This is a genomic window from Modestobacter excelsi (assembly GCF_005930495.1).
Taxonomy (GTDB): Bacteria; Actinomycetota; Actinomycetes; order Mycobacteriales; family Geodermatophilaceae; genus Modestobacter; species Modestobacter excelsi.
Genome location: NZ_SJEX01000040.1, coordinates 1 through 45,107, shown reverse-complemented (window position 1 = coordinate 45,107; position 45,107 = coordinate 1). Strand labels below are relative to the sequence as shown.

The window sequence follows — 45,107 nt, the reverse complement described above, 5'->3', positions numbered from 1 at the left end:
CCCCTGCCCCCGGCGGCACGACCGAGTTCCTGGAGCTGCTCCTCGGCGACGCAGCGGCGATCGAGTACGAGCGCCCGCTGGTGCAGGCGCGCGCGGCCGGGGCGGACCCCGCGGAGATCGCCGGGCTCGAACGGGCCAAGGTCCTGGCCCTGCAGGTCCGGGAGGCGTTCCAGGCCCGCCGGCGCCGGGAGTCGGAGCTGTCGGCGCTGTTCGACACCGCCAGCGACCTCGCCCGGCTGCGCAGCGTCGACTCGGTGCTGACCGCGATCGTGCGGCGGGCCCGGCAGCTGCTGGGCACCGACACCGCGTACCTGACGCTGAACGACGACACCCGCGGTGACACCTACATGCGGGTCACCGACGGCACGGTGTCGGCCTGGTTCCAGTCCCTGCGGCTGCCGATGGGCGCCGGCCTCGGTGGCCTGGTCGCCCAGACCGCCGCGCCGTACGCGACCGACAGCTACTTCGCCGACACCCGGTTCCGGCACACCGAGGACATCAACGGCGGCGTGCGCGAGGAGGGCCTGGTCGCGATCCTCGGGGTGCCGCTGCTCCGCGGGTCCCAGGTGATCGGCGTCCTCTACGCCGCCGACCGCACCGAGCGGACGTTCGAGCGCTCGGAGGTGGCGCTGCTGGGGTCGCTGGCGGCGCACGCGGCCATCGCGCTGGACAACGCCCGGCTGCTGGAGGAGACCCGGGCGGCCCTGGATGAGCTCTCCGCCACCAGCCGGGAGCTCCGGGCGCACAGCGCCTCCGTCGAGCGTGCCGCCGGGGCCCACGACCGGTTCATCGACCTGGTGCTGCGCGGCGGCGGCGTGGAGGACGTCGCGGTCGCGGTGACCGAGGTCCTCGGCGGCCGGCTGACCGTGCTGGACCAGGACGGCCGGCCGACGCCCAGCGGGGGCGACCCCGGCCCACCCGACCCGGCCGGCGCGCTCGGCCTGGCCCGGACGACGGGCCGCACCGTCCGGGACGGCGACTGGTGGACCGCCGCCGTCACCGTCAACGACGAGCTGATCGGCGGCCTGGTGCTGGGCCGGGAGGAGGAGCTCTCGGACTCCGACCAGCGGATCCTCGAGCGCGCCGCGCTGGTCACCGCCCTGCTGCTGCTCATCCGCCGGTCGGCCGGCGAGGCCGAGCACCGGGTCCGGGGCGAGCTGCTGGGCGAGCTGCTCAGCGCGCCCACCCGGGACCCGGACGGGCTGCGCGAGCGCGCCCGACGGCTCGGGGCGGACCTCGACCGGCCGCACGCGGTGGTGGTCGCCCGGATCGGCGACGACGTCGACGACGGGGTCGGCACCCGGGCCGCGGCGGCCGCCGGGCACCTGGCCGCCGTGCGGGGCGGGCTGGCCGGCGTGCACGAGGGCCGGCTGGTGCTGTTCCTGCCCGACGTCGCCCCCGGTGCGGCGGCGGAGGCGGTGCGGACGGAGCTGCGGTCCTCGGCCGGAGCGGTGACCGCCGGGGGCGCGGGCCCGGCGACCGGCCCGGAGGCGCTGGCGGCCGCGGCCGTCGAGGCCACCCGCTGCCTGGGCACGCTGGTGGCGCTGGGGCGCACCGGGCAGTCGGCCAGCGCCGAGGAGCTCGGCTTCTTCGGCCTGCTGGTCGGCGAGCGCCGGGACGTCGGCGCCTTCGTGCGGGCCACCCTGGCGCCGGTGCTCGACTACGACGCCAGGCGCGGCACCGACCTGGCCGCCACGCTGCGCGCCTGGTTCGACGCGGGCGGCAGCCCGGCCCGCGCGGCCGAGGCGCTCCGGGTGCACGTCAACACGGTCACCCAGCGGCTGGACCGGGTCGCCCGGCTGCTCGGCCGGGACTGGTCGACCCCGGACCGGGCCCTGGAGGTGCAGCTCGCGCTGCGCCTGCACCGCCTCGCCGAGGGCACCCCCTGAGGTCCTAGCCTGGTCGGGTGCGCCTCCTCGACCCCCCGGTCCTGACCGAGGTGGAGTGGACGGTCCGCGAGGCGGCTCACCAGCACCGGGTCGACGCGTGGGTGCTGCCGCACCAGCAGCGCCGGCGCGCGGGCGAGGCCCACCCGGTGTGGGACTTCCTCTTCACCTACTACTCGCAGGCCCCGGGCCGGCTGCGCCGCTGGCACCCGGGCCTGGGCACCGTGCTGACCGGCCCTGCCGCCGAGGCCCGGCTGAGCTGGCCGTTCCACGCCCGGGTCGGGCCGGGCGTCGCCGTGGACGTCGGGGCGTTCCTGGCCAAGCGCCGCACCGCGGTCGGCTGGGTGCAGGGCCTGCTGTCGGCGACGGCCGGCCGGAGCGCCCAGTTCGGCTGCTTCGGGCTGCACGAGTGGGCGATGCTCTACCGGCCGGGTGCAGGCGAGGTGCGGCACGAGCAGCTGCCGCTGCGGCTCGGCCAGGCCGGGACCGACGCGGTGGTGGAGAGCCACCGGGTGCAGTGCAGCCACGTCGACGCGTTCCGGTTCTTCACCCGCGCCGGCGTCCCGCGGAACACCCTGGCCCCCACCCGGGAGACCCAGCAGCAGCTGGAGCAGCCGGGCTGCCTGCACGCCACCATGGACCTCTACAAGTGGGCCTACAAGCTCAGCCCGGCCGTCCCGGGCGAGCTGCTCGCCGACTGCTTCGAGCTCGCGGCCGACGTCCGGGAGCTGGACATGCGCGCCTCGCCCTACGACCTGAGCGCGCTGGGCTGGGCGCCGGTCGCGATCGAGACACCGGAGGGCAAGGCGGAGTACGTCGCCGCGCAACGCGGGTTCGCCGCCCGCGGCGGCGCGCTGCGGGCACGCCTGCTCGACGTCTGCCGGCACCTGCTCGACGACTGACCCGTCGAGCCCGCCGTCCTCAGCTGAGGACGGCGGGCGGCAGGTCGTCGACCGCCGTCCCGCGGCGCTTGCCGCACCGCCGGCACCCCTTCGCGGCGGGTCCCCGCAGCTGCTCGTCGACGGGGTGGGCGGACACGTACGCGTGGCGTCCGAGTCGGCACCACAGCGGCTTGCTGGACATGCACCGAGTGTGGGCGCGAGACCCTGCCCGGTCCACGGGTCCGGTCCTGGCTGCGCGCTGCCCGCCGACGGGTGACGTCGTACGGTCGGAGCGTGACCTCCACCCGCACCGACCGCTGGCTCCACCTGGACGGGACGACGAACACCCGCGACCTGGGCGGGCTGCCCACGGTCGACGGCGGCGAGACCGTGTTCGGCCGGGTCCTGCGCAGCGACAACCTGCAGACCCTCAGCGAGGACGACGTCCGGACCCTGGTGGAGGAGGTCGGGCTGACCGAGGTCATCGACCTGCGGACGACCGCGGAGATCCTGATGGAGGGCCGCAGCCCGCTGCGGGACGTCGACGCGGTGACCCACCGGCACTTCACCCTGCTGCCCGAGCGGGGGAAGCGCACCGACGTCTTCGCCGCCGAGGAGGACGACGAGGAGATCCGGGCGCAGCTGCCCGCCGACTGGGTCGAGTCGCTCCTGCCCCGCCAGGTGGAGTCCGCCGACGAGGGCGAGCCACCGGCGGTCCGCTCCTACCTGGGCTACCTGACCGACGGGACGGACAACGTGCTCGCCGCACTGCGCACGCTGGCGGCCGGCGGCCCGGGCGCCGCGGTGGTGCACTGCGCGGCCGGCAAGGACCGCACCGGCGTCGTCTGCGCGCTGGCGCTGGCGGTCGCCGGCGTCGAGCCCGAGGCCATCATCGCCGACTACGCGCAGACCGCCGAGGTGATCGAGGCGCTCGTCGCCAAGCTGCAGACCCACCCGACCTACGCCGAGGACATGACCCGGCGGGACGTCGCCAGCCACACCCCGCGGGCCGAGTCCATGCGCCGGGTGCTCGAGCTGCTGGACGAGCGCTGGGGCGGACCGATCGGCTGGCTCGAGCAGAACGGCTTCGGCGCCGACGAGCGGGCCGCTCTCCGCGCCCGCCTCCGCGCCTGACGGCTCAACCCCGGCGACGGCCGCCCGCCGGGTCGCTGCGGTACGCCTTCACCCGGTACATCGCCGCGTCCGCCGTCCGCAGCAGCCCCTCGCCGCCGTCGTCGGCGACCGGGGCCACGTGCACGGCCACGCCCACGCTCGCCCGGACCGTCACGGGCTGCCCGCCGAGCTGGAACGGTTCGTCGAAACAGCCGGCCACCCGCTCGGCCAGCCGTTCGGCGTCGGCCCGGTCGACGACGTCACGTCGGCCCGGTCGACGACGTCGGGGAGGACGAGCGCGAACTCGTCGCCGCTCAACCGGCCCACGGTGTCCCCGGGCCGGACGACGGCGCGGAGCCGATCGGCGACCTGCCGCAGCAGCTCGTCGCCGGCCGCGTGACCGAGGGTGTCGTTGACCTCCTTGAACCGGTCCAGGTCGCAGAAGAGGACGGCGAGCGGCGCGTCCGGGCCGGCCTGGCCCAGGTGCCTGGTCTGCTCACCCTCCCCGCATCGGCAGGTCGGGCGCGGCACCTGAGGGCTCCATCGTCCCGGTCACCCCCCGGGGGGGCCGAACAGGCCCCGGAACGCACAGGACCCCGGCTCCCGTGCGGGAGTCCGGGGTCGCGGTGCGTTCGTGCGCGCCGCCCTCGTCGTCGAGGGCGGGAGGTGGTCAGCGCACGACGTTGGTGAACTGGTTGCTGTTCGCGAGGGTCAGCAGCTCGTCGCGCATCGCGGGGCTGCTGGTGCGGGCGACGGCGGCCGCGAGGGCGCGTCGCGTACGCGACGCCTGCCGACGCTGACGCCAGCTGGAGGTCACGCTGCTCATGTCACTGCCTTCTTCCGGTGGTCCCAGGTGGGTGTGTTACGCCTGTAGTAAAGCAGGCGAGACGCTGGGTATTCCATCGGATCGCAGGGTGTGTCGCACGAGTCACCGAAGGTTCATTCCCCCGAAGGGGTCAGTGGCCGACGAACCATCGGACTCACCTCAGCCGGCGGCGAGCACCTCGCGCACGGCGGCCCGGGCAGCCTGCGGATCGGCCGCCGCCAGTGCCACCTCGGCCGCACGCCGGCAGGTGGCCAGGTCCACGGTCGCCAGTCGGGCGCCGACGCCGGCCACCGAGGACGCCGCGCAGGACAGCGAGGAGATGCCCATGCCGACCAGCACGCAGGCCAGCATCGGATCCGCGGCCGCCTCGCCGCACACGCCCACGGGCTTGCCGGCCCGCTGACCGGCCGCCGCGGTGGCCCGGACCAGCTCCAGCAGGGCCGGCTGCCAGGGGTCGGTGAGGTCGGCCAGATCGGCCGACAGCCGGTCGGCGGCGAGCGTGTACTGCGACAGGTCGTTGGTGCCGATGGACAGGAAGTCCAGGTGCTCGAGGAACCGGTCGGCCAGGACGGCGACCGACGGCACCTCGACCATCACGCCGGGCACCAGGCCCCGTTCGCGCACCTGCGCGGCGAAGTCCGCCGCCTCCGCGACGGTGGCCACCATCGGCGCCATCACCCACGGCTGCGCGCCGGTCGCCTGCGCGGCCTGGGCCACGGCGTCGAGCTGGTGGACCAGCAGCCCCGGGTCCCGCCGGGCGGTGCGCAGCCCGCGGACGCCGAGGGCCGGGTTGGCCTCGTCCGGCGGGGTGGCGAAGGGCAGCGGCTTGTCCGACCCGGCGTCCAGCGTGCGCAGCACGACCTTCCCGTCCGGGAAGGCGGCGAAGACCCCGGCGTAGATCTGCGCCTGCTCCTCCACCGAGGGCTCCTCGGTGCGACCGAAGAACGCCAGCTCGGTGCGCAGCAGCCCGACGCCCTCTGCGTGCGCCGCGGCAGCCGCCTGTGCCCCGGGGCCGTCCTGGACGTTGGCCAGCACCTGCACGGGGTGGCCGTCGCGGGTGGTGCCCGGGCCCCGGTAGCCGGCCAGCGCGGCCGCCGCCTCGTCCGACGCGGCGACCCGGGCGGCGGCCTCCTGGGGGTCGGGGTCGACGGTGACCGTGCCGCGCTCGCCGTCGACGAGCACGACCACCCCTTCCGGGACGTCGGAGAGCCCACCCACGCCGACCACGCAGGGCAGGCCGAGCTGGCGGGCGATGATCGCGGTGTGGCTGGTCGCGCCGCCCAGCCGGGTGGCCAGGGCGATGACCCGGGTCGGGTCCAGGCCGGCGGTGTCGGCCGGGGCCAGGTCGTCGGCGAGCAGCACCGAGGGCGTCTCGGGCGCCGGGACGCCGGGCTCCCCCTGCCCGGTCAGCTCGGCGACGATCCGGTCCCGCACGTCCCGCACGTCGGTCGCCCGCTCCGCCATGACCCCGCCCAGGCTGGTGAACAGCTCGACGAACTGCTCCGCCGCCCCGACGGTGGCGACCTCGGCCGAGGAACCCTCGCCGATCCGCTGCTCGACGGTCGACAGCAGCCCGCGGTCCTGGGCCAGCTGCGCGGTGGTGTTGAGGACCTCGGCGCTCACTCCGGTCGCCGCGGCGGCGCGGCCGGCCAGCCGCTCCGCGACCGCGTCCGCAGCCGCGGTGAACCGGTCCTTCTCGGCGGCGCGCTGCGCCTCCGGGACCGACAGGCCCGGGGTGGTCGGCAGCTCGACCGCGCCGACCGGGCGGACGACGGGGCCGACCGCCACCCCGGGTACCACCGGCGTGCCGGACAGCACAGTCGTTCCGGGCAGGGTCTCCGCGGCGGGCCGCGTACCGGTCGGGGTGCTGGACATGGATGGCCTCACTGTCTGCTCGGACCCGGCGTGGAGGCCCGTCATCGGAACGGGTCACGTCGATCTGAGGCGATGGGGGGAGGGTCGCAGCAACGTCGGTGCGTTCGGTGACCAGAGTCACGAACTGGTCTTGACTTGTCAACTGATCCCACGTAGAACAACAACATCACAACTGGGAACCCACACAATCGGGCATCCGAGACCACACCGGGACCCAACGTCCGCCGCCCAGGGAGGTGACCGTGTACGCAGAGGAGCGCCAGCAGGCCATCGCCGGCCTGGTCACCCAGCGCGGCCGGGTCGCCGTCACCGCCGTCGCCGAGCACTTCGGGGTCACCACCGAGACCGTGCGGCGCGACCTCGCCCTGCTCGAGCGGGCCGGGATGCTCCGCCGGGTCCACGGGGGCGCGGTGCCGGCCGGCACCTTCGCCGTGGTGGAGCCCGGTCTCGGCGAGCGGCGCAACACCCGGATCGAGGCCAAGCGCCGGATCGCCGCCGCGGCGCTCGCCCTGCTGCCGGCCAGTTCCGGCAGCCTCATCCTCGACGGCGGCAGCACCACCGCGGCACTCGCCGAGGTGCTCCCCGGCGACCGCGCGCTGGTCGCGGCGACCAACTCCGTCCCGATCGCCGCCCGGCTGGCCGGCTTCCCCGGCATCACGCTGCACGTGCTCGGCGGGCGGGTCCGCGGCATCACCCAGTCCGCGGTCGGCGAGTCCACCCTGGCGTCGCTGGCCGACCTGCGGGCCGACGTCGTCTTCCTGGGCACCAACGGGATCAGCCCCGGGCACGGCTTCTCCACCCCGGACGAGGCCGAGGCCGCCGTCAAGCGGGCGATGGCCCGGGCCGGGCAGCGGGTGGTCGTGCTCGGCGACAGCAGCAAGCTCGGTCGCGAGCACCTGGTGCGCTTCGCGACCGTCGAGGACGTCGACGTCCTGGTGACCGACGACGAAGCCGACCCGGCCGTCGTCGCCGAACTCGAGACTTCGGGGATCGAGGTGCTCGTCGCATGACGACAGAACCCACCGCGGCCGGGAGGCGGGTGGTCACGCTGACCGCGAACCCCAGCCTGGACCGGACGCTGGACCTGCCCGGGCCGCTGGAGCGCGGCACCGTCGCCCGCCTGGGCGGCAGCTCCACCGAGCCCGGCGGCAAGGGCGTGAACGTCGCGCGGGCGATCGCCGCCGCCGGCGCCGACGTGGTCTCGGTGCTCCCCGCCGCCGACGACGACCCCATCGTCAAGGCGCTGCACGCGCTGGGCCTGCGGTTGTCCACCGTGCCCGTGCAGACCCCGGTCCGCACCAACTACACGCTCACCGAGCCCGACGGCACCACCACGAAGCTCAACGAGCCCGGCGCCCGGCTCGACCCCGTCAGCCTCGCCGCGCTCGAGGGCGCCGTGCGCGCGCACGCCCTCGGCGCGCGGTGGGTGGTGCTGTCCGGCTCCCTGCCGCCCGGCGCGCCGCTGGACTGGTACGCCACGCTGGTCCGGTCGCTGCGCGGCACCGGCGCGCGGATCGCCGTGGACACCTCCGAGGCGCCGCTGCTGGCCCTGCTCGCCGCCGGGCCGGACGCAGCTCCGGACCTGCTCAAGCCGAACACCGAGGAGCTCGCCCAGCTGGCCGGCGTGCCCGAGGAGACGCTGGGCGCCGATCCCGACGCCGCGATCGCAGCGGTGGCCGGCCTGCACGAGCGGGGCGTCGCCGAGGTGCTGCTGACCCTCGGCGGCGACGGTGCCGTGCTCTCCACCGCCGACGGCGGCCTGTGGTCGGCGCGCCCGCCCCGCACCACCGTGCGCAGCACCGTCGGCGCGGGCGACTCCAGCCTCGCCGGCTACGTGCTGGCCGACCTGGCCGGTCTCGACCCGGCCGGGCGGCTGCAGAACGCCGTGGCGTACGGCTCGGCCAGCGCCGCGCTGCCGGGCTCCGCCGTCCCCACCCCCGACCAGGCCGACCTGGCCGGCGTGGCCGTCACCGCCGGCCTGCCCGCCTCCCCTGCTCCCGCCGAGGCCGCCCCGGCCGCCGGTGCCGACGCCCGCTGAGAACCCCCGGGAGAAACTGCATGTCCACACTGATCACGAGCGACCTGGTGGCGCTCGACGCCGACCTCGGTCCCGACAAGGACTCCGTCATCCGCCGGCTGGCCGGTCTGGTGGCCGGCGCCGGCCGGGCCACGGGGACGGAGGCGCTGCACGACGACGCCATGGCCCGCGAAGCCAAGGTGGCCACCGGCCTGCCCGGCGGCATCGCCATCCCGCACTGCCGGTCCGGCGCGGTCACCGAGGCGTCGCTGGCCTTCGCCCGGCTGGACCCGAAGGTCGACTTCGGCGCTCCCGACGGCCCCGCCGACCTGGTGTTCCTCATCGCCGCGCCCGAGCACGGCGACGCCGATCACCTGACGTTGCTGACCGCCCTGGCCCGGGCCCTCGTGCGGCCGGAGTTCGTCGCCTCGCTGCGCGCCGCCGGTTCCGCGGACGAGGTCGTCGGCGCGGTCCAGGACGTCGTCTCACCACAGCCGGTCGGCGCCACGACCGGCGCCACGGCGGCCGTCGCCCCGGCCGGGCAGGCCCCCGCCGCGACGGCGCCGTCCGGGCGGAGCATCGTCGCGGTCAGCGCCTGCCCGACCGGCATCGCGCACACCTACATGGCCGCCGACAAGCTCACCGCCGCGGCCAAGGAGATGGGCGTCGAGCTGCACGTCGAGACGCAGGGGTCCTCGGGGTCGACGCCGCTGGACCCGTCGGTGATCGGCAAGGCCGACGCGGTCATCTTCGCCGTGGACGTCGGGGTCAAGGACCGCGAGCGGTTCGCCGGCAAGCCGGTGGTGCAGTCGGGCACGAAGCGGGCGATGAACGAGCCCGAGGTGATGATCCGCGAGGCGCTCGCCGCCGCGGACGACCCGAACGCCCGCCGTGTCGAGGGCGGCGGCGGAGGGGGCGGGACGACCTCCACCGGTGCCGGTGGGGGCGGACCCAGCGGCGGGGCCGAGGTCCGCCGCTGGCTGCTCACCGGGGTCAGCTACATGATCCCGTTCGTCGCCGCCGGTGGTCTGCTCATCGCGCTGGGCTTCCTCTTCGGCGGATACCAGATCAAGTCGACCGATCCGAGCTCGGCTGCGGGCGCCAGCTACGCCACGAACTGGGTGCTGAACAACACACTCCTCAACCTGCCCGACGTGTCCGGGGTCGAGGGCTTGCACGGCGGCCTGCTCGGCTACCTCGGAGCGCTGTTCTTCACACTCGGCGCCGCGGCCTTCGGATTCCTCGTGCCGGCGCTGGCCGGCTACATCGCCTACGCAATCGCCGACCGGCCGGGCATCGTCCCCGGCTTCGTCGTCGGCGCGGTCTCCCTGACGGTGGGCGCAGGCTTTCTCGGCGGCCTGATCGGCGGCATCATCGCCGGCTTCGCCGCCCGTTGGATCAGCCGCTGGAAGCTGCCCACCTTCGCCCGCGGGCTGCAGCCGGTCGTGATCATCCCGCTGCTCGCCACGTTGATCTCCAGCGGCATCATGGTGGTCGTCCTCGGCCGACCGCTGGCCAAGGCGCTCAGTGGGTTGACCAACTTCCTCAACGGCCTGACCGGCAGCTCGGCCCTGCTCCTCGGCATCATCCTCGGCCTGATGATGTGCTTCGACCTCGGCGGCCCGGTCAACAAGGCGGCCTACGTCTTCGCCACCACGGGGCTGACCGCCGACGCCAGCCGCGGCTCACTGGTCATCATGGCCACGGTCATGGCCGCCGGCATGGTGCCTCCGCTGGCGATGGCCCTGTCCAGCACCGTCCTGCGGCCCCGGCTCTACACGGAGGCCGAGCGGGAGAACGGCGCGGCGGCCTGGCTGCTGGGCGCCTCGTTCATCTCCGAGGGCGCCATCCCGTTCGCCGCGGCCGACCCGCTGCGGGTGATCCCCTCGATGATGCTCGGCGGCGCCACCACCGGAGCCATCGTGGCCGCCAGCGGCGTGCAGCTGCGCGCTCCGCACGGCGGCATCTTCGTGTTCTTCGCGATCTCCGGCATCGTGATGTTCTTGGTCGCCCTGATCGTCGGGACGGTCGTCGGGGGCCTCGCGGTCACCATCGCCAAGAGCATCGGCCGCAAGAAGGGCGACGCCGTCCCCGAGGACGCCGTCGACCTGGCCCACGCCCACAGCCCGGCGGCGGTCCCGGCGCGACCGGCCGCCGTCTGACCGGCAGACTGACCTCCGCTTCTCGGCCCGCTCGTCAGACACAGAAAGCAGGTACCGATGCCCTCGAAGACCGTGACCGTCGGCTCCGCCGTCGGCCTGCACGCCCGTCCCGCCGCCCTCATCGCCGAGGCGGTGTCGAAGTCGGGGGTGCCGGTCACGCTGGCCACTCCCGGTGGCAACGCCGTCGACGCCGGCTCGCCCTTGATGATCATGACCCTCGGCGCCAAGCAGGGCACCGAGGTGACCGTCAGCAGCGACGACGCGAGCGTGCTCGACCACATCGCCGAGATGGTCGCCACCGACCTCGACGCCGAGTAGAGCGAGCCATGACGGCGCCCGTCCCCCGCGGGGGGCGGGCGCCGTCGTCGTGGTGCCGGTCGGTCGGCGGTGCTCCGACCCTGGGGCGGTGGACGCAGCGAGCCGGCAGCGGGCCGGGGCAGCGCTGCGACGGCACGCCCCCCGGACTCGCGGGCACCGAGCTCGCCCCGCTCGAGCAGGGCCTGGACCACACCGCCTTCCTCGCCGGTGACCTGGTGCTGCGGGTCGGCACCGACGTCGCCCGCGAGGCCCGGCTGCTGCGGCTGGTGGCGGACCGGGTGCCGCTCGGCCGGCCACTGCTCGGCCGGGACGCGGAACGGCGCCCGCCCCCTGCGGAAGGGGCGGACGCCGTCATCCGGTGGCCACCGTCGAGCCTCTCGGGTGACCTGCTGCATCCCTACCCGGTCGTGCGCCACCGACACATCGCCGCACGTCGGACCGTCGACGCCCTGGCGCCGGCGGCTCCCCGGCGGGAGGCTCCCCGCGTGCAGACCCAGGTGCAGCGGTGCACGGTGGTGACCGGCGGGGGTCGCGGTGTCGGCCGCGGCATCGTGGAGCGGCTGCTCGCCGCCGGCGACGCGGTCGTCGTGGTCGAGCGGGACCCCGCGGCCACCGCCTGGTGCGCCGACCACCCCGCGGCCGAGCGGCTGCGGTCGACTCCGGCCCGGCCGGGGTGCGGGTCAACGCCGTCGCGCTGGGGTCCGTGGAGACCGAGCGGTACCGCGCCCTCCTGGCCGGCCAGGACGCCGAGGCGGCCGACCGCGTGCAGGCCCAGCTCGTGGGGCTGCACCCGATCGGCCGGATCGGTCAGGTCGGCGACGTCGCCGGGGTCACGGCGAGGCTGCCGCGGCGAGCGCCGCCTCGACGCCGTGCATGTTCGCGTTGGCGCCCCGGTGGTCCTCGCCGGTCGTCCCGGCGCGGTCGAAGGACTCCGCGGCCAGGCCCTCCTCGTCGTCCGCGCCGGCCCCGACGGCCGGCCGCACCAGGGTGGTCCAGCAGGGTGGCCAGGCTGAAGAGGTCGGTCACCCGGCGACGGTAGCGCCGACGGGAGGCATCAGAAGGCGAGCGCCGTGCCCGGGTCGTGCAGCAGCGCGCCGACGTCGGCGAGGAAGCGCGAGCCGAGCTCCCCGTCGATGATCCGGTGGTCGAAGGAGAGTGCCAGCTGGGTCACCTGCCGGACGCGGATCTTCCCCTTGTGCACCCACGGCATCTCCCGGACCGCCCCGAACGCCAGGATCGCCGACTCACCGGGGTTGAGGATCGGCGTCCCGGTGTCGACGCCGAAGACCCCGACGTTGGTGATCGTGATGGTCCCGCCGGACATGTCGGCCGGCGCCGTCCTCCCGGCTCGCGCGGTGGCGGTCAGCTCGGCCAGCGCAGCGGCCAGCTCGACCAGCGACAGCCGGCCGGCGTCCTTGACGTTCGGCACCACCAGGCCCCGCGGCGTGGCCGCCGCGATGCCCAGGTTCACCGCACCGTGGACCACGATCTCCTGCGCCGCCTCGTCCCAGGAGCTGTTCACCATCGGGTGCCGCTGCGCCGCGAGCAGCAGCGCCTTGGCGACGAACAGCAGCGGGCTGACCTTCACCCCGGCGAACTCCGGCCGGGCGGCGAGCCGCTCGCGCAGCTTCATCACCCGGGTCACGTCGACGGTGAGGAACTCGGTGACGTGCGGTGCGGTGAAGGCACTGGCCACCATCGCCGCGGCGGTGTGCTTGCGCACCCCCTTGATCGGGATCCGGGTGTCCCCGACCTGGCTCTCCGCGCGGAGAGCCGACTCCTCGGCGGCGGGGGCCGGGGTCGCGAGGGCGGCGTCGACGTCGGCGCGGGTGATGACCCCGCCCGGGCCGCTGCCGGTCACGGTGGAGAGGTCGACCCCGAGGTCCTTGGCGTACTTGCGCACCGGAGGCTTCGCCAGCGGCCGCAGCGCGCCCCGGCCGGACACCGGCGAGCTCGTCGGCGCGGGAAGCGTGTCCGCGGTGCTCACGTGCGCCTCGGCGGCGCGGCCGGTCTCCAGGCCACCGTGCCGCACCGGCTTGACGGTCGCGTCCGGCGCGGTGGCCAGCAACGGCGGACGCTCGCTGCCCGAGCCGTGGTCGGCCTCCGGGAGCACCTGCGGCGCGGTCGCCCGGGCGGCCGCGCTGGTGCCGTTCCGCCGGGGACGACGGGTCGCCTCGGTGCTCTTGGGCCCGTAGCCGACCAGGACGGCGGTGCGGCCGTTGGCGTTGGTCTCACCGATCAGCCCGGAACCGGCCGGCTCGGCGGGTTCCGGAGGGCCCTCGCCGCCGAGGTCGATGGTGATGATCGGGGCGCCGACGTCGACCGTCGTCCCCGGCTCGTACAGCAGCTCGGTCACCGTCCCGGCGAACGGGCTGGGCAGCTCCACGGCGGCCTTCGCCGTCTCCACCTCGCAGAGCGGCTGGTTGACGGTGACGGTGTCACCGACGGCGACCAGCCACGACAGGATCTCCCCCTCGGTGAGCCCCTCACCGACGTCGGGCAGCTTGAACTGGCGCAGGTCCGGCATCAGAACCCCAGCGATCGGTCGACGGCGTCGAGCACGCGGTCGAGGTCGGGGAGGTACTCCTCCTCCAGCTTGGACGGCGGGTAGGGCGTGTCGTACCCGCCCACCCGCAGCACCGGCGCCTCGAGGGAGTGGAAGCACTCCTCGGTGACCCGGGCAGCGATCTCGGACCCCAGCCCGAGGGTCACCGGCGCCTCGTGCACGACGACGCACCGGCCGGTCCGGCGGACCGAGTCGAACACGGGGGCGAGGTCCAGCGGGGAGACGGTGCGCAGGTCGATGACCTCGAGCGACCGGCCCTCCTCGGCGGCGGCCTGGGCGGCCTGCAGCGCCGTCTTCACCATCGGGCCGTAGGCGAGGACGGTCACGTCGTCGCCACCACGCACCACGCGGGAGGCGAACAGCGGGTCCGGGGTGGCGTCGACGTCGACCTGCCCCTTCTCCCAGTACCGGCGCTTCGGCTCGAGGAAGACGATCGGGTCGGGGTGCGCGATCGCCTGCTGGATGCCCCAGTACGCGTCGGGCGGGGTGCTCACCGCGACCACCTTGAGGCCCGCGGTGTGCGCGAAGTACGCCTCCGGGCTCTCGCTGTGGTGCTCGACCGCGCCGATCCCGCCACCGAAGGGGATGCGGATGACGATCGGCATCGGCAGCCGGCCCCTGGAGCGGGCGTGGATCTTGGCGACCTGGGTGACGATCTGGTTGTAGGCGGGGAAGACGAAACCGTCGAACTGGATCTCGCAGACCGGCCGGTAGCCGCGCATGGCCAGCCCCACGGCGGTGCCGAGGATGCCGGCCTCGGCCAGCGGGGTGTCCACGACGCGGTCGTCGCCGAAGTCCTTCTGCAGGCCGTCGGTGATCCGGAAGACCCCGCCGAGCTTGCCGATGTCCTCGCCCATGAGCACGACCTTGGCGTCGTCCTCCATCGCCTTGCGCAGGCCGAGGTTGAGCGCCTTGCCGATGGTCAGCGTCTCGGTGCTCATCAGTGACCCTCCCCCTCGAAGCCGGCGTGGTAGGCCACGAACTCCTCGCGCTGGCGGACCAGCTCGGGGGTCTGCTCGGCGTAGACGTGGTCGAAGATCTCGGTGCCGGCCGGGTCGGCCATCTCCAGCGTGCCTCGGCGGATCCGCGCCGCCAGCTCGTCGCCCTCGGCGTCGACCGAGGCGAAGAACCCGGCGTCGGCGATGCCCGAGCGGGACAGGTGGGCCTTGAGCCGGGCGATCGGGTCGCGCAGCTTCCACTCCTCCAGCTCGCTGGCCAACCGGTAGCGGGTCGGGTCGTCGGAGGTGGTGTGCGCGCCCATCCGGTAGGTGAACGCCTCGATGAAGGTCGGCCCCTGGCCCTCCCGCGCCGCGGCGAGCGCCGCCCGGGTGACCGCGAGGACGGCGAGGACGTCGTTGCCGTCGACCCGGACGCCGGGGAAGCCGAAGCCCGCGGCGCGCTGGTACAGCGGCACCCGGGACTGCCGCTCGATCGGCACGCTGATCGCGTACTGGTTGTTCTGGCAGAAGAAGGCGACCGGCGCGGAGAAGGTCGCCGCCCAGATCATCGCCTCGTTGACCTCGCCCTGGCTGGTGGCGCCGTCGCCGAGGAAGGCCAGCGTCGCGCTCTCCGCGCCGTCGCGCTGCAGGCCCATCGCGTAGCCGGTGGCGTGCAGCGTCTGCGCGCCGATGACCACGGTGTAGAGGTTGAAGTGCGTCGCGACCGGGTCCCAGCCGCCCTGGTCGACGCCGCGGAACAGGCTCATCACGTGCAGCGGGTCGACGCCCCGGGTCCAGGCGACGCCGTGCTCCCGGTAGGTGGGGAAGGCCATGTCGTCGGCGGCCAGCGCACGGCCGGCGCCGACCTGCGCGGCCTCCTGGCCGAGCAGCGAGGCCCAGATGCCCAGCTCGCCCTGCCGTTGCAGCGCGGTTGCCTCGACGTCCCAGCGCCGCACCAGGGCGAGGTCCCGGTACAGCTGACGCAGCTCCTCGTCGCTGACGTCGAGGGAGTAGTCGGGGTGCTCGACGCGCTCGCCCTCCGGGGTGAGCAGCTGCACCAGGTCGGGTTGACCGGGCAGGTGGGGGGCGCCGGCCCCGGGTACGGGGTCGACCACCTCGGTGGTCTGCGACAGCGTGCTCATGCCCATCTCCTGCCGTCTCGCGGGTGCCGGGGTCACCGACCGCCCGTCGTCGGACGTCTCCGCGGCGCCGGGGTGTGGCACCACTCACACATCGTGGCACGCGGAACCGCGTCAGGAGCAGATCACCACGCGACCGTTCTGCGCAACACCTTCACCCGACAGTGCGCACGATGACCAGTGTCCTGCCCTCGCTACGTGTCAGACTGAGCAACATGCCCGCCGTACCGGACCGTCTGGACGCCACCGACGCCCGGTTGCTCCTCGCCCTCTCCGCGGACCCGCGGGCCACGGTCCTCTCCCTCGCCCAGACCCTCGGCCTGGCCCGCAACACCGTCCAGTCCCGGCTCGCCCGGCTGGAGTCCGGCGGCGTGCTGGACCCCTTCGAGCGCCGGGTGCGCCCCGAGGCGCTCGGCTACCGGCTGGGCGCCTACGTGACGGTGCAGGTCGTGCAGCGCAGCCTCGCCGACGTCGGTGACGCGCTGGCCGCGATCCCCGAGGTGCTCGAGGTCATCGGCCTGTCCGGGGTCGCCGACCTGCTCGTGCAGGTGGTCGCCGTCGACGCCGACGACCTGTGGCGGATCACCGAGCAGGTGCTGGCCATCCCGGGCGTGCAGCGCACCGACACGAACCTCGCGCTGCGGCGGTTCGTCGACCACCGGATGACCCCGCTGCTCGAGCGGGCCGCCGGCACCGCCGCCGCCGAAGGGGCCTGACACCCGGGGTGCGGGATCAGCGCGGCCGGCGGATCCGCACCGGCCCGCGCGCGGTGGCGACGTGGACCACCTCGCCCCGCTGGGTCACCTCGACCTCCCCGCTCGCGGCCAGCCGCCCCGCCGCGGCCCGGGCGGCCGGCATCAGCTCCCGCCAGCCGTCGGGGTCGACCGCACGGGCTGCCTCCGACGGGCAGATCGTCGTCCCGGCCCGGCGCTCGTCCAGCAGGGCGTCGATCGTCCGCTCCAGGGCCCGGTCGAGGTCCTCCACCGGTCCAGGATGGACCGGCGGCACCGATCGCGCCCGGCCGGGCGCCGCCCGTGCTGGGATGGCCCGGTGCCCACCCCGACCCCTCCGGCCCGCCTCGGGCTCGGTCTCGCTGCCGCCGGCCGGCCGGCCTACCTGGCCCTCGGCCGGGACGTCGACCTGCCCGGGGACCGCTCCCCCGCCGCCCTGCAGGCACGGACGCACGAGCTGCTGGACGCCGCGACCGCGCTGGGCATCGAGTACGTCGACACCGCCCGGTCCTACGGCCGGGCCGAGGAGTTCCTCGGCTCCTGGTTGCGCACCGCCGAGCGGGTGCCGTTCGTGGCCAGCAAGTGGGGTTACCGGTACGTCGGCGACTGGCGCCGGGACGTCGACGTGCACGAGGTCAAGGACCACGGGGAGGCGGCCTACGAGTCCCAGCTGGCCGAGACCACCGCGCTGCTGGGGCCGTGGCTCCGGCTCTACCAGGTGCACTCGCTGACCGCCGACAGCCCGCTGTGGGAGGACCGGCCGCTGCAGCACCGGATGGCCCGGCTGCGCGCCGAGGGCATCGAGCTCGGCTTCTCCACGTCGGGGCCGGCCCAGGCCGAGGCCGTCCGCCGGGGGCTGGCCCTCACCGTCGACGGCGCCCCGCTGTTCACCAGCGTGCAGTCGACCTGGAACCTGCTCGAGCCCTCCGCCGGGGCGGCGCTGGCCGAGGCCGCCGAGGCCGGGGCGCGGGTCGTGGTCAAGGAGGGCGTCGCCAACGGCCGGCTGACCGACCGCGGCACCGCGTTCGGCAGCCCCCTCGGCGGGGCGGCCCGCGAGCGCGGGGTCGGCGTGGACGCCCTGGCCCTGGCCTGCGCGCTGGCCCAGCCCTGGTGCGACGTGGTGCTCTCCGGCGCGGTCACCGTCGCCCAGCTGGAGAGCAACGCCGCCGCACGCGACCTGGTCACCCACGCGGAGGGGTGGACCCCGGAGGAGTGGGTGCAGCCGGAGGACCCGGCGGCGTACTGGTCGGCCCGCAGCCGGATGGGCTGGGGCTGACCCGTTTCACCGGCGGCGTGGGCCGGGTAGGGCGCGACCATGGCGACGAGCACCCCTGGCGCGGGCAGGCGCGGCACCAGCACGCTGGGCTGGGTGCTGCGCGGTGCGGCCGCCGGCGCCGCGGGGACGACGGCGCTGAACGCCGTCACCTACCTGGACATGGTCGGCCGCGGGCGCGGCACCAGCTCCACCCCGGAGCAGACCGTCGAGGCGCTCGCCGAGAAGGCGCACGTGCGGATCCCCGGGGACGAGGAGAAGCGGTCCAACCGGGTGCAGGGGCTGGGTCCGCTCACCGGGCTCGTCGCCGGGATCGGCGTGGGGGTGCTGACCGGGCTGGTCCGCGCCACCGGGTTCCGGAGCCAGCCGCTGGTCGGGACGGCGCTGACCACCGTCGGCGTGCTGATCGCGTCCAACGGCCCGATGACCGTCCTGGGCATCACCGACCCGCGCACCTGGTCCAGGACCGACTGGGTCAGCGACGTCGTCCCGCACCTGGCCTACGGCGTGGTCGTGAAGACCACCATGGACGCCTTCGCCTAGGGTCGCCAGCCGCGGTCGTCGACGCCGCCGGGCACCGGGGCGTCGGGGTCGTAGGGCGTGCGGGTGAAGACGAACGTCGCCAGCTCCAGGTGGTCCGGCGCGATCCGCAGCGTCTCGCCCGCGTAGTAGCCGTCCAGGCCCACGAAGGTGCCGTCCTCGCGGGCGGCGAACCGGCTGGCCCGGCCACTGCGCCCCGGCAGCGGCCCCAGGTGCAGCAGCCCCCCGGCCTGCGCGCGCAGCACGTGCGGCACCGGCCCCCAGAACCAGGTGCCGAGCAGGTCGAGGGGCACCGCCGGCGGGGACGGCGTCCAGGCCTCCACCACCCGCGGCTCGGCGGCCCGCAGGTCGGCCAGCAGCCCGGGCACCAGCGGGTCGAGCCCGCTGGTGGTGTTGGCCAGCGTGACCGCGCCGGTCTGCTCGGCCCGGTCGACGAACACGCCGGCGAGGAAGCCGGGCATCGAGCCGCCGTGCCCGACCAGCACCGCCCCGTCCACGCGCAGCACCTGCACCCCGAGCCCGTAGGCCGACCAGCCCGGGACGGAGGGGTCGACGCCGGCCGGCACCGTCATCTCCTCCAGCGTCGCCGGCGACAGCACCTCCGCGGTGTCGCCGAGCAGGAAGGCGGCGAACCGGCCCAGGTCCGCCAGCGTCGCCCAGAGCTGGCCGGCGGCGGCCATCACGCCCGCGTCGTGCTCGGGCTCGGGCAGGACGACGTCCGCCCACGGGTGCACGGCCGCCCCCTGCGCCGCGGTCCCGGTGGGTCGCGGGCTGGTGCGGGTCATGCCCAGCGGCCCGAGCACCTCCTCGCCGACGACGTCGGCCCAGGGACGGCCGCGGTGCCGTGCCACCAGCTCACCGAGCAGCCCGAAGCCGAGGTTGGAGTAGTGGAACCGGCGTGCGGCGCCCAGCACGACGTCCTCGCCGGTCAGCTGCAGCTCCTCCAGCGACCCACCGGGCACCCGCTCCCACCAGCCGCCGGGGCTCTCCGACGTGGCACCGGCGAGGTGCGAGAGCAGCTGACCGACGGTGCGCTCGCCCAGCGGGGTGCCCGGGACGTGCCGCTCCAGCGGGTCGTCCAACCCCAGCCGGCCCTCGTCCCGCAGCCGCATCACCGCCACGGCGGTGACCGTCTTGCTGATCGACCCGATCCGGTACTGGACGTCGGTGTGCGGCCCGGGGACGTCGCCCCGCCCGGTCGACCAGGCGAGACCACCGTCGCGGACGACGCCGGCGACCAGGCCGGGCGCCCGGCCGTCGCGCTGCACCCGGGCGGTGCGGGCCAGCAGGGTGCGCGCGGTGGAGGGCAGGACCGGTTCGACCATGCGCGGAGGCTAGCCAGCCACCGCGGCCGCGGGCGCGTCGAGGAACAGCCGGCCGGTGCGCCGGGCCCAGCGCTCGAACACGACCGTGCACAGCGGCGGCACGGAGGCGACCAGCGCCAGCAGCGCGGTGCGCGGCGACCAGCCCAGCACCCGCCAGGCCAGCAGGCTGACCAGGACGTAGGCCACGAAGACCGCGCCGTGCACCGGACCGGCCAGCTGGACGCCGAGCTCGGAGGTGCGCAGCACCCACTTGACGAACATCCCGGCGAGCAGCAGCACCCAGGACACCGCCTCGGCGACGGCGACGGCGCGGAACACCCGCGCCACGGTGCGCGGGTCGGTCAGGGCTGCGGGCACGGTGCTCCTCTGCTCGGCCGGGACGGGACTGCCCATCGTGCCCGTGGGACCTGGCTCACCCTCGACACGGCGGTGCCCCGGCCGCCGTGAGGCAGCCGGGGCAGCGAGGGCCCGGTTCAGAGGCTCGCCGCGAGCGTGCGAGCGGTGAGGGGAGCCGCGGGTGTGTCGTTCAGCCCAGGCGGCGCATGGCGGTGATGCTGCCCATGACGTCGATGCTGGCGACCTTGACCACGTCACCGGACGTCGGCGCGTGCACCATCTGCCCGTTGCCGATGTAGATGCCGATGTGGCTGACCGGGGAGTAGAAGGCGATCAGGTCGCCCGGCTGCAGCTGGGCTCGGGTCACGGCCGTGCCCATCCCGGCCTGGGCGCCGCTGGAGTGCGGCAGCGAGATCCCGGCGGCGGCGTAGGCGTACTGGACCAGCCCGGAGCAGTCGAACGAGCCCGGGCCGGCGGCCGCCCAGACGTAGGGCTTGCCCTGCTGGGCCAGCGCGGTGCTGACCGCGGTCGCCGCGGCCCCACCGGCAGCCGGGACTGCGGCAGCAGGTGCGGCCGCCGCCGCGGTCGAGGGGCTGGACGACCCGGCCGAGCTGCTGCTGCTGGCGGTGCTGGACTGGGTCCGCTCCGCCCGGGAGGCGGCCTGGCTGGCCCGGGCCGCGGCGTCGGCGGCGGCGGCACGCGCTGCGGCAGCAGCCTCCGCCTCGGCCCGCGCCTTCTCCTCGGCGGAGAGCCGGTCGTACGCGGCCTTGTACTCGGCGACCTGGGTGTTGAGGTCGGCCTGCTGGGCGGCGACCTGGTCGACCAGCTCCTGCGCGTCGGCGGTCGCCCTGGTGGCGGCGGCCTCGGCGGCGTCGGCCTGCTCGGTCGCGTCCTGCGCGGCGCCGAGCACCTCGTTGTTGTGGTCGGCGATCGTGCCGAGCGTGCCGACCCGGTCGAGCATCTCGTCGGCGGACGTGCTGCTCAGCATCGCCTGGAGGGTGCTCAGCTGGTCGCCGGTGTAGGCGCTGCGCGCCACCTGGCGGACCTGGTCGCGGGCGGTGCCGACGGCGGCCTCGGCTACCTGCACCTGCTGGCGGGCCTGCTCGGCCTCCGCCTGCTTGGTGGTCAGCGCCTCACGGGCGTCGTTGAACTGCTCGGTCACGACCTCGAGGTCGTGTCCCCGGGCCGCGACGAGGGCCGCGGCCTCCTGGGAGGTGGTGGGCTGCTCCGGGGCGGCGAGCGCCGGCAACGGAGCGAGCACGACGCCGCCTGCGGCGACGAGGGTGAGGAGGACCCGACGGCCGGTGCGGTCACGACGGGCAGAGCGGTGCGTACTCGCCATGTTCGGCGGGTGTGTCCTTTCTTCCACCTGCCGCCTACCGAGTTAGCTGACGGGTTCGGGCGGGAAGACACCCGGTACCTCGAGCCCGTGTGCGGGCGGCGAGGTGCTTCACCCCAGTGCTGCGGTGGGTCCCCGGTCCACGGGCTCGCGGGTGTCGCTGCGAGCCGCGGTGGTTCGGCGGCGGTCCTGGCGGTCGCCACCGTGGCGGTGGCTGAGCTGCCCGTTCGGACCGCCGCCGACCGTACGTGCGTCATGGACTGATGACAAACGCCTCCTCCCGATTTGTGCAGAAACTCCTGGCGTGTGCTCCGACACGCTCACCGGGCGTGACAGGCTCGCCGGGTGCGGGGGTTGGCGCGGCGGGAGTTCTGTCTCGTCCTGCTGCGCCGGATGGCCGACACGCGACCTGACCTGGTCGCCGACGCGCTCACCCGACTGGGCGCCGACCGCGCCGAGGCCCGGGCGGCGCACCGCCGCTGGCAGGCCCTCCAGCACGCTCCGCGAGCTCCGCACGGCCTGTCGTTGCAGAGCGCTGCCCTCGGTCCACCGGCGATGAGTGACGAAGTTCGCATCGGCGACCTCCCGCTCGTCGTCCACCGCTGGCCGCTGCCGCTGTGGCCGCACCTGCTGTGGGAGGTGCTGGCCGACCCGGGCGGAGCCGTGCTGGGCGAGCAGCTGGTCCGCGCCCCGGGCTCACCGGTCCCCCCGGCGTCGTCCGGGCTGCTCGTCTGGGAGCACGTGGTCGCCGACGTGGCCGCGCTCCCCGGCGCGGTCGGTGTCGACCCCGGCGTGCAGCCCCGCTGGGAGGTGCACCTGCCCGGCGGCACCCGCGCCCGGTTCGTGTGGGGGTTGCTCCAGCAGGTGGACGCCCCTGCATGATCAGGACGTGCCGCACCTCACCCCCGCCACCTGGGACGACCCGGTCGTCCAGCAGCTGACCACCGCCCAGCAGGTCGAGATGCGCGACCTCTGCGACGGCGACTTCGCCCGGGTGCCGGCATGACCGCCGTCCGGTACGACGCGGTGGTCGTCGGCGGTGGGCACAACGGGCTGACCGCCGCCGCCTACCTGGCCCGGGCCGGCTGGTCGGTGCTGGTGCTCGAGCGGCGCGAGGTGCTCGGCGGCGCCGCGATCAGCCAGCAGGTCTTCGCCGGCGTCGACGTCCGGCTGTCGGCGTACTCCTACCTGGTCAGCCTGCTGCCGGACCGGGTCGTCGCCGACCTGGCGCTGCCGCTGACCCTGCTGGACCGGTCGGTGGCGTCGTACACGCCGGTCCGCCGGCAGGGTTCCCACCGCGGCCTCCTGGTCGAGCGGGACGAGGGACCGGAGACCGCGGCGTCCTTCCGCGCACTGACCGGCTCGGACGACGAGCTGGCCGGCTGGCAGCGGTTCTACGGCCGGCTGTCCACCCTGGCCGAGGACCTGGCGCCCACGCTGACCCAGCCGCTGCCCTCGCCCGCGGAGCTCGAGGGCCGGCTGCGCGACCCCGGCATCTGGCACGACCTGCGCGAGCGCCCGCTGGCCGACGTCGTAGCCGACCACCTCGCCGACGACGACGTCCGCGGCGTGGCGCTCACCGACGGCCTGATCGGCACCTTCGCCGACGTGCACGCCGCGGACGGGCTGGCCGGCCGCTGCTTCCTCTACCACCTCATCGGCAACGGGACCGGCCGCTGGCGGGTGCCGGTGGGCGGCATGGGCGCGGTCAGCGGCGCGCTGGCCACCGCCGCCCGGGCGGCCGGGGCCGAGCTGGTCACCGGCGCCACCGTGACCGCGCTGGAGACCCGCCCGGACGGCGTCACGGTGCACTGGACCGACGACGCGGGGACGGCGCACGCCGCCGACGCCGGGTACGCGGTCAGCGGCGCCGCCCCGGCGGTGCTCGACGACCTGCTCGGCGCACCGTCCCCGGTCCGGCCGTCGGGCTCGCAGCTGAAGGTCAACATGGTGCTGCAGCGGCTGCCCGGGCTCCGCTCCGGCGCCGATCCGCGGCTCGTGTTCGGCGGCACGCTGCACGTCGACGAGGCGGCCTCGCAGATCGACGCCGCGTACGCGCAGGCAGCGGGTGGGCGGTTGCCCGACGTCGTCCCGTTCGAGGTGTACTGCCACTCGCTGACCGACCCCTCGATCGTCGGGGGCACGGGGCTGTCGACGCTGACCCTGTTCGGCCTGCACACCCCGGCTGAGCTCTACGCCGCGGACCCGGTGGGCACCCGGGAGGAGGCGGTGCGCCGGGTGGTGGCCCAGCTGGACGCGCACCTGACCGAGCCGCTGGCGGACTGCCTCGCGCTGGACGCCGACGGCCGGCCCTGCCTGCAGGCGTCGTCCCCGCTGGACGTGGAGGCCGCGCTGGCGATGCCGGGCGGGCACATCTTCCACGGCGACCTGTCCTGGCCGGTCGCGGACGAGCCGGCGCAGGCGGGCACCTGGGGCGTGGCGACGCCGCACCCCCGGGTGGTGGCCGCCTCCTCCGGCGGGACGGTGCGCGGCGGGGCGGTCAGCGGGCTCGGCGGCTTCGCCGCGGCCCAGCACCTGCTCGGCGCCGAGGGGTGAGCGCGGCAGAACTGGGCACCGGAGGACCAGGCGAGCCGGTCCGGGCCGCAGCACAGACCCCAGGAGCACAGATGAGCACCCCGCATCGGGACCACGACGACCACGCGCAGCGGCAGGTGCCGCGGAACCGCTTCCGGCTCATCGTCCTCAGCGTCGTGGTGCTGATCATCCTGGTGATCTTCGGTTACATGCTGCTGGTGGGCGGCAACGCCTGAGCGGTTCCCCACACCGGTCCGACGGGCGCGACCGGGCCACACCTGGTCGAATGGCCATGGTGCAGCTGGTGGACGAGGCGCGCGGCCTGCTGGTGACGATCCGCGGCCGGCTGACCGGCCGGGACACCGCCCTGATCGCCGCCGGCCTGACCTTCTACGCCGGGATCGCCGTCGTCCCGGCGCTGGTGCTGTCCCTGGCGCTGACCAGCTGGCTCACCAGCCCGGCGACCGTCCGGGAGCTCGCCGGCCGGCTCGGCGAGGTGCTCCCCGACCAGCTCGGCGCCCCGGACGCGCTCGCCCGGCTGGCCGAGGCGGGCACCTCCCTGAGCGTGCTGCAGGCGGTGCTGACCCTGCTGCCGATCTCGCTCTACGGCGAGGGCATCCGCCGGGCGCTGCTGCGGTTCAGCCCGGCGACCGACCGGTTCACCGCCTGGCGCGGGCGGCTGACCTCGCTGCCGCTGCTGCTGCTGGCGCCGCTGCTGCTCTACCCGCTGCTGCTGGTCGGCCGGCTGCTCGCCGAGCTCGCCGACCGACCCGGCCTGGGCCCGACGCTGGGCGGCTTCGCGCTCGGCTACTACTCGGTGCTGGCGGCGCTGACGGTGCCGCTGATCTGGGTCTTCCGGGTGGTCGCGGCCGGTCGGCTGCGGTGGGGCGCCGTCGTCGTCGGGGCGCTGTTCACCGCGGCCTCGCTGTCGGGCTTCCTGCAGGGGTTCGTGGTCTTCCTGTCCCTGCCGCTCGACCTGGGTGCCCCCTTCGGCGGGCTCACCGTGGTCGGCGGGGTCGCCGCGGTGTCCTTCTGGCTGTTCCTGCTGCACTTCGTGCTGATCGCCGGCTGGCTGTTCACCGAGGCGCTGGACGCCCGCGTGCGCCGGGGACGGGCAGCCCGGGAAGCGGCCCCGGTCAGCTGATCGGGTGCTCCTCGATCAGCCGGTCCCGCTGCTCGGCCACGTCGTAGGTGGGCTCGGGCAGCCGCGGGTCCAGCTCGGTCAGCGTCTCCAGCAGCAGCCGGCCCACGGCCCAGTTCCGGTACCACTTCCGGTCGCTGGGGACGACGTACCACGGGTTGGTGGCGGTGCTCGTCCGCTCCAGCGCGATCTCGTAGGCGCGCTGGTAGGCCGGCCAGAGCGCCCGCTCGTCCAGGTCGCCGGGTTTGAACTTCCACCGCTTGGCCGAGTCGTCGAGCCGGGCGAGCAGCCGTTCCTTCTGCTCCCACGGCGAGATGTGCAGGAAGCACTTCACCAGGGTGACGTCGTCGTCGGCCAGCTGCTGCTCGAAGCGGACGATCTCGGTGTAGCGGCGCTCGATGACGTCGGGGGCGGCCAGCTCGCGGACCCGGCCGATCAGCACGTCCTCGTAGTGGGAGCGGTCGAACACGCCGATGATCCCCGGCCCGGGCACCGCGCGGCGCACCCGCCAGAGGAAGGAGTGCCGCAGCTCCTCGGGCGTGGGCTTCTTGAAGGCGGTGACCTCGACTCCCTGCGGCTGGACGGCGCCCACGACGTGCGACACCACCCCGCCCTTGCCGCTGGTGTCCATCCCCTGCAGCAGGAGCAGCACCCGCCGCCGGCCACCGGTGGCGCCCTCGGCGTACAGACGCTCCTGCAGCTCGGCCAGCTTCTCCCCCTCGGCGAGCATCACGTCGCGGGTCCGCTCCTTGGACCCGGGGGCCAGCGGGATGGCGCGGGGGTCCAGCCGGGAGAGCTGGACCGGCGGCGCCGGGGCACGCAGCGCGTCGCGCAGGGAGTCGGCCATGCGCGCAGCCTAGAGACGCAGGTCAGGCAGTGGGCGACCCGACGGACGGCAGCACGGCGGCAGCGACCAGGTTCGCCACCACCACGACCGCGAACAGCACGCCCCAGCGAGGCGAGGCACCCCAGGCCAGCAGCACTGCCGCCGCCCCGAACACCAGCGCCTGGACGGCGAGCCGGCCGGCCGCCGACGGGTGGGCCGCCCGCGGCGCCGCGAACGAGCTCCACAGCACCGCGGCCGCCACCGGCAGCGCCACCGCCAGCACCACCCGGACGGCGACCGGGCCGCCGAGCTGCCAGCCAGCCCACCCGAGCACGGCGAGCGCCGCCAGCTCCAGCCCGAAGGCCACCGTCGCGTTCACCCAGGCCAGTGCGGTGCCCATCTCGTCCCTCCGCCCTTCCTGCTACGCCTGGAGCAGGTCGGGCAGGTCGCCGGCGTGCAGCACCACCAGGCTGCTCACCGCGCGGGTCAGCACGACGTAGAGCCGGTGCAGGCCGCGCGGTTCGGCGGCCACGATGGCCGCCGGCTCCACCACCACCACGGAGTCGAACTCCAGCCCCTTGACCAGGGTGGCCGGCACGACCGACACGCGGGTCGGCTCCGAGCCGTCGTCGGCCAGCGCCGCGACGTCCAGGCCGGCCGCCTGCAGCAGCCCGACCACGTCGGCCACCGCGGCGTCGGCGCAGACGACCCCGGTGGACCCCTCGGTCGCGGCCAGCTCGCCGACCACCTCGGCCAGCGGCCCCGCGAGCAGCGACACCGGCCGCAGCCGCAGCGACCCCGGCTCCCGGCGCACCGCCGTCGCGGCGGGCAGCCCGGGGGCGATCCGGGGCAGCAGCCGGTTGGCGAAGTCGAGCACCTCGCCGGGCACCCGGTAGCCGCGGGTCAACGGGCGCACGGTGGTGTCCGGGCGGCCCAGCCCCGACAGCGTCTGCGACCAGTCGGCCGCCGACCACGGGCTGGTGGCCTGGGCGAGGTCACCGAGCACGGTCAGCGACCCCGCCGCCAGCCGCCGGGCCACCGCCCGGCACTGCATGGGCGAGAGGTCCTGCGCCTCGTCGACGACGACGTGCCCGTAGCCCGGCGTGCGCTCGAGCATCCCGGCGACCTCGTCGACGAGCACGGCGTCGGCGGGCGTCCAGCGGGCGGCGCGCACCGAGCGCGGCGGCGACGACCAGAGCAGCAGCGCCTGCTCATCCTCGGTGAGCACCCCGCGGGCGGCCCGGGCCAGCCGGTCGGGCTCGGAGAGCAGCCCGCACACCAGGGCGGCCGCGTCGACGGCCGGCCACACCGCGTCGCAGAACGCGCGCACCTCCGCGCTGCGGGCCGTGCGGCGGGTCTCCGCGTCGGTGGGGCTCCCGCCGCCTGCCTCCTTCAGCCGGCGGGCGTACTCGGCCAGGCTCATGGCCAGCCGCTCCCGCCCGGCGGCGTAGTGCAGGACCTGCTGGTCGTCGACGCCGCTGGTGCCGGCCCGGCGCAGGTCGTCGACGAACCGCTTGAGCCGCTCGACGCTGATCCGGTACCGACGCCCGGTGAGCGTCACCTGCACCGAGTCCACCGGCTTGCTGATCCCGCCCCACAGCGCCCGGCGAAGCACCTCGGCCATCCGCGGGTCGCCCTTGAGCACGGCGACGGCGGGCTCGTCCTCGGCCCGCACGGTCACCCGCGCGGTGAGGTCGGCGACCGTCGCCTGGTCGACCTCCACCTCACCGAGCGCCGGGAGCACCTGCTCGATGTAGCGCAGGAAGGCCCGGTTGGGGCCGACCACCAGCACGCCGGTGCGGGCCAGCTGCCCGCCGTGGGTGTAGAGCAGGTAGGCGGCGCGGTGCAGCCCGACCGCCGTCTTGCCGGTGCCCGGGGCGCCCTGCACGCAGATCGACTCGGTGAGCGGCGCCCGGACGATGTCGTCCTGGTCAGGCTGGATGGTGGCGACGATGTCGCGCATCGGGCCGCTGCGCGGGCGCTCGATCTCCTGCCGCAGGACGTCGCTGTCGCGCTCCTCCCCGGCGGCGAGGAACTCGTCCTCGTAGCTGGTCAGCTCGCCCCCCGCGAAGCCGAACCGGCGGCGGCGCACCAGGCCCTGCGGATCGGCGGGGCTGGCCTGGTAGAACGGCCGGCTCATCGGCGCCCGCCAGTCGATGACCACCGGGTCGCCGGCCGCGTCCCGGACGTGCCGGCGGCCGATGTGGAAGCTCTCCGCGTCGGCGTCGGTCCGCCCGAAGAAGGCCGGCACACCGGGGTCGTGGGCCAGGGCGGCGAGGCGTTCGGCCCGGGCGGCACCGAGCCGTTCGGACGCCCAGGCGTCGACGCCGGCGTCGGTGACCGCGACGGCGGCCGTGCGCATCTGGGTGAGGCAGGACGCGGCGAGCGCCAGGTGGTCGCGCTCGGCGGTGAGGACGGGATCGGCGGCGGTGGTCTCGGAGGTGGCGGGGAGAGACACGGTCGGAGGACGCTACGCGCGCCCGGGCAGCGGTTCAACCGACATGCCGGACCGTCGGGCGATGTGTAGACCGGGGGGTTCCGGATCATCCTCAGGCATGGCCAGTGACTCCGCTCTGCCCCCAGTGATCGGGGCGATCGCCGACGACCGGGACGGCAACCCCCTGGGCACGATCACGACCGTCTTCCTCGACGACGTGACGGGCCGGCCCACCTGGGTCGGCCTCACCGACGGGCTGGACGCCACGTCCGGCGACGTCCCGGTGATCGCGCCCATCTCCGACGCCGAGTACTCCGACGACCGGCTGCGGCTGCCCGTCGCCGGGGAGGCCGTCCGCACGGCTCCACGGGTCGCGCAGCCGGACCGGCTGAGCCCGGAGGAGGAGACGACGCTGCGCGAGCACTACCGCTCGGCGCCCGCGACCGGCCGGCACGCCACGACCGACACGGTCGCGATCCCGACCGTGCCGACCGGGACGGCGGCCGACACGGTCATGACCCTCTCGGAGGAGCAGCTCCAGGTCAGCACGGTGGTCGAGCCGTGGACCCGGGCGGTGCTGCGGATCGAGGAGGTCACCGAGGAGGTCATGGTGCCGGTCACCATCACCCGGCAGCAGGCCCGCATCGACTACCTGCCGCTGTCCCCGACCGACCGGTCGGACACGACGGGCAGTGCCGACGCCGCCGGCGTCCCGGGCACCGAGCGGACGACGAGCACCAGCGAGTGGGTCACGCTCTACACCGAGCAGCCCGCGGTCACGCTGGAGCGGGTGCCCGTCGAGCGGGTCCGGCTGCGCACGTCCTGGGCCAGCGAGGAGACCACCGTGACCCAGGAGCTGCGCCGGGAGCAGGTCGAGCTGAGCACCACCGAGACCCCCCTGACCTGACGCCGGGCCCGCCCCGGCTGGACCGTTCACGGCCGGCCGGGGCGGCCCCATCCGAGGTCAGCCGTCGAGCCACCAGCGCAGCGCGTCGTCGACCAGGTCGGGCGTCACCACGTGACCGCCGGCGAACTCGTGGTAGCCCACCTCGTAGCCGTCGGCGGTCAGGCTCGCGGCCACCCGGCGGCCGCACCGCTCGACCGGGAGCACCCGGTCGTCCGTGCCGTGGCTGATCCAGAACCGCGGCCGGCCGTAGCGGCCCGGTGCGGCGACGAAGCCGGGCGAGAAGGCGGTCACCGCCTCGGCGAGGTCACCGTTGGCGACCCCGAGGGACAGCGCGTAGGAGCCCCCGTCGGAGAACCCGGCCAGCGCGACACGACCGACCGGCAGCCGGGCCAGGACGTCGGCCAGCGCGGCGTCCAGGACGGCGACGTCCCGGCCCAGCCCACCGGCGATCAGGTCCCAGGTGGCGGCGGCCGACGTGGGCGCGAGCACCGCCACCCCGCGGGCGGCGGCGGGCTCCGCGACCGCGCGCAGCGCATCGGCGGCCGAGCCCCCGGCCCCGTGGAAGAAGACCAGCAGGGCCACCACCTCCCCCGGCGGCACGGCCAGCAGCACCTCCGCGCCCGGGCCGAGGTCCAGCGCGGTGACGCCCGGCTCCGGCGGCGGGCCGGCGGGCGCGGCGGAGGGGCGGGCGTCGAGGCGGCCGTCGGCCGCTCGGGAGGCAGTCACCGCACCGCACTACCCCCGCATCGGCCGGCCTGCACGGCGCGGGGCGCTGGACCGGGCCCCGGCGCAGGGTACGTGGAGGTCCACGTATCTCCGGCACCGTCGCCGTCAGGAGCCTCCATGGCCCAGCTCCACGTCCCCACCCGGTCCGCTTCGTCACCGCGCGGCGCCCTGCCGGTGGACCGCGCCGGCGCCCTGCTGCAGGTCCACCCGGCCAGCGTGACCAACGCCGCGACCCGGCTGGAGGCGGCCGGGCTGGTGGTCCGCAGCACGGCCCGGCGCGGAGTGACGGACCGGTCCGTCCCCGACGACCTGGGGACGGCGGTGCCGCTGCCCACACCCCCGCGGCGCGTCGTGTCGCTGGTGCCGTCGCTGACCGAGGCACTGGCGGTGACCGTGCCCGACCGGCTGGTCGGCGCCACCGACTGGTGCACGCACCCGGCCTGGCTCGCGGACGACCCTGCCGTCTCCCGGGTGCGCGGCACCAAGAACCCCGACCGGGCCGCGATCGAGGCGCTGCGACCGGACCTCGTCGTGGCCAACCAGGAGGAGAACCGCCGGCTGGACGTCGAGCGGCTGCGCGCGGCCGGCGTGCCGGTGTGGGTGACCGTCATCGAGTCGGTCGACCAGGCGCTGGCCTCGATGCGGCGGCTCTTCGCCGACGTGCTGGCGGTCGGCACGCCGGAGTGGCTGCGCACCGCGACCGCCGAGTGGGGCCGGCCACCGGAGCTGCCGGGCACCCGGGTCGCCGTCCCGGTGTGGCGGGACCCGTGGATGGTGGTCGGCGCGCGGACCTCCACCGGCGACGTGCTGGCCCGCCTCGGCCTGGTCAACGTGTTAGCCGGCTCCCCCGACCGGTACCCGCACGTGGCGCTGGAGGAGCTGCTCGCCGCCGGCCCGGAGCTGGTGCTGCTCCCCGACGAGCCCTACCTGTTCACCGCCGACGACGGACCCGAGGCGTTCCCCGGCACCCCCTCGGTCCTGATCAGCGGCCGTCAGCTCACCTGGTACGGGCCCTCGCTGGCCACCGCCCGGTCCGAGCTGGTCGCCGCCGTGGGACGACGCCCCGTAACCTGACCGAGCGCTCCAGGCAACGGTGCCGGCGCCGAGCGAGAGGAGTCGCGGGATGCGCGACGCAGTGATCGTCGAGGCCGTGCGCACGCCCGTCGGCAAGCGCAACGGCGGCCTGGCCGGGGTGCACCCGACCGACCTGTCCGCCCACGTGCTGGAGTCCCTGGTCGGCCGCGCCGGCCTGGACCCCGGGCTGGTCGACGACGTCATCTGGGGCTGCGTGTCGCAGGTCGGTGAGCAGACCTTCGACATCGCCCGCAACGCCGTCCTGGCCGCCGGCTGGCCGGAGAGCGTGCCCGGCACGACCATCGACCGGCAGTGCGGCTCCTCGCAGCAGGCGGTGCACTTCGCCGCCGCCGGTCTGGTCGCCGGGCACTACGACGTCGTCGTCGCCGGCGGGGTCGAGTCGATGAGCCGGGTGCCGATGGGCTCCTCCAGCGCCGGCCAGGACCCGCTCGGGGAGCGGTTCGCCGAGCGCTACGGCGTGCACCCCAACCAGGGCGTCGGCGCGGAGATGATCGCCGAGCGCTGGGGCCTGTCGCGCACCCAGCTCGACGAGTTCGCGCTCCGCTCGCACGAGCGCGCCGCGCAGGCCCAGGACGAGGGCCTGTTCGCCGGCCAGATCGCCCCGGTGCAGACGCCGGACGGGCTGGTCGAGCACGACGAGGGCATCCGCCGGGGCGGCACGGTCGAGGCGCTGGCCGGGCTGAAGACGCCGTTCAAGCCCGACGGCGTGATCAGCGCCGGGAACGCCAGCCAGATCTCCGACGGCTCCGCCGCCCTGCTGATGACGACCGGGGACCGCGCCCGCGAGCTCGGCCTCACCCCGATGGCCCGCGTGCACAGCGTCGCGCTGGCCGGCGACGACCCGGTGATCATGCTGACCGCACCCATCCCGGCGACGCAGAAGGTGCTGCGGCGCAGCGGCCTGCGGCTGGACGAGATCGGCGTGTTCGAGGTCAACGAGGCCTTCGCCCCGGTGCCGCTGGCCTGGCTGGCGGAGATCGGCGCCGACGAGAAGGCGCTCAACCCGGTGGGCGGCGCGATCGCGCTCGGTCACCCGCTCGGCGGCTCCGGTGCCCGGATCATGACCACGATGCTGCACCACATGCGGGCCAACGGGATCCGCTACGGGCTGCAGACGATGTGCGAGGGCGGCGGCCAGGCCAACGCCACGATCCTCGAACTGATCTGAGGCCGCCGGTTGGCCCCGACCGCGTGACCTGGGGCACACTGCTGCCCGGCAGTCGCTCCTCCGACGACGCGGGAGATGCTCGGTGACCCAGACGCTCGACCCGACCGACACCCAGTCCACCGCTGCGGATGACCCGGCCGGCCGGGTCAGCGCCTGGCTCGAGGCGTTCCAGTCCGCGCTCACCGCGCGCGACGTGGACCGCGCGGCCGAGCTGTTCGCCCCGACCTGCTTCTGGCGGGACCTGGTGGCGTTCAGCTGGAACATCACCACCGCCGAGGGGCAGGACGGCGTCCGCGACCTGCTCCAGGCCACGCTCGACACGACCGACCCGCAGGGCTTCCGGGCCGCGGAACCGCCGGCCGCGGCCGACGGCGTCGACGAGGCGTGGATCGAGTTCGAGACCGCGGTCGGGCGGGGCCGGGGCCACCTGCGGCTCAAGGACGGCCGGGCCTGGACGCTGCTGACCACGCTGTACGAGCTGACCGGGCACGAGGAGCCGGCCCGTGACCGCCGGCCGAAGGGCGCCGAGCACGGCGCGCAGCGGGACCGGCAGACCTGGCTCGACCGGCGCGAGCAGGAGGCCCGGGAGCTCGGCTACGCGACCCAGCCGTACGTGCTGGTGATCGGCGGCGGCCAGGGCGGCATCGCGCTGGGCGCGCGGCTGCGCCAGCTCGACGTCCCGACGATCGTCATCGACAAGCACCCGCGGCCCGGTGACCAGTGGCGCAGCCGCTACAAGTCGCTGTGCCTGCACGACCCGGTCTGGTACGACCACCTGCCCTACATCCCGTTCCCGGAGAACTGGCCGGTGTTCGCCCCCAAGGACAAGATCGGCGACTGGCTCGAGTCCTACACCCGGGTGATGGAGCTGAACTACTGGGGGAACACCCGGGCGCTGTCCGCCACCTACGACGAGGCCACCGGGGAGTGGACCGTCACCGTGGAGCGCGACGGCCAGCCGGTGGTGCTGCGGCCGAAACAGCTCGTGCTGGCCACCGGCGTCTCCGGCAAGCCGAACGTGCCCGTGCTGCCCGGCCAGGAGGTGTTCCGCGGCGACCAGCACCACTCCTCGGCCCACCCCGGCCCGGACGCCTACCGCGGCAAGAGGTGCGTCGTCATCGGCTCGAACAACTCCGCCTTCGACATCTGCGGCGCGCTCTGGGAGAACGGCGCCGACGTCACGATGGTGCAGCGCTCATCGACCCACATCGTCCGGTCGGACTCGCTGAGGGAGATCGGCCTCGGCGCGCTCTACTCCGAGCAGGCCGTCGCCTCGGGGATGACCACCGAGAAGGCGGACCTGGTCTTCGCCTCGCTGCCGTACCGGATCATGCACGAGTTCCAGATCCCGCTGTACGACCAGATGCGCGAGCGGGACGCCGACTTCTACCAGCGCCTGGAGGCCTCCGGCTTCGACCACGACTGGGGCGAGGACGGCTCCGGCCTGTTCATGAAGTACCTGCGCCGAGGCTCGGGCTACTACATCGACGTCGGGGCCGCCGACCTGGTGGCCAACGGCGACGTCGCCCTGGTGAAGGGGCAGGTCGACCACCTCACCGAGGACTCGGTGGTGCTGGCCGACGGCACCGAGCTGCCCGCCGACCTCGTCGTCTACGCCACCGGCTACGGCTCGATGAACGGCTGGGCCGCCGACCTCATCTCCCAGGAGGTCGCCGACCGGGTCGGCAAGGTGTGGGGTCACGGCTCGGGCACCACCAAGGACCCCGGCCCGTGGGAGGGCGAGCAGCGCAACATGTGGAAGCCCACCCAGCAGGAGGCGCTGTGGTTCCACGGCGGCAACCTGCACCAGTCCCGGCACTACTCGCTGTACCTCGCGCTGCAGCTCAAGGCCCGGCAGGTCGGCATCCCGACCCCCGTGTACCGGTTGCAGGAGGTGCACCACACCAGCTGAGCGGGGTCAGCCGCGGTCGGCCGGCTCCACGATGTGCACGCGCACCGCGCGGAACTGGGCCGGGGTATCCAGCAGCACCGCCTTGGTGGGTTCCCCCACGTCCAGCGGCGCCAGCCGGGGCAGCTCGGCCAGCGCCCGCAGCCGCGGGTCGGCCAGCACCTCGGTGACCAGCCCCTTGTCACCGCCGGTGGCCAGCGCCTCGGCGGTGCCGGCGTGCGGCCCCAGCACCCGCCCGGCGGTCTCCACGGCATGGGCGACGACGGCGTCGGTCTGGTGGCCGCGGCGCCGGGCGAACCGCTGCTGCGACCACCCGCCGGCGGCGGTGCGGCCCTGCACCTGCCGGGAGTCGACCTTGGAGACGACGAGCTGCGGGCCGTCGAACACCCCGACCGCCCAGCGTCCGCGGCGGACGAGCAGCACGCCGGTGCGGTGCGGGATCCGCGCCGCCGCGGTGAACGCGGTCAGCGGCACCGGCCCGGGCGTCCACCCGTACGGCGCGGTCAGGGTGAGGCTGGTCGTGTCCGCGCAGTCGACCTGCACCGCGCCGTCGTCCCCCACCCGGACGTCGGTGAACCGGCCGTGCCGCTCTGCGACGCCGTCCAGCCAGCGGTCCAGCCGCTCCGGCGCGACGCCGAGCACCCGGCCACCGCCGGCCGCGGGGCGGGGTGCGGTCACCGGGTGCGCAGGCGCAGCAGCCGGTCCAGCACGTCGCCGGTCCGCAGGCCGTCGTGCTCGTGCTCGTTGGTCACCCAGACGCGCACGTTCCCGACCGCCTCGGCGGTGTCCAGGGACAACCCGGCGTCGACGTACATGTCGTCGAAGTAGACGGCGGCGTCCACCGGCACCTCGTTGCGGGCCAGGACAGCGGGGTCGTACAGCGCGCCGTACGACGGGATCTCGGCCAGCGCGTGCGCAGCCGGGCCGAAGGGCCGCAGCGCCCGGACCTCGTCGAACATCCAGGGGTAGACCATCTCGCCGGTGAACGGCAGCGGACGCCGGCCCGGGTCGAACTCCGGGCCGCGCTCGGCCTCGGCAGCCCAGCCGGTCGCACCCTCGCCGCTGGCGTAGATGCTCTCGTGCAGCACCACGTAGAGCGGGTTGTCCCAGTAGGTCGTGCGCTGGGCGACGGCGTCGAGGAAGGCGTCCGAGAGCTGGTCGTCACCGTCCTCGAGCGCCTCCTCGAACAGCCAGTGCAGCTGCTCGGGCCCGGTCTTCGTGCCGAGCCCGGAGCCGAGGGTCTGCAGCCGGCGCACCGAGAGCCGGTCGCCGTCGGGCAGCCGGACGTCGCCGGCCTCGACCAGGTCGGCCACCGCGGCGACCCGGGCGACGTCGTCGGGGTAGCGGTCGTAGAACCGGCGGGTCTTGGCCGCCACCCGCGGGTAGGTGCGCCGGTAGAGCTCCCGGGCGTCGGGGCGCACGCTGGCCAGCCCGCCGGTGACCAGGCAGCGCTCGAGGCCCTGCGGCGCCTGCGACAGGTAGGTGAGGGTCAGGAAGCCGCCGTAGCTCTGGCCGAGCGTCGTCCACGGGCGACCGCCGTAGACGGTGGCGCGGACGTGCTCGGCGTCGGCGACGATCGAGTCGGCCCGGTACGCCAGCAGGTGCTCGGCGGCTGCCCGCGGGTCGGGGAAGGCGCTGATCCGCCGGGCGGTGACCCGGGAGCTGCGGCCGGTCCCCCGCTGGTCCATCAGCACCACCCGGAAGTCCTGCAGTGCCCGTGCGATCCAGTCCCCGCCGCCGACGGGGCGCGGCGACTTCCCGCCCGGGCCACCCTGCAGGAAGCACAGCAGCGGCAGGTCGTCGTCCCGCTTGTCCGGGTGCACGAGCTCGCGGACGAACACCGGGATCGTCGGGCTGCCCTCGGCTCCCCAGTGCAGCGGCACCGGCACGGTGTGCTCGCGGACGACCATGCCCGGGACGTCGTACTGCCGGTCCACGTCCCCTCCTCCGCTCAGTGCGCGAGCGCGGCGGTGGGCGCGTGCTCGGTGGGCACGTGCAGGCACCGTTGGCCCAGGCCGACCACGAGCGCCGCGACGCCGGCCGACACGGTGGCGACCAGGAAGCTCGCGTTGGCCCCGACCGTGTCCACGATCTTGCCGGCGACCGACGTCCCGACGGCCACGCCGAGGGCGAGGGCCGTGCCGATCCAGGTGAACGCCTCGGTGACCTGCGCCCGCGGCACCAGCACCTCCGCCAGGGTGAAGGCGCTGATCAGCGACGGCGACACGGTGACCCCGGCGAGGACCACCAGCGGCAGCATCAGCCAGATGCTGCCGACCAGGGCCAGCGGGACGGTCAGCAGGGTGAGCAGGACCAGCACGCCGACCAGCCGGTGCCGCAGCCGGATCCGCCAGTGCACCGTCCCCCAGCCGATCCCGGCCGCCATCGACCCGGCGGCCAGCGCGGCGATCAGCAGGCCGGACAGCGCCCGCGCGCCGACCTCGTCGGCGAAGGCGACCAGCCCGATCTCCAGGGTGCCGAGGATCGCGCCGATCGCGGTGCCGACCACGAACAGCACCCGGAGTCCGGCGACCCGCATCGCCGACGGGCCACGCCGGTGCTCGTGCGGCGCCGGCGGCGGCTCGGTGCGCCGCTGGGCGGCGAACAGCAGGCTGCCGATCGTGGCCAGGGCGAACGCGGTGACCACGCCGGAGGTGGTGTGCCCGGTGGTGGACAGGAAGGTGACCAGCACCGGACCGATGATGAAGACGAACTCGTCGACCACCGACTCCATCGCCAGGGCGGTGGGCAGCCGCGGGGTGCCGCGCAGCAGGTGGGTCCAGCGCACCCGGATCATCGAGGCGACCGGCGGGAGGCTGGCGCCGGCGGCGCCGGCGGCGGCGAACACCGTCCACAGCGGCCAGTGGTCGCGGACCGAGGTCAGGAAGAAGACACCCGAGACGACGAACACCGCGACGACGGCGAGGAGCACCCGGCGCTGGGCGTGGGTGTCGGCCAGCCGCCCGATGACCGGCCCGGAGACGGCGGTGGTGATCGCGCCGACCGCGGCGACCGCGCCGCCCAGCCCGTAGGAGCCGGTCTCGCTCTGCACCAGCAGCACGCTGCCCAGCCCCACCATCGACAGCGGCAACCGGCCGATGAAGGCCGCCAGCACCATGGGCAGGGCGTGCGGGGTCCGCAGCACGTGGAGGTACGGATTGGGCACGAGCGGACTGGCTCCCGTCACGGAAGGGGGCGGCGTCGTCACGCTAACCGAGGACCCTGTGACCCGCGGCCTGGAGGCCCGGCCCCCCGTCAGGCACGAGGTCCCGCCCCCCGACGACGCTGTCGGGGAGGCGGGACCTCGAGTTCTGGGGGAGGTGCGGTCCTCCTGCTGCTACCCGAGCCGGCTCGTGAGGATCTCCAGCTCGTCCCACATGGTGCTCGGCAGCTTGTCGCCGAACTTCTCGAACCACTCGGTGATCTGCGGGACCTCGGCCTGCCACTCGTCGCGGTCCACGCGCAGCGCCTGCTCGACCTGCTCGCGGGTCATGCCCAGGCCCGAGACGTCCAGCGAGTCCGGCGTCGGGACGTGCCCGACCGGGGTCTCCACGGCCGCGGCGGTGCCCTCCAGCCGCTCGACGACCCACTTCAGCACGCGGCTGTTCTCACCGAAGCCCGGCCACAGGAAGCCGCCGTCGGCGTCGCGGCGGAACCAGTTCACGTAGAAGATCCGCGGCAGCTTGCTGGCGTCGTGCATCTTGCCGGTCTCGACCCAGTGGCCGACGTAGTCACCGACGTTGTAGCCGATGAACGGCAGCATGGCGAAGGGGTCGCGGCGGACGACGCCGACGGCGCCGGTGGCGGCCGCGGTGGTCTCCGAGGAGAGGGTCGCGCCCATGAAGACCCCGTGGTTCCAGTCCCGCGCCTCGCTGACCAGCGGGATCGTGGTCTTGCGGCGACCACCGAAGAGGATCGCCGAGATCGGCACGCCCAACGGGCCGGTGTACTCCGGGGCCAGGATCGGGCACTGGGTGATCGGGGTGCAGAACCGGCTGTTCGGGTGGCTGGAGGGCTCGTCGCCCTCCGGCGTCCAGTCCCGGCCCTTCCAGTCGGTCAGGTGGGCCGGCGGCTCGTCGGTCATCCCCTCCCACCAGACGTCGCCGTCGTCGGTGAGCGCGACGTTGGTGAAGACGGAGTTGCCCGCCTCGATGGTGCGCATCGCGTTGGGGTTGGTGTCCCAGCCGGTGCCCGGCGCGACGCCGAACAGGCCGTACTCGGGGTTGAGCGCGTAGAGCCGGCCGTCCTCGCCGAACCGCATCCAGGCGATGTCGTCGCCGAGGGTCTCGACCTGCCAGCCGGGGATGGTCGGCTCGAGCATGGCGAGGTTCGTCTTGCCGCAGGCGCTCGGGAAGGCCGCGGCGACGTAGTAGGTCTTCCGCTGCGGGCTGGTCAGCTTGAGGATCAGCATGTGCTCGGCGAGCCAGCCCTCGTCCCGGGCCATCACCGAGGCGATCCGCAGCGAGTAGCACTTCTTGCCCAGCAGGGCGTTGCCGCCGTACCCGGAGCCGTAGGACCAGATGGCCCGCTCCTCGGGGAAGTGGACGATGTACTTGGTGTCGCTGCAGGGCCACGGGACGTCGGTCTGGCCCGGCTCGAGCGGCGCGCCGAGGGAGTGCATGGCGGGCACGAAGGGGCGGTCGGTGCCCATCGCGTCGAGGATCGCGCGGCCGATCCGCGCCATCACGCGCATGGAGACCACGACGTACTCGGAGTCGGTCAGCTCGACGCCGAACATCGGGTCCTCGGCCTCGACCGGGCCCATGCAGAACGGGATGACGTACATCGTCCGGCCGCGCATGCACCCCCGGTACAGCTCGGTCATGACCGCCTTCATCTCCGCCGGGTCCATCCAGTTGTTGGTGGGTCCGGCGTCGGCCTCGTCGACCGAGCAGATGAAGGTGCGGTCCTCGACGCGGGCGACGTCGCTGGGGTCGGAGGCGCAGTGGAAGGAGTTGGCCTTCGCGGTCAGCCGGGTGAAGGTGCCGGCGTCCACCAGCGTGCCGGTGAGCCGCTCCCACTCCTCGTCGGTCCCGTCGACCCAGACGACCTGGTCGGGCTGGGTCAGGTCGGCCATCTCCTGCACCCAGGCGAGGAGGCGGGCGTGGGTGGTCGGGGCGTTCTCGAGACCGGGGGTGGCCACGGCAGTCACGGCGTCTCCTGCATGTGGGGACGCCTGCGCTGGGCGCGGGGCAGGCGTCGGCGCTGGCTGGGGGCCCGCCCCGGCCGCTCCGTTGAGGCCGGGGGGATTGGGGAAGGCTACTCGTATAGGACGTCTACCCACACTGTGACCTGCGTCGCTGCGGGATGCCGGGCCCCGGCAGCCGGGTTGTGCCGGGCGTGACCGAGCCGACCCCCGCCCAGCCCACCGTGCTGCAGCCGCTGACCCTGCGCGGGGTCACGCTGCCCAACCGGCTGGCCGTCGCGCCGATGTGCCAGTACAACGTCACCGACGGCCTCGTCGGCGACTACCACCTCGTCCACCTGGGGCGTTTCGCCCTGGGCGGCTTCGGGCTGGTCATGGTCGAGGCGACCGGCGTGACCGCGGACGGCCGGATCAGCCCCGGGGACGTCGGCCTGTGGGACGACGCCCAGGTCCCCGGTCTCGCCCGGGTCGCGGCCTTCCTCCGCGAGCACGGCAGCGTCCCGGCGATCCAGCTGGCCCACGCCGGCGGAAAGGCCAGCACGCTGCGCCCGTGGGACGGGCACGGCCCGGTGACCGCGGAGAACGCCCGGCCCGGGGACGAGCCGTGGACGGCGGTCTCCCCCAGCGGCGTCCCGATGGGCAAGGGCTGGCCGGCCACCCACCCGCTGACGACGGCGGAGCTGGCCGGCGTGCGCGAGGCGTTCGTGGCCGCCGCGCAGCGGGCGCTCACCGCCGGTTTCCAGGTCGCCGAGGTGCACGCGGCGCACGGCTACCTGCTCAACCAGTTCCTCTCCCCGCTGACCAACCTGCGCGAGGACTCCTACGGCGGCTCGCTGGAGGACCGGATGCGCTTCCCGCTGGAGGTGGTCGAGGCCGTCCGCGCCGTCTGGCCGGCCGACCTGCCGCTGCTGGTCCGGGTCTCCGCTGTCGACGCCCAGCGCGACGGGACGACGCTGGAGGACACGATCGTCTTCGCCCGCGAGCTGAAGGCGCTCGGCGTGGACGCGATCGACGTGTCCGGCGGTGGCATCGGCGCCGGCTGGCAGCACCCGATCGGCTACGGCTACCAGGTGCCCTTCGCCGCGGCGATCAAGGAGCGGACCGGCATCCCGACCATGGCCGTCGGGCTGCTGGTGGACCCGGCGCAGGCCGAGGCCGTCGTGGCCACCGGCCAGGCCGACCTGGTCGCCGTCGCCCGCGAGGCGCAGGACGACCCGAACTTCGCCGTGCACGCCGCTCGGTCGCTGACCGGCGGCTCCTACGACACCTACCCGGTGCAGGCCGGGCCGCGGCTGGCCGCCCGCGACCGGCTGCTGCACCGCCTCGGCCCGTGGACCGGTCCCGACCCGGTGCTCGTGGAACAGCCGGCCAGCTAGACGAAGGGCCCGGGCCTCCTCACCCCTCGCGAGCTCGGGGCGAGCCTCTGGCCGGGGCCGAAGGCCGGGTCAGCCCGCGGTGTGCCGGTAGGCCGGGCCGGTGGCGGCGAGGAAGGCGTCCCAGTCGCCCGGCCCGGGCGCACCGGAGACCTCGGCACCGAACATGTCGAGGTACCAGTGCCAGCCCAGGACGTAGTCGCCGGCGTCGGTGCCCGGAGGGAAGACCTGGGTGAAGACCAGCACCGTGCGGCCCTGCTCCTCGGCGAGGTCCAGCTCGATCAGCCACGCCTGCTCGGACTCCCACCGGACGACGAGGCGGTGGGGCGGGTCGCATTCGACGATCCGCATCGGCTCCCCGGCCGCCCCCTGCTCATGGGTCATGGTCAGGGTGCCGGTGCCGCCGACCCGCCGCTCCCCCTCGTAGGTGCCGAACCAGCGCGCCGTCCGGTCGGGGTCGGTCAGCGCGGACCACACGTCCCCGATCGGGTCCGTCCAGCTGCGGCGGAACCGGACCTGCACCCCGTCGGCGACCTCGGTGACCTCGCCCAGCCGCTCGTCCTGCGTCGTCATCGACCGTCCTCCTGAGTCCGTGCCCGCCGTCCGCGGGCGACCTCGGTGTCCAGGGCGTCCAGGCGCTGCGCCCACAGCCGCCGGTAGGGGGCCAGCCACTCGTCCAGCTCGGAGAGCGGCCGCGGGTCCAGCGCGTACACGCGACGCTGCCCCTCGGCCCGGACCTGCACCAACCCCGCCTCGCGGAGGACCCGCAGGTGCCGGCTGATCGCCGGGCGGGTCACCGCGAAGTGCCCGGCGAGCTCTCCGGCGCCCTGTTCACCGGCCGCCAGCAGCGCGACGATCTGCCGCCGCGTCGGGTCGGCCAGTGCCGCCAGCGCCTCCACGGCGCATGTGTAACAGGTCACTTACGTAAGTGTCCAGTTACGCACGACGGTTCAGGTCTGCGTCCCCCGGGCACGGTCGGGCGCATGACCGTCACCGATCCCGACGTCCCGGACCCGCGGGGCGACCCCCGGACGCTGCAGGCCGACCCCGGTGCGCTCGGCCAGGGCGAGGACCTCGCCTCCGCCGAGGACGACGCCGTCGCCACCGGCGAGGACGAGCTCGCCACCACCCGGACCGAGGCCGACGAGGCCGGTGGCGGCGACGTGACCGGCGGCTTCGCCGGCGCCGTCGGGGAGGCGCCGACCGCCGACCGGACCTGAGCCGGACCAGCCCGTTTCACCCGTCCCGGCGGCGGGAATGAGGCGTGGGTCACGTTCTTGCCACCCGAGGAGGGACCCTCATGGCCACCGGAGAGACCGGCTTCGCCGACGTCACCTTCGACCTCATCTCCGTCCAGTACCACTCGCTCAAGGCCGGTCACGACTACGGCCAGTACGTCCGGGACGCCGAGAACGCCGGCCTGGACGACGTCGCCTCGTTCTTCCGTGAGGTGATGGAGCAGGACTCCCAGCGCGGGCAGCGCTGCCACGACCTGCTGCGCCAACTGTCCGGCACCGAGCACGGGGGTCCGGCCACGAGCTGAGGTCCCACCCGCCGAGTGCGCCGCCGGGCTCCGAGGACCACGATGGGGCCGTGCTCAAGACGGCGCTCACCCGGTGGTTCGACCTCGACACGCCTGTCTTCGGCGCCCCGATGGCCGGGGTGGCCGGCGGGGAGTTCGCCCGCGCCATCTCGGTGGGCGGCGGTCTGGGCATGATCGGGGTCGGGTCGGAGACCGCCGTCGACTGGATCGCCGCCCAGGCCCGGGTGCCGGCCGAGGCCGACGTGTCCTTCGGCGTCGGGCTCATGGCCTGGGCCCTGGAACGGCGGCCCGAGCTGCTGGCGGCGGCGATCGCGGCCGAGCCGGCGCTGGTCTCGGTGTCCTTCGGCGACCCGGCACCGTTCGTCGGCCCGCTGCACGACGCCGGGATCGCCGTGGCCACCGCGGTCAACTCGCGCGGGGACCTGGACCGTGCGGTGGCGGCGGGCGCGGACGTCATCGTCGTGCAGGGCACCGAGGCCGGCGGTCACACCGGGCAGCGGGCCACCCTCCCGCTGCTGCAGGAGGTGCTGACCGCGACGGATCGGCCGGTGCTGGCGGCCGGGGGCATCGCGACGGGCGCCGGGCTGGCCGCCGTCCTGGTCGCCGGTGCCGCCGGGGCCTGGATCGGGACGCCGTTCCTGTCCTGCACGGAGGCGACGAACACCCCGGCGGCGCGGGAGCGCGTCCGGGCCGCGAGCGGCGACCGGACCGTGCTCACCAGCGCCTTCGACATCGCCCAGGGGCTGGCCTGGCCGCGGCGGTGGCCCGGGCGGGCCCTGGTCAACGACTTCACGGAGACTTGGCACGGCCGGGAGGACGAGCTCCGGGGCGACACCCGGGCGGCCGAGCTGGTCCGCCGGGCGCGGAGCGAGGGAGACCTCGACAACGCGCCGGTCTACGCCGGGGAGTCCGTCGGGCTGGTCACGGCCGAGCAGTCGGCGACCGACGTCGTCCGCCGGCTGACCGCCGACGCCCGGGAGGCGCTGGAGCGCGCCTCCCGGCTGCTGGGCTGAGCGGACCTCAGACGGCGCAGCTGCCGTCCTCGCAGCCCTCCGCGGCGGGGACGGTGACCAGCGGGTGGCTGTCGACCCAGGCCCGCTCCAGCAGCTGCAGCAGCTGCTCGGCGGGCTGCGCACCGGCGGCGCCGTAGGCGCGGTCGACGACGAAGAACGGGACGCCGGTCGCGCCGAGCGCGCGGGCGGTCGCGATGTCCTCGTGGACGGCGGCCAGGTAGCGCTTGTCGGTGAGCGCCGCGCGGGCCTCGTCGGCGTCCACGCCGACCTCGACGGCCAGCGCCACCAGCGAGTCGATGTCGAACACCGAACGCTGCTCGGTGAAGTGGGCGTGCAGGAGCCGCTCCTTCATCGCCCCGCCGAGGTCGCGGTCGGCGGCCAGGTGGAGGAGCTGGTGCGCGAGCAGGGTGTTGCCGCTGGTGCCCTCGGCGAGGTGGTACTCGAGGCCCTCACCGGCGGCGACCTCCTCGACCCGGCGCTGCATCTGCGCCATCTCCTCGACGCTGCGGCCGTACTTGGCCGCCAGCGCGGGGAGCGTCGCCTCGGTGTGACCCTCGGGGATGCTGGGGTCGAGCTGGAACGACCGCCAGACGACCTCCACCTGGTCGGCGTGCGGGAAGCGGGAGAGCGCCGTCTCCAGCTTGCGCTTGCCGATGTAGCACCACGGACAGACGACGTCGGACCAGACCTCTACCTGCATGAACCGTCCGAACCCGCTGGGCGGTCAGCTCATTCCGCGGGGGGTGCGGCCACCTGCGCCCGCCCGTTGCCCGGGGTGGGGTCGAGGAAGACGTAGCGGACGCCGGGGTGCCGGGCGACCAGCCGGCGCTCGGCCTCGTCGGCGGCCCGCTCGATGTCGGCGACGGTGGCGGTGTCGGCGAAGTCGACCTTGGCGGCGACCAGCAGCTGCCCCGGGCCGATCACCGTGGTCAGCAGGAACGGCACACCGTCGACCTGGGCCAGGCCGGACAGCTCGTCCTTGAGCTCCTGCTGGGTGGCGCCGGGCACCGACTGGCCGATGAGCAGCGAGATGTTGGCCCGCGCCAGGGAGCCGGCGACCAGCACCAGCAGGACGCCGATCAGGATGGCGGCGATGCCGTCCCACAGCGGGTCGCCGGTGATCTGCTCGAGGAACAGGCCCAGGGCGGCGAGCACCAGACCGACCAGCGCGGCACTGTCCTCGAAGGTGACCGCCTTCACCGTGGTGTCGGTGGTGTGCTGGAGGTACTGGCGGGAGCTGATGTTCCGCTCCTTCGCCTCGCCGCGGACCTGACGCACGGCCTTGAGCAGCGAGCTGCCCTCGAGGACGAAGGAGACGGCCAGGATGACGTACGAGATCGTCGGGGAGCCCTCCGGCTCACGCTCGATGATCGTCGTCACGCCCTGCCAGATGGAGAACCCGGCACCGACACCGAAGGTGCACAGCGCGGCCAGGAACGCCCAGAAGTACGTCTCGCGGCCGTACCCGAAGGGATGCCGCTCGTCAGCGGCCCGGTTGCCGCGCTTGAGCGCGATGAAGAGCAGCACCTCGGTGACCGTGTCGGCCAGCGAGTGCGCCGCCTCGGACATCATCGCCGAGGAGTGGCTGATCAGACCGCCGACGAGCTTGGCGATGGCGATCGCCAGGTTCGCCGCCCCGGCGACGATGACGGTACCGGTCGACTCACCGTCGGACTTCCCCGAGGGCTTGGTGGCCGCGCCGGCTCGGGCCTCCTCGACGAGGGCGTGCCGGGTCGTCGGCGCTGGTTGCGTCATGCACCGCACGGTGCCCCGGCCGCATGATCGGCAATCCCGCGCAGCAGCACGGGTCGCGCGCGGGGTGGTCCAGTCAGACCTGGAGGAGTGGTCCGATGAGGATCTCGGTGCCGTCGGGGCGGTAGGTGTGCCATCGGCCGCCGGGATCTCGTTCGATCCGGAAGCCGTGGTGGACCTTGGTGTGGTGGCGTTCGCACAGGAGCGCGGAGTTCTCGAGTGAGGTCTCGCCGTGGTCGCGGAGCCATTCGAGGAGGTGGTGGACGTCGCA

Annotated in this window: 47 protein-coding genes, 2 pseudogenes and 1 riboswitch; of the genes and pseudogenes, 23 read left to right on the top strand and 26 right to left on the bottom strand. The window is 74.9% G+C overall.

The genetic code is table 11. The features are described from left to right. Positions 1-1,889: helix-turn-helix domain-containing protein (locus FHL80_RS14155; protein WP_216870723.1), on the top strand; the 1,889-nt coding region annotated here is incomplete at its 5' end. A gap of 17 nt (positions 1,890-1,906) precedes the next feature. Beyond that, a complete protein-coding gene (locus FHL80_RS14150) occupies positions 1,907-2,788 on the top strand; it encodes a 3-methyladenine DNA glycosylase (protein WP_138734037.1) in 882 nt (293 codons plus the stop codon). A 19-nt stretch (positions 2,789-2,807) separates the two neighbouring features. On the opposite strand, the gene FHL80_RS25565 is transcribed toward FHL80_RS14150, so the two are convergent. Further along, entirely contained in the window at positions 2,808-2,969 is a 162-nt protein-coding gene (locus FHL80_RS25565; RefSeq protein ID WP_216870722.1) for a hypothetical protein, read from the bottom strand. A 92-nt stretch (positions 2,970-3,061) separates the two neighbouring features. On the opposite strand from FHL80_RS25565, the gene FHL80_RS14145 reads away from it, so the two are divergent. Then, the gene (locus FHL80_RS14145) at positions 3,062-3,901 is read left to right on the top strand and encodes a tyrosine-protein phosphatase (protein ID WP_138734036.1); all 840 of its coding nucleotides are present in this window, start codon (positions 3,062-3,064) and stop codon (positions 3,899-3,901) included. Between the two features lie 4 nt (positions 3,902-3,905). On the opposite strand, the gene FHL80_RS26745 is transcribed toward FHL80_RS14145, so the two are convergent. The 4 genes from FHL80_RS26745 to FHL80_RS14135 form a co-directional block, all read right to left on the bottom strand. Beyond that, complete coding sequence (locus FHL80_RS26745; RefSeq protein WP_281283483.1) at positions 3,906-4,031, bottom strand: hypothetical protein; 126 nt, start codon at positions 4,029-4,031, stop codon at positions 3,906-3,908. A 20-nt stretch (positions 4,032-4,051) separates the two neighbouring features. Continuing rightward, positions 4,052-4,411 carry a diguanylate cyclase domain-containing protein gene (locus tag FHL80_RS26740; RefSeq protein ID WP_216870720.1) on the bottom strand — a complete coding sequence of 120 codons (360 nt, stop codon included), beginning with the start codon at positions 4,409-4,411 and terminating at the stop codon, positions 4,052-4,054. A 139-nt stretch (positions 4,412-4,550) separates the two neighbouring features. Further along, the gene (locus tag FHL80_RS25555) at positions 4,551-4,706 is read right to left on the bottom strand and encodes a hypothetical protein (RefSeq protein ID WP_216870719.1); all 156 of its coding nucleotides are present in this window, start codon (positions 4,704-4,706) and stop codon (positions 4,551-4,553) included. Positions 4,707-4,865: 159 nt separating this feature from the next. Further along, on the bottom strand, positions 4,866-6,581 hold the full coding sequence (locus FHL80_RS14135; protein ID WP_138734035.1) for a phosphoenolpyruvate--protein phosphotransferase: 1,716 nt from the start codon (positions 6,579-6,581) through the stop codon (positions 4,866-4,868). A 236-nt stretch (positions 6,582-6,817) separates the two neighbouring features. On the opposite strand from FHL80_RS14135, the gene FHL80_RS14130 reads away from it, so the two are divergent. The 5 genes and pseudogenes from FHL80_RS14130 to FHL80_RS27085 form a co-directional block, all read left to right on the top strand. Then, a complete protein-coding gene (locus FHL80_RS14130) occupies positions 6,818-7,591 on the top strand; it encodes a DeoR/GlpR family DNA-binding transcription regulator (protein ID WP_246078676.1) in 774 nt (257 codons plus the stop codon). After that, on the top strand, positions 7,588-8,619 hold the full coding sequence (locus FHL80_RS14125; protein WP_138734034.1) for a 1-phosphofructokinase family hexose kinase: 1,032 nt from the start codon (positions 7,588-7,590) through the stop codon (positions 8,617-8,619). Before FHL80_RS14130 ends, FHL80_RS14125 begins: the two co-directional genes overlap by 4 nt. A gap of 20 nt (positions 8,620-8,639) precedes the next feature. Continuing rightward, positions 8,640-10,760 carry a PTS fructose transporter subunit IIABC gene (locus FHL80_RS14120; RefSeq protein ID WP_138734033.1) on the top strand — a complete coding sequence of 707 codons (2,121 nt, stop codon included), beginning with the start codon at positions 8,640-8,642 and terminating at the stop codon, positions 10,758-10,760. A 57-nt stretch (positions 10,761-10,817) separates the two neighbouring features. After that, positions 10,818-11,078: an HPr family phosphocarrier protein gene (locus FHL80_RS14115; protein WP_138734032.1), complete on the top strand. Its 261-nt coding sequence runs from the start codon at positions 10,818-10,820 to the stop codon at positions 11,076-11,078. Between the two features lie 505 nt (positions 11,079-11,583). Next, a pseudogene (locus FHL80_RS27085) lies at positions 11,584-11,862 on the top strand (hypothetical protein); the annotation flags it as partial. A gap of 46 nt (positions 11,863-11,908) precedes the next feature. Here the strand turns inward: FHL80_RS27085 and FHL80_RS26280 are convergent. The 4 genes from FHL80_RS26280 to pdhA all read right to left on the bottom strand — a co-directional run bounded on the left by FHL80_RS26280 (position 11,909) and on the right by pdhA (position 15,724). Beyond that, entirely contained in the window at positions 11,909-12,061 is a 153-nt protein-coding gene (locus FHL80_RS26280; RefSeq protein WP_246078675.1) for a hypothetical protein, read from the bottom strand. A gap of 71 nt (positions 12,062-12,132) precedes the next feature. Beyond that, positions 12,133-13,605 (bottom strand): dihydrolipoamide acetyltransferase family protein, encoded by a 1,473-nt coding sequence (locus tag FHL80_RS14105; RefSeq protein ID WP_138734031.1) that lies wholly within the window; start codon positions 13,603-13,605, stop codon positions 12,133-12,135. Next, positions 13,605-14,585, bottom strand: a complete 981-nt coding sequence (locus tag FHL80_RS14100) for an alpha-ketoacid dehydrogenase subunit beta (protein ID WP_138734030.1) — start codon at positions 14,583-14,585, stop codon at positions 13,605-13,607. The genes FHL80_RS14105 and FHL80_RS14100 overlap by 1 nt, the downstream gene beginning before the upstream one ends. Then, complete coding sequence (gene pdhA / locus FHL80_RS14095; protein ID WP_138734029.1) at positions 14,585-15,724, bottom strand: pyruvate dehydrogenase (acetyl-transferring) E1 component subunit alpha; 1,140 nt, start codon at positions 15,722-15,724, stop codon at positions 14,585-14,587. Before pdhA ends, FHL80_RS14100 begins: the two co-directional genes overlap by 1 nt. 212 nt (positions 15,725-15,936) lie before the next feature. Here pdhA and FHL80_RS14090 point away from each other — a divergent pair, with 212 nt between their 5' ends. Then, on the top strand, positions 15,937-16,437 hold the full coding sequence (locus FHL80_RS14090) for an Lrp/AsnC family transcriptional regulator (protein WP_138734028.1): 501 nt from the start codon (positions 15,937-15,939) through the stop codon (positions 16,435-16,437). Positions 16,438-16,453: 16 nt separating this feature from the next. Here the strand turns inward: FHL80_RS14090 and FHL80_RS14085 are convergent, their stop codons facing one another. Further along, complete coding sequence (locus FHL80_RS14085; protein WP_138734027.1) at positions 16,454-16,705, bottom strand: DUF3253 domain-containing protein; 252 nt, start codon at positions 16,703-16,705, stop codon at positions 16,454-16,456. Positions 16,706-16,771: 66 nt separating this feature from the next. Between FHL80_RS14085 and FHL80_RS14080 the strand changes: the two genes are divergently transcribed. Beyond that, a complete protein-coding gene (locus tag FHL80_RS14080) occupies positions 16,772-17,728 on the top strand; it encodes an aldo/keto reductase (protein ID WP_138734026.1) in 957 nt (318 codons plus the stop codon). 39 nt (positions 17,729-17,767) lie between these two features. Then, complete coding sequence (locus FHL80_RS14075; RefSeq protein WP_138734025.1) at positions 17,768-18,268, top strand: hypothetical protein; 501 nt, start codon at positions 17,768-17,770, stop codon at positions 18,266-18,268. On the opposite strand, the gene FHL80_RS14070 is transcribed toward FHL80_RS14075, so the two are convergent. From FHL80_RS14070 to FHL80_RS14060, 3 genes are all read right to left on the bottom strand, one after another. Continuing rightward, entirely contained in the window at positions 18,265-19,590 is a 1,326-nt protein-coding gene (locus FHL80_RS14070; protein ID WP_138734024.1) for a serine hydrolase domain-containing protein, read from the bottom strand. The two genes, FHL80_RS14075 and FHL80_RS14070, sit on opposite strands and share 4 nt — an antisense overlap. 9 nt (positions 19,591-19,599) lie before the next feature. Continuing rightward, positions 19,600-19,947 (bottom strand): DUF3817 domain-containing protein, encoded by a 348-nt coding sequence (locus FHL80_RS14065; RefSeq protein WP_138734023.1) that lies wholly within the window; start codon positions 19,945-19,947, stop codon positions 19,600-19,602. Between the two features lie 169 nt (positions 19,948-20,116). Then, positions 20,117-21,187: a C40 family peptidase gene (locus tag FHL80_RS14060; protein ID WP_246078674.1), complete on the bottom strand. Its 1,071-nt coding sequence runs from the start codon at positions 21,185-21,187 to the stop codon at positions 20,117-20,119. Positions 21,188-21,284: 97 nt separating this feature from the next. Beyond that, a riboswitch (cyclic di-AMP (ydaO/yuaA leader) is annotated at positions 21,285-21,428 on the bottom strand. A gap of 182 nt (positions 21,429-21,610) precedes the next feature. On the opposite strand from FHL80_RS14060, the gene FHL80_RS14055 reads away from it, so the two are divergent. The 4 genes from FHL80_RS14055 (at position 21,611) to FHL80_RS14040 (ending at position 24,944) form a co-directional block, all read left to right on the top strand. After that, the gene (locus FHL80_RS14055) at positions 21,611-22,147 is read left to right on the top strand and encodes a hypothetical protein (protein WP_138734021.1); all 537 of its coding nucleotides are present in this window, start codon (positions 21,611-21,613) and stop codon (positions 22,145-22,147) included. Between the two features lie 120 nt (positions 22,148-22,267). Beyond that, positions 22,268-23,821, top strand: coding sequence for a phytoene desaturase family protein (locus FHL80_RS14045; RefSeq protein ID WP_138734020.1), 1,554 nt, complete (start codon positions 22,268-22,270; stop codon positions 23,819-23,821). A gap of 71 nt (positions 23,822-23,892) precedes the next feature. After that, a complete protein-coding gene (locus FHL80_RS25545; RefSeq protein ID WP_216870717.1) occupies positions 23,893-24,036 on the top strand; it encodes a hypothetical protein in 144 nt (47 codons plus the stop codon). Between the two features lie 50 nt (positions 24,037-24,086). Next, entirely contained in the window at positions 24,087-24,944 is an 858-nt protein-coding gene (locus FHL80_RS14040) for a YhjD/YihY/BrkB family envelope integrity protein (protein ID WP_138734019.1), read from the top strand. Here FHL80_RS14040 and FHL80_RS14035 read toward each other — a convergent pair. From FHL80_RS14035 to FHL80_RS14025, 3 genes are read right to left on the bottom strand one after another with little or no spacing between them, the layout of a single operon-like run. Continuing rightward, positions 24,937-25,788: a PPK2 family polyphosphate kinase gene (locus FHL80_RS14035; RefSeq protein ID WP_138734018.1), complete on the bottom strand. Its 852-nt coding sequence runs from the start codon at positions 25,786-25,788 to the stop codon at positions 24,937-24,939. The genes FHL80_RS14040 and FHL80_RS14035 overlap by 8 nt on opposite strands. Before the next feature lie 22 nt (positions 25,789-25,810). After that, the gene (locus FHL80_RS14030; protein WP_138734017.1) at positions 25,811-26,167 is read right to left on the bottom strand and encodes a YrdB family protein; all 357 of its coding nucleotides are present in this window, start codon (positions 26,165-26,167) and stop codon (positions 25,811-25,813) included. Between the two features lie 21 nt (positions 26,168-26,188). Next, a complete protein-coding gene (locus FHL80_RS14025; RefSeq protein ID WP_138734016.1) occupies positions 26,189-28,225 on the bottom strand; it encodes a HelD family protein in 2,037 nt (678 codons plus the stop codon). Positions 28,226-28,322: 97 nt separating this feature from the next. Here FHL80_RS14025 and FHL80_RS14020 point away from each other — a divergent pair, with 97 nt between their 5' ends. Beyond that, on the top strand, positions 28,323-29,111 hold the full coding sequence (locus tag FHL80_RS14020) for a YsnF/AvaK domain-containing protein (RefSeq protein WP_216870716.1): 789 nt from the start codon (positions 28,323-28,325) through the stop codon (positions 29,109-29,111). Between the two features lie 57 nt (positions 29,112-29,168). Here FHL80_RS14020 and FHL80_RS14015 read toward each other — a convergent pair whose 3' ends face one another. Then, positions 29,169-29,837: an alpha/beta hydrolase gene (locus FHL80_RS14015; RefSeq protein WP_138734014.1), complete on the bottom strand. Its 669-nt coding sequence runs from the start codon at positions 29,835-29,837 to the stop codon at positions 29,169-29,171. A gap of 117 nt (positions 29,838-29,954) precedes the next feature. Here FHL80_RS14015 and FHL80_RS14010 point away from each other — a divergent pair, with 117 nt between their 5' ends. The 3 genes from FHL80_RS14010 (at position 29,955) to FHL80_RS14000 (ending at position 34,012) form a co-directional block, all read left to right on the top strand. Continuing rightward, positions 29,955-30,911: a helical backbone metal receptor gene (locus tag FHL80_RS14010; RefSeq protein WP_246078673.1), complete on the top strand. Its 957-nt coding sequence runs from the start codon at positions 29,955-29,957 to the stop codon at positions 30,909-30,911. Positions 30,912-30,960: 49 nt separating this feature from the next. Beyond that, on the top strand, positions 30,961-32,100 hold the full coding sequence (locus FHL80_RS14005) for a thiolase family protein (RefSeq protein ID WP_138734013.1): 1,140 nt from the start codon (positions 30,961-30,963) through the stop codon (positions 32,098-32,100). Positions 32,101-32,182: 82 nt separating this feature from the next. Then, a complete protein-coding gene (locus FHL80_RS14000) occupies positions 32,183-34,012 on the top strand; it encodes an NAD(P)/FAD-dependent oxidoreductase (RefSeq protein ID WP_138734012.1) in 1,830 nt (609 codons plus the stop codon). Positions 34,013-34,018: 6 nt separating this feature from the next. On the opposite strand, the gene FHL80_RS13995 is transcribed toward FHL80_RS14000, so the two are convergent. The 4 genes from FHL80_RS13995 to FHL80_RS13980 all read right to left on the bottom strand — a co-directional run bounded on the left by FHL80_RS13995 (position 34,019) and on the right by FHL80_RS13980 (position 39,161). Then, entirely contained in the window at positions 34,019-34,687 is a 669-nt protein-coding gene (locus FHL80_RS13995; RefSeq protein ID WP_138734011.1) for an acVLRF1 family peptidyl-tRNA hydrolase, read from the bottom strand. After that, on the bottom strand, positions 34,684-35,946 hold the full coding sequence (locus tag FHL80_RS13990; RefSeq protein WP_246078672.1) for an alpha/beta fold hydrolase: 1,263 nt from the start codon (positions 35,944-35,946) through the stop codon (positions 34,684-34,686). Before FHL80_RS13990 ends, FHL80_RS13995 begins: the two co-directional genes overlap by 4 nt. 14 nt (positions 35,947-35,960) lie before the next feature. Further along, positions 35,961-37,175, bottom strand: coding sequence for an MFS transporter (locus tag FHL80_RS13985; RefSeq protein ID WP_138734010.1), 1,215 nt, complete (start codon positions 37,173-37,175; stop codon positions 35,961-35,963). 171 nt (positions 37,176-37,346) lie between these two features. Further along, positions 37,347-39,161: a phosphoenolpyruvate carboxykinase (GTP) gene (locus FHL80_RS13980; protein ID WP_138734009.1), complete on the bottom strand. Its 1,815-nt coding sequence runs from the start codon at positions 39,159-39,161 to the stop codon at positions 37,347-37,349. 188 nt (positions 39,162-39,349) lie between these two features. Between FHL80_RS13980 and FHL80_RS13975 the strand changes: the two genes are divergently transcribed. Further along, on the top strand, positions 39,350-40,531 hold the full coding sequence (locus FHL80_RS13975; RefSeq protein ID WP_138734008.1) for an NADH:flavin oxidoreductase/NADH oxidase: 1,182 nt from the start codon (positions 39,350-39,352) through the stop codon (positions 40,529-40,531). 69 nt (positions 40,532-40,600) lie between these two features. Here the strand turns inward: FHL80_RS13975 and FHL80_RS13970 are convergent, their stop codons facing one another. Next, positions 40,601-41,101 carry an SRPBCC family protein gene (locus FHL80_RS13970; protein ID WP_138734007.1) on the bottom strand — a complete coding sequence of 167 codons (501 nt, stop codon included), beginning with the start codon at positions 41,099-41,101 and terminating at the stop codon, positions 40,601-40,603. After that, a complete protein-coding gene (locus tag FHL80_RS13965; protein ID WP_342777333.1) occupies positions 41,098-41,448 on the bottom strand; it encodes an ArsR/SmtB family transcription factor in 351 nt (116 codons plus the stop codon). Before FHL80_RS13965 ends, FHL80_RS13970 begins: the two co-directional genes overlap by 4 nt. A gap of 63 nt (positions 41,449-41,511) precedes the next feature. Here FHL80_RS13965 and FHL80_RS13960 point away from each other — a divergent pair, with 63 nt between their 5' ends. The 3 genes from FHL80_RS13960 (at position 41,512) to FHL80_RS13950 (ending at position 43,084) form a co-directional block, all read left to right on the top strand. After that, a complete protein-coding gene (locus FHL80_RS13960) occupies positions 41,512-41,748 on the top strand; it encodes a hypothetical protein (protein ID WP_138734006.1) in 237 nt (78 codons plus the stop codon). 80 nt (positions 41,749-41,828) lie between these two features. Continuing rightward, complete coding sequence (locus tag FHL80_RS13955; protein WP_138734005.1) at positions 41,829-42,071, top strand: acyl carrier protein; 243 nt, start codon at positions 41,829-41,831, stop codon at positions 42,069-42,071. 50 nt (positions 42,072-42,121) lie between these two features. After that, entirely contained in the window at positions 42,122-43,084 is a 963-nt protein-coding gene (locus FHL80_RS13950; protein WP_138734004.1) for an NAD(P)H-dependent flavin oxidoreductase, read from the top strand. A gap of 7 nt (positions 43,085-43,091) precedes the next feature. Here the strand turns inward: FHL80_RS13950 and FHL80_RS13945 are convergent, their stop codons facing one another. The 3 genes and pseudogenes from FHL80_RS13945 to FHL80_RS13935 form a co-directional block, all read right to left on the bottom strand. Further along, a complete protein-coding gene (locus tag FHL80_RS13945; RefSeq protein ID WP_138734003.1) occupies positions 43,092-43,784 on the bottom strand; it encodes a DsbA family oxidoreductase in 693 nt (230 codons plus the stop codon). Positions 43,785-43,813: 29 nt separating this feature from the next. Next, positions 43,814-44,839: a cation diffusion facilitator family transporter gene (locus FHL80_RS13940; protein ID WP_138734002.1), complete on the bottom strand. Its 1,026-nt coding sequence runs from the start codon at positions 44,837-44,839 to the stop codon at positions 43,814-43,816. Between the two features lie 73 nt (positions 44,840-44,912). After that, positions 44,913-45,107, bottom strand: a pseudogene (locus FHL80_RS13935) (endonuclease); the annotation flags it as partial.

Bases quoted from the DNA above. Each gene is read 5' to 3' on its own strand.
- FHL80_RS14010 (WP_246078673.1), top strand. From the start codon at position 29,955: ATGGCCCAGCTCCACGTCCCCACCCGGTCCGCTTCGTCACCGCGCGGC.
- FHL80_RS25545 (WP_216870717.1), top strand. From the start codon at position 23,893: ATGAGCACCCCGCATCGGGACCACGACGACCACGCGCAGCGGCAGGTG.
- FHL80_RS14115 (WP_138734032.1), top strand. From the start codon at position 10,818: ATGCCCTCGAAGACCGTGACCGTCGGCTCCGCCGTCGGCCTGCACGCC.
- FHL80_RS13970 (WP_138734007.1), bottom strand. From the start codon at position 41,101: ATGACGACGCAGGACGAGCGGCTGGGCGAGGTCACCGAGGTCGCCGAC.
- FHL80_RS14040 (WP_138734019.1), top strand. From the start codon at position 24,087: ATGGCCATGGTGCAGCTGGTGGACGAGGCGCGCGGCCTGCTGGTGACG.
- FHL80_RS14135 (WP_138734035.1), bottom strand. From the start codon at position 6,581: ATGTCCAGCACCCCGACCGGTACGCGGCCCGCCGCGGAGACCCTGCCC.
- FHL80_RS14090 (WP_138734028.1), top strand. From the start codon at position 15,937: ATGCCCGCCGTACCGGACCGTCTGGACGCCACCGACGCCCGGTTGCTC.
- FHL80_RS14100 (WP_138734030.1), bottom strand. From the start codon at position 14,585: ATGAGCACCGAGACGCTGACCATCGGCAAGGCGCTCAACCTCGGCCTG.
- FHL80_RS25555 (WP_216870719.1), bottom strand. From the start codon at position 4,706: ATGAGCAGCGTGACCTCCAGCTGGCGTCAGCGTCGGCAGGCGTCGCGT.
- pdhA (WP_138734029.1), bottom strand. From the start codon at position 15,724: ATGAGCACGCTGTCGCAGACCACCGAGGTGGTCGACCCCGTACCCGGG.
- FHL80_RS14125 (WP_138734034.1), top strand. From the start codon at position 7,588: ATGACGACAGAACCCACCGCGGCCGGGAGGCGGGTGGTCACGCTGACC.
- FHL80_RS14020 (WP_216870716.1), top strand. From the start codon at position 28,323: ATGGCCAGTGACTCCGCTCTGCCCCCAGTGATCGGGGCGATCGCCGAC.
- FHL80_RS13955 (WP_138734005.1), top strand. From the start codon at position 41,829: ATGGCCACCGGAGAGACCGGCTTCGCCGACGTCACCTTCGACCTCATC.
- FHL80_RS14075 (WP_138734025.1), top strand. From the start codon at position 17,768: ATGGCGACGAGCACCCCTGGCGCGGGCAGGCGCGGCACCAGCACGCTG.
- FHL80_RS14035 (WP_138734018.1), bottom strand. From the start codon at position 25,788: ATGGCCGACTCCCTGCGCGACGCGCTGCGTGCCCCGGCGCCGCCGGTC.
- FHL80_RS14070 (WP_138734024.1), bottom strand. From the start codon at position 19,590: ATGGTCGAACCGGTCCTGCCCTCCACCGCGCGCACCCTGCTGGCCCGC.
- FHL80_RS14030 (WP_138734017.1), bottom strand. From the start codon at position 26,167: ATGGGCACCGCACTGGCCTGGGTGAACGCGACGGTGGCCTTCGGGCTG.
- FHL80_RS14005 (WP_138734013.1), top strand. From the start codon at position 30,961: ATGCGCGACGCAGTGATCGTCGAGGCCGTGCGCACGCCCGTCGGCAAG.
- FHL80_RS14045 (WP_138734020.1), top strand. From the start codon at position 22,268: ATGACCGCCGTCCGGTACGACGCGGTGGTCGTCGGCGGTGGGCACAAC.
- FHL80_RS14105 (WP_138734031.1), bottom strand. From the start codon at position 13,605: ATGCCGGACCTGCGCCAGTTCAAGCTGCCCGACGTCGGTGAGGGGCTC.
- FHL80_RS14120 (WP_138734033.1), top strand. From the start codon at position 8,640: ATGTCCACACTGATCACGAGCGACCTGGTGGCGCTCGACGCCGACCTC.
- FHL80_RS13940 (WP_138734002.1), bottom strand. From the start codon at position 44,839: ATGACGCAACCAGCGCCGACGACCCGGCACGCCCTCGTCGAGGAGGCC.
- FHL80_RS13945 (WP_138734003.1), bottom strand. From the start codon at position 43,784: ATGCAGGTAGAGGTCTGGTCCGACGTCGTCTGTCCGTGGTGCTACATC.
- FHL80_RS13960 (WP_138734006.1), top strand. From the start codon at position 41,512: ATGACCGTCACCGATCCCGACGTCCCGGACCCGCGGGGCGACCCCCGG.
- FHL80_RS25565 (WP_216870722.1), bottom strand. From the start codon at position 2,969: ATGTCCAGCAAGCCGCTGTGGTGCCGACTCGGACGCCACGCGTACGTG.